The sequence below is a fragment of the Faecalicoccus pleomorphus DSM 20574 genome, assembly GCF_000420345.1.
Lineage (GTDB): Bacteria > Bacillota_I > Bacilli_A > Erysipelotrichales > Erysipelotrichaceae > Faecalicoccus > Faecalicoccus pleomorphus.
This window is the reverse complement of sequence record NZ_ATUT01000001.1, coordinates 1-57,671: the sequence shown is the minus strand read 5'-3', so window position 1 is coordinate 57,671 and position 57,671 is coordinate 1. Positions and strand designations below refer to the sequence as shown.

General features: G+C 39.7%; 52 protein-coding genes, 2 tRNA genes and 1 other annotated feature (1 of these 55 running past the window's edge). Of the genes, 12 read left to right on the top strand and 42 right to left on the bottom strand.

What is annotated here, in order from left to right; all coding sequences use genetic code 11:
• The 4 genes from G413_RS0100265 to G413_RS0100250 all read right to left on the bottom strand — a co-directional run.
• On the bottom strand, positions 1 to 252 hold the beginning of the coding sequence (locus G413_RS0100265; RefSeq protein WP_022788951.1) for a MetQ/NlpA family ABC transporter substrate-binding protein. Its footprint begins 570 nt before the window's first position; only the first 252 of its 822 coding nucleotides appear in the window; its start codon is at positions 250 to 252; the stop codon falls past the left edge of the window.
• Between the two features lie 18 nt (positions 253 to 270).
• Positions 271 to 951, bottom strand: coding sequence for a methionine ABC transporter permease (locus tag G413_RS0100260; protein ID WP_022788950.1), 681 nt, complete (start codon positions 949 to 951; stop codon positions 271 to 273).
• A complete protein-coding gene (locus tag G413_RS0100255) occupies positions 951 to 1,979 on the bottom strand; it encodes a methionine ABC transporter ATP-binding protein (RefSeq protein WP_027968943.1) in 1,029 nt (342 codons plus the stop codon). The genes G413_RS0100260 and G413_RS0100255 overlap by 1 nt, the downstream gene beginning before the upstream one ends.
• Before the next feature lie 38 nt (positions 1,980 to 2,017).
• Positions 2,018 to 2,255: a binding site (T-box leader), on the bottom strand.
• Between the two features lie 65 nt (positions 2,256 to 2,320).
• Positions 2,321 to 3,061, bottom strand: a complete 741-nt coding sequence (locus G413_RS0100250; protein ID WP_147285009.1) for a hypothetical protein — start codon at positions 3,059 to 3,061, stop codon at positions 2,321 to 2,323.
• Between the two features lie 45 nt (positions 3,062 to 3,106).
• Between G413_RS0100250 and G413_RS10525 the strand changes: the two genes are divergently transcribed.
• Both G413_RS10525 and G413_RS12455 read left to right on the top strand, forming a co-directional pair.
• The gene (locus tag G413_RS10525; protein WP_037614270.1) at positions 3,107 to 3,553 is read left to right on the top strand and encodes an alpha/beta hydrolase; all 447 of its coding nucleotides are present in this window, start codon (positions 3,107 to 3,109) and stop codon (positions 3,551 to 3,553) included.
• Positions 3,531 to 3,776 carry a serine aminopeptidase domain-containing protein gene (locus G413_RS12455; protein ID WP_037614268.1) on the top strand — a complete coding sequence of 82 codons (246 nt, stop codon included), beginning with the start codon at positions 3,531 to 3,533 and terminating at the stop codon, positions 3,774 to 3,776. Before G413_RS10525 ends, G413_RS12455 begins: the two co-directional genes overlap by 23 nt.
• Positions 3,777 to 3,908: 132 nt before the next feature.
• Here G413_RS12455 and G413_RS0100240 read toward each other — a convergent pair whose 3' ends face one another.
• The 13 genes from G413_RS0100240 to G413_RS0100180 form a co-directional block, all read right to left on the bottom strand.
• Positions 3,909 to 5,354, bottom strand: coding sequence for a nicotinate phosphoribosyltransferase (locus tag G413_RS0100240; RefSeq protein ID WP_022788947.1), 1,446 nt, complete (start codon positions 5,352 to 5,354; stop codon positions 3,909 to 3,911).
• A 4-nt stretch (positions 5,355 to 5,358) separates the two neighbouring features.
• Positions 5,359 to 5,967, bottom strand: coding sequence for a cysteine hydrolase family protein (locus tag G413_RS0100235; RefSeq protein WP_022788946.1), 609 nt, complete (start codon positions 5,965 to 5,967; stop codon positions 5,359 to 5,361).
• Positions 5,968 to 6,015: 48 nt separating this feature from the next.
• Positions 6,016 to 7,017: a recombinase RecA gene (gene recA / locus G413_RS0100230; protein ID WP_022788945.1), complete on the bottom strand. Its 1,002-nt coding sequence runs from the start codon at positions 7,015 to 7,017 to the stop codon at positions 6,016 to 6,018.
• 3 nt (positions 7,018 to 7,020) lie between these two features.
• Complete coding sequence (locus G413_RS0100225; RefSeq protein WP_022788944.1) at positions 7,021 to 7,491, bottom strand: CinA family protein; 471 nt, start codon at positions 7,489 to 7,491, stop codon at positions 7,021 to 7,023.
• Complete coding sequence (gene pgsA / locus G413_RS0100220) at positions 7,491 to 8,069, bottom strand: CDP-diacylglycerol--glycerol-3-phosphate 3-phosphatidyltransferase (protein ID WP_022788943.1); 579 nt, start codon at positions 8,067 to 8,069, stop codon at positions 7,491 to 7,493. The genes G413_RS0100225 and pgsA overlap by 1 nt, the downstream gene beginning before the upstream one ends.
• Positions 8,053 to 9,045: a helix-turn-helix domain-containing protein gene (locus tag G413_RS0100215; RefSeq protein ID WP_022788942.1), complete on the bottom strand. Its 993-nt coding sequence runs from the start codon at positions 9,043 to 9,045 to the stop codon at positions 8,053 to 8,055. The genes pgsA and G413_RS0100215 overlap by 17 nt, the downstream gene beginning before the upstream one ends.
• 72 nt (positions 9,046 to 9,117) lie before the next feature.
• Positions 9,118 to 9,705, bottom strand: a complete 588-nt coding sequence (locus G413_RS0100210; RefSeq protein ID WP_022788941.1) for a uracil-DNA glycosylase family protein — start codon at positions 9,703 to 9,705, stop codon at positions 9,118 to 9,120.
• 668 nt (positions 9,706 to 10,373) lie between these two features.
• Complete coding sequence (gene gltA, locus G413_RS0100205) at positions 10,374 to 11,756, bottom strand: NADPH-dependent glutamate synthase (RefSeq protein WP_022788940.1); 1,383 nt, start codon at positions 11,754 to 11,756, stop codon at positions 10,374 to 10,376.
• 1 nt (position 11,757) lies between these two features.
• Positions 11,758 to 12,600, bottom strand: a complete 843-nt coding sequence (locus G413_RS0100200; RefSeq protein ID WP_022788939.1) for a sulfide/dihydroorotate dehydrogenase-like FAD/NAD-binding protein — start codon at positions 12,598 to 12,600, stop codon at positions 11,758 to 11,760.
• 59 nt (positions 12,601 to 12,659) lie between these two features.
• Positions 12,660 to 13,637: a hypothetical protein gene (locus tag G413_RS0100195; RefSeq protein ID WP_022788938.1), complete on the bottom strand. Its 978-nt coding sequence runs from the start codon at positions 13,635 to 13,637 to the stop codon at positions 12,660 to 12,662.
• Positions 13,630 to 15,105 (bottom strand): DUF2779 domain-containing protein, encoded by a 1,476-nt coding sequence (locus G413_RS0100190; RefSeq protein WP_022788937.1) that lies wholly within the window; start codon positions 15,103 to 15,105, stop codon positions 13,630 to 13,632. The genes G413_RS0100195 and G413_RS0100190 overlap by 8 nt, the downstream gene beginning before the upstream one ends.
• Positions 15,086 to 16,063 (bottom strand): helix-turn-helix transcriptional regulator, encoded by a 978-nt coding sequence (locus G413_RS0100185; protein WP_022788936.1) that lies wholly within the window; start codon positions 16,061 to 16,063, stop codon positions 15,086 to 15,088. Before G413_RS0100185 ends, G413_RS0100190 begins: the two co-directional genes overlap by 20 nt.
• A 57-nt stretch (positions 16,064 to 16,120) precedes the next feature.
• A complete protein-coding gene (locus G413_RS0100180) occupies positions 16,121 to 17,287 on the bottom strand; it encodes an AI-2E family transporter (protein ID WP_022788935.1) in 1,167 nt (388 codons plus the stop codon).
• A gap of 218 nt (positions 17,288 to 17,505) precedes the next feature.
• Between G413_RS0100180 and G413_RS0100175 the strand changes: the two genes are divergently transcribed.
• Together G413_RS0100175 and G413_RS0100170 are read left to right on the top strand one after the other, a co-directional pair.
• Positions 17,506 to 19,137, top strand: a complete 1,632-nt coding sequence (locus G413_RS0100175) for a CTP synthase (RefSeq protein ID WP_022788934.1) — start codon at positions 17,506 to 17,508, stop codon at positions 19,135 to 19,137.
• 36 nt (positions 19,138 to 19,173) lie between these two features.
• Complete coding sequence (locus G413_RS0100170; protein ID WP_022788933.1) at positions 19,174 to 21,261, top strand: glutamine synthetase III family protein; 2,088 nt, start codon at positions 19,174 to 19,176, stop codon at positions 21,259 to 21,261.
• Between the two features lie 30 nt (positions 21,262 to 21,291).
• On the opposite strand, the gene G413_RS0100165 is transcribed toward G413_RS0100170, so the two are convergent.
• Together G413_RS0100165 and G413_RS0100160 are read right to left on the bottom strand one after the other, a co-directional pair.
• The gene (locus tag G413_RS0100165) at positions 21,292 to 22,593 is read right to left on the bottom strand and encodes an alpha-amylase family glycosyl hydrolase (protein WP_022788932.1); all 1,302 of its coding nucleotides are present in this window, start codon (positions 22,591 to 22,593) and stop codon (positions 21,292 to 21,294) included.
• 10 nt (positions 22,594 to 22,603) lie between these two features.
• Complete coding sequence (locus G413_RS0100160; protein WP_022788931.1) at positions 22,604 to 23,167, bottom strand: TetR/AcrR family transcriptional regulator; 564 nt, start codon at positions 23,165 to 23,167, stop codon at positions 22,604 to 22,606.
• 213 nt (positions 23,168 to 23,380) lie between these two features.
• On the opposite strand from G413_RS0100160, the gene G413_RS0100155 reads away from it, so the two are divergent.
• Both G413_RS0100155 and G413_RS0100150 read left to right on the top strand, forming a co-directional pair.
• Positions 23,381 to 23,812 (top strand): RpnC/YadD family protein, encoded by a 432-nt coding sequence (locus tag G413_RS0100155; protein WP_027968940.1) that lies wholly within the window; start codon positions 23,381 to 23,383, stop codon positions 23,810 to 23,812.
• Complete coding sequence (locus G413_RS0100150) at positions 23,809 to 24,210, top strand: hypothetical protein (protein WP_022788929.1); 402 nt, start codon at positions 23,809 to 23,811, stop codon at positions 24,208 to 24,210. The genes G413_RS0100155 and G413_RS0100150 overlap by 4 nt, the downstream gene beginning before the upstream one ends.
• 32 nt (positions 24,211 to 24,242) lie before the next feature.
• On the opposite strand, the gene ybaK is transcribed toward G413_RS0100150, so the two are convergent.
• The 3 genes from ybaK to G413_RS0100135 are packed head-to-tail and all read right to left on the bottom strand — an operon-like array spanning position 24,243 to position 26,516.
• Positions 24,243 to 24,725 (bottom strand): Cys-tRNA(Pro) deacylase, encoded by a 483-nt coding sequence (ybaK, locus tag G413_RS0100145; RefSeq protein WP_022788928.1) that lies wholly within the window; start codon positions 24,723 to 24,725, stop codon positions 24,243 to 24,245.
• Positions 24,722 to 25,297, bottom strand: coding sequence for an ANTAR domain-containing response regulator (locus G413_RS0100140; RefSeq protein WP_022788927.1), 576 nt, complete (start codon positions 25,295 to 25,297; stop codon positions 24,722 to 24,724). The genes ybaK and G413_RS0100140 overlap by 4 nt, the downstream gene beginning before the upstream one ends.
• A gap of 13 nt (positions 25,298 to 25,310) precedes the next feature.
• Entirely contained in the window at positions 25,311 to 26,516 is a 1,206-nt protein-coding gene (locus G413_RS0100135; RefSeq protein WP_022788926.1) for a glutamine synthetase family protein, read from the bottom strand.
• A 218-nt stretch (positions 26,517 to 26,734) separates the two neighbouring features.
• Between G413_RS0100135 and G413_RS0100130 the strand changes: the two genes are divergently transcribed.
• From G413_RS0100130 to G413_RS0100115, 4 genes are all read left to right on the top strand, one after another.
• Complete coding sequence (locus G413_RS0100130; protein WP_022788925.1) at positions 26,735 to 28,831, top strand: glutamine synthetase III family protein; 2,097 nt, start codon at positions 26,735 to 26,737, stop codon at positions 28,829 to 28,831.
• 72 nt (positions 28,832 to 28,903) lie between these two features.
• Complete coding sequence (gene asnB / locus G413_RS0100125; protein ID WP_022788924.1) at positions 28,904 to 30,487, top strand: asparagine synthase B; 1,584 nt, start codon at positions 28,904 to 28,906, stop codon at positions 30,485 to 30,487.
• A 12-nt stretch (positions 30,488 to 30,499) separates the two neighbouring features.
• Positions 30,500 to 34,981: a glutamate synthase large subunit gene (gltB, locus tag G413_RS0100120; protein WP_022788923.1), complete on the top strand. Its 4,482-nt coding sequence runs from the start codon at positions 30,500 to 30,502 to the stop codon at positions 34,979 to 34,981.
• A 9-nt stretch (positions 34,982 to 34,990) separates the two neighbouring features.
• Complete coding sequence (locus G413_RS0100115) at positions 34,991 to 36,445, top strand: glutamate synthase subunit beta (RefSeq protein WP_022788922.1); 1,455 nt, start codon at positions 34,991 to 34,993, stop codon at positions 36,443 to 36,445.
• Positions 36,446 to 36,515: 70 nt separating this feature from the next.
• Here G413_RS0100115 and G413_RS0100110 read toward each other — a convergent pair whose 3' ends face one another.
• The 5 genes from G413_RS0100110 to G413_RS0100090 all read right to left on the bottom strand — a co-directional run bounded on the left by G413_RS0100110 (position 36,516) and on the right by G413_RS0100090 (position 41,554).
• Complete coding sequence (locus tag G413_RS0100110; RefSeq protein WP_022788921.1) at positions 36,516 to 37,073, bottom strand: YfcE family phosphodiesterase; 558 nt, start codon at positions 37,071 to 37,073, stop codon at positions 36,516 to 36,518.
• A complete protein-coding gene (locus G413_RS11615) occupies positions 37,051 to 37,617 on the bottom strand; it encodes an NAD(P)H-dependent oxidoreductase (RefSeq protein ID WP_022788920.1) in 567 nt (188 codons plus the stop codon). The genes G413_RS0100110 and G413_RS11615 overlap by 23 nt, the downstream gene beginning before the upstream one ends.
• A complete protein-coding gene (locus tag G413_RS0100100) occupies positions 37,610 to 38,212 on the bottom strand; it encodes a sugar O-acetyltransferase (RefSeq protein WP_022788919.1) in 603 nt (200 codons plus the stop codon). The genes G413_RS11615 and G413_RS0100100 overlap by 8 nt, the downstream gene beginning before the upstream one ends.
• A gap of 47 nt (positions 38,213 to 38,259) precedes the next feature.
• The gene (gene ppdK, locus G413_RS0100095; RefSeq protein WP_022788918.1) at positions 38,260 to 40,887 is read right to left on the bottom strand and encodes a pyruvate, phosphate dikinase; all 2,628 of its coding nucleotides are present in this window, start codon (positions 40,885 to 40,887) and stop codon (positions 38,260 to 38,262) included.
• A gap of 217 nt (positions 40,888 to 41,104) precedes the next feature.
• Positions 41,105 to 41,554 (bottom strand): Spx/MgsR family RNA polymerase-binding regulatory protein, encoded by a 450-nt coding sequence (locus tag G413_RS0100090; RefSeq protein ID WP_022788917.1) that lies wholly within the window; start codon positions 41,552 to 41,554, stop codon positions 41,105 to 41,107.
• A 108-nt stretch (positions 41,555 to 41,662) separates the two neighbouring features.
• Here G413_RS0100090 and trpS point away from each other — a divergent pair, with 108 nt between their 5' ends.
• Complete coding sequence (gene trpS, locus G413_RS0100085) at positions 41,663 to 42,652, top strand: tryptophan--tRNA ligase (RefSeq protein WP_022788916.1); 990 nt, start codon at positions 41,663 to 41,665, stop codon at positions 42,650 to 42,652.
• Between the two features lie 295 nt (positions 42,653 to 42,947).
• Here the strand turns inward: trpS and G413_RS0100080 are convergent, their stop codons facing one another.
• Genes G413_RS0100080 through mraY form a run of 3 tightly spaced genes read right to left on the bottom strand, consistent with a single transcriptional unit; the run spans position 42,948 to position 46,065 of the window.
• A complete protein-coding gene (locus tag G413_RS0100080; protein WP_022788915.1) occupies positions 42,948 to 43,772 on the bottom strand; it encodes an undecaprenyl-diphosphate phosphatase in 825 nt (274 codons plus the stop codon).
• Between the two features lie 3 nt (positions 43,773 to 43,775).
• Positions 43,776 to 45,092 (bottom strand): UDP-N-acetylmuramoyl-L-alanine--D-glutamate ligase, encoded by a 1,317-nt coding sequence (murD, locus tag G413_RS0100075; protein WP_022788914.1) that lies wholly within the window; start codon positions 45,090 to 45,092, stop codon positions 43,776 to 43,778.
• Position 45,093: 1 nt separating this feature from the next.
• The gene (gene mraY, locus G413_RS0100070; protein WP_022788913.1) at positions 45,094 to 46,065 is read right to left on the bottom strand and encodes a phospho-N-acetylmuramoyl-pentapeptide-transferase; all 972 of its coding nucleotides are present in this window, start codon (positions 46,063 to 46,065) and stop codon (positions 45,094 to 45,096) included.
• 140 nt (positions 46,066 to 46,205) lie between these two features.
• Between mraY and rpmB the strand changes: the two genes are divergently transcribed.
• On the top strand, positions 46,206 to 46,397 hold the full coding sequence (gene rpmB, locus G413_RS0100065) for a 50S ribosomal protein L28 (RefSeq protein ID WP_022788912.1): 192 nt from the start codon (positions 46,206 to 46,208) through the stop codon (positions 46,395 to 46,397).
• A 36-nt stretch (positions 46,398 to 46,433) separates the two neighbouring features.
• On the opposite strand, the gene G413_RS0100060 is transcribed toward rpmB, so the two are convergent.
• The 12 genes from G413_RS0100060 to G413_RS12150 all read right to left on the bottom strand — a co-directional run.
• Positions 46,434 to 47,705, bottom strand: a complete 1,272-nt coding sequence (locus G413_RS0100060) for a hypothetical protein (RefSeq protein ID WP_022788911.1) — start codon at positions 47,703 to 47,705, stop codon at positions 46,434 to 46,436.
• Positions 47,706 to 47,724: 19 nt separating this feature from the next.
• A complete protein-coding gene (locus tag G413_RS0100055; RefSeq protein ID WP_022788910.1) occupies positions 47,725 to 48,330 on the bottom strand; it encodes a thiamine diphosphokinase in 606 nt (201 codons plus the stop codon).
• Positions 48,327 to 48,986 carry a ribulose-phosphate 3-epimerase gene (gene rpe, locus G413_RS0100050; protein WP_022788909.1) on the bottom strand — a complete coding sequence of 220 codons (660 nt, stop codon included), beginning with the start codon at positions 48,984 to 48,986 and terminating at the stop codon, positions 48,327 to 48,329. Before rpe ends, G413_RS0100055 begins: the two co-directional genes overlap by 4 nt.
• Positions 48,983 to 49,834 (bottom strand): ribosome small subunit-dependent GTPase A, encoded by an 852-nt coding sequence (gene rsgA, locus G413_RS0100045; protein ID WP_022788908.1) that lies wholly within the window; start codon positions 49,832 to 49,834, stop codon positions 48,983 to 48,985. The genes rpe and rsgA overlap by 4 nt, the downstream gene beginning before the upstream one ends.
• Positions 49,835 to 51,499 (bottom strand): Stk1 family PASTA domain-containing Ser/Thr kinase, encoded by a 1,665-nt coding sequence (gene pknB / locus G413_RS0100040; protein WP_022788907.1) that lies wholly within the window; start codon positions 51,497 to 51,499, stop codon positions 49,835 to 49,837.
• Position 51,500: 1 nt separating this feature from the next.
• The gene (locus G413_RS0100035) at positions 51,501 to 52,238 is read right to left on the bottom strand and encodes a Stp1/IreP family PP2C-type Ser/Thr phosphatase (protein ID WP_022788906.1); all 738 of its coding nucleotides are present in this window, start codon (positions 52,236 to 52,238) and stop codon (positions 51,501 to 51,503) included.
• Positions 52,239 to 53,282 carry a dual-specificity RNA methyltransferase RlmN gene (gene rlmN, locus G413_RS0100030; RefSeq protein ID WP_022788905.1) on the bottom strand — a complete coding sequence of 348 codons (1,044 nt, stop codon included), beginning with the start codon at positions 53,280 to 53,282 and terminating at the stop codon, positions 52,239 to 52,241.
• Between the two features lie 24 nt (positions 53,283 to 53,306).
• The gene (gene rsmB / locus G413_RS0100025; RefSeq protein WP_022788904.1) at positions 53,307 to 54,536 is read right to left on the bottom strand and encodes a 16S rRNA (cytosine(967)-C(5))-methyltransferase RsmB; all 1,230 of its coding nucleotides are present in this window, start codon (positions 54,534 to 54,536) and stop codon (positions 53,307 to 53,309) included.
• A gap of 1 nt (position 54,537) precedes the next feature.
• On the bottom strand, positions 54,538 to 56,661 hold the full coding sequence (gene priA / locus G413_RS0100020; protein WP_022788903.1) for a replication restart helicase PriA: 2,124 nt from the start codon (positions 56,659 to 56,661) through the stop codon (positions 54,538 to 54,540).
• 129 nt (positions 56,662 to 56,790) lie between these two features.
• Positions 56,791 to 56,877: transfer RNA gene (locus G413_RS0100015), tRNA-Leu, on the bottom strand.
• Between the two features lie 5 nt (positions 56,878 to 56,882).
• Positions 56,883 to 56,956, bottom strand: a tRNA-Cys gene (locus G413_RS0100010).
• 394 nt (positions 56,957 to 57,350) lie between these two features.
• Positions 57,351 to 57,671 (bottom strand): hypothetical protein (locus tag G413_RS12150; protein ID WP_027969122.1); only part of this gene is annotated, 321 nt, incomplete at its 5' end.

The window sequence follows — 57,671 nt, the reverse complement described above, 5'->3', positions numbered from 1 at the left end:
TTGGAAGTAGTTGCAGTCAAGTTCTCCATCACGCAAGGCCGTATTTGGTTTTACATAATCAGAAAACTCAACGATTTCTACCTCATATCCTAATTCTTCTAAATCGGGTTTAATGTTTTCGATAATTTCGGCATGTGGTGTTACACTGGCACCGATCGTAATTGTTTTATCATCACCGGATCCACTGGATCCACATCCTGCCAAGCTTGCCGTTAAGGCAACGGCTGCTAATGATTTCCATAATTTCTTCATAAATAATGTCTCCTTTTTCTAATGTGTTGTTTTTCTTACAAGCAAATCGCCGATCAGCTGTACGATGATCGTCAAGATCACAATGACGATAAGGCTGACCCACATGATATCAAAGTTGGATTGTGAATATCCGTAGTTATAACAGAAAGCACCCAATCCACCGCCACCGATGGCACCCACGATGGCCGTTAGACCAATCATGGAAATAAAGGTGATCGTCGTAGCACGAATGATGCTGGGAACACTTTCTCGTAAATAGACCTTAAAGATGATTTCCAAAGGAGCAAGTCCCATGGATTCACTGGCTTCCACCAATCCTCGATCTGTTTCCGCTATAGCCTGTTCAACCTGACGGGCAAAGAACGGTACGGTTCCAACGATCAGTGGAAAGAATGTAGCCTTTAGACCAATCGAAGCGCCGGAAATCAATAAAGTCAAAGGGGATAACACCATGACCAGAATGATAAAAGGCACAGCTCGAAACAAATCGATGATACGTCCTAAAATTGTATTCAAAATGCGGTTTTCTAAGATATCACCCGGTCTTGTGACTACCAGAATCACACCAAATACGATTCCAAAGAGGGCTGAAACAGCACCGCTGATCAATACCATCAATAAGGTTTCAATGATTGCATCCCCAAATACATCGATACGGTCGATCAAATTCGGCATGATCTGGATGAGAAAATTCATCATCACTTTATCACCTCCACACTTACTTTATTTTGACGACAGATTTCCAGAGCCTTTTCAATATTTTCATCACTGCCGGTTAAGACACAAACTAAGACGCCTAATGGCACCTCATGAACAATTTCCACATTTCCGAAGATGATCGAACAATCGACATCATACTCTCTAGATAATGTAGAGATCAGTGCTTCTTTCGTATTTGTGCTTTGATAGCTTAATTTCACCAACTTTTGATTTTTCTCAATCTGCACCAGCGGATGATTGCTGTCTAACAGATCTTGTATTTTTCCCAAGTTGTTTGTCGTATTGATGAAGTTCTTTGTGACAGGCATCTTTGGATGTGAGAAAACATCTACAATGTTTCCTTCCTCTACGACTTTTCCATTTTCCATAACCGCAACACGATCACAAATATCCTTAACGACCGCCATTTCATGTGTAATCAAAATGACTGTCAAATTTAATTCTTTATTGATTCGTTTGATCAACTGTAAGATTTGTTGTGTGGTATGTGGATCTAATGCCGATGTCGCCTCATCACACAACAAAACTTTAGGGCGGGAGGCCAAAGCTCTGGCAATCGCCACACGTTGTTTTTGTCCTCCACTTAACTGGCTGGGATAAGAATCCTTTCGATCCTTCAGCTCAATCAGCTCCAATAAGGACATAACACGTTTTTCAATCTCATCTTCTTTTAATCGCATATGACGCAAAGGAAAGGCAATGTTTTCATAAATGGTTCGTGAACGCATCAAATTAAAGTGTTGAAAAATCATTCCCATTTGTTGGCGTTGTGCCCGTAGTTCTTTATCGCTGAGCTTTAAAAGATCTCTCCCTTCAAAAATGACCGCTCCCGATTCTGGTTTTTCCAATAAATTGATACAGCGAACGAGTGTTGATTTGCCGGCACCGGAAAATCCGATGATTCCAAAGATTTCACCATCCTGTATTTCCAGACTTACATCTTTTACGGCATGAACATTTCCATTCTTGGTCAAAAAGGTTTTTGTAACATGTTCCAAACGTATCATTTTTTCACCCTTTCTTTCTATAAAAAAAGCTTTCATCCTAATAGGACGAAAGCTGAAACTTCGTGTTACCACCTATCTTCGTAAAATGATCACTCATCTTACCTCATCAAGTACCATCATACTCTATCACGATAACGGGTGAACCCGTCAAAGTCTAAATATCGACTTTGCAACTCCAAGACCATGTTCCCAACAGATTTCTTTATCCTCTTTCAGCATACAAGGACTCTCTTCTCAAAGAAATACTGTAAGTACTCTTCTTTTCAACATCAATTTATGGATAGATGATACCAACCCAATGAAAGAATGTCAAACATTTTCTGAAAATTTTTCATAAACTTTTAACAAACCATCCATTCCGGATAAAACTGAATTCCGTTTTTGATCATGCGATGAATCAATGGACGACCCAATGTTTGAAAATAATGTTCGATCGTCGGTACCTGTAAGATCAAAAGATCTGCCAGCATTCCTTTTTGAATGCTTCCTCTGTCATTTAGATCAAAACAAGCAGCCGGCAAAGAAGTCATAGATTCTAAAAGTGTTCTTCTATCTACATGGTGTGTGTTAAACAATGCGTAACAAAGCGGTTGAAAGGAATACACATAACTGTTGGGCAAGCCAAATCCGCAGGATAGTAAAAACTTAGATGGCTTTTTATGTTTATATTGTGCTTCCCTTTGAAGGATCGGGTATGGCGCTTCTTTCTTCTGTATAAATACATCCTGACTTAATTCTTTTCGCTGTATCTTAGGATCTTTTGTAAGCAAGGTCAGGATTCCATTTTGGCGCATCGCAAAAAGTGCGGTACTGTTTTCACGCAGGTGATCACCTAAACGCACCTTGGCAAAACCGGTAAAGGAAGCATCAATAAAGCCCGGCAATACGATCTCACCGACCGCATCAATCACCCGTGTCGCACTATCTATCCATTGACTATACGAACCGATGCCGACATCGATGATCTTATCGTGATGAATGGCAATATAAGCACGTGAAAGAATTTGAAATTCTTTATCACATGTATATAAATTTTCAATATTTTTAATCAATAGTGTTGCTTTCATTGTAGTATTTTCCATAGATATTATAGCGATTTCCGTATAAAATGTATAGAGAGGTTAAATATGTTTAGATTTCGCAAAAAGAAAAAAATACAAGTCTTAGCTATTCACGGCTTTGGTAAAAATCAACATCATGAATTCGACTCACTGAAAGAATATTTAGAAAAACGTTCTTGTCAGGTTCATCTTTTTGACATTTATGATCTTCAAAACGAACAGGATACAGATGAAAAGAAATGGATGAAGCGATGTGAGACGCAGGTAAAAAAGTGTCTGGAACATGATAAAGATCTAATTGTGATCGGCTTTTCTATGGGCGGTGTTATTGCCAGTTATCTGGCTACAATCTATCCTGTCAAAAAATTAATACTGGTAGCCCCGGCTTTTCAATATCTGGATCTTCAAAAAGTCGCTCAGCATTCTTTGACTACGCTCAAAAAACTTAGGCAAGAAAAAATCGACCGAGTCTTTACCCACTCGTACCTTTATGCGTATCGTCGATCAATATAAAGATTCCATTGATCACGTAGATGCCCCAACGCTTATCCTACATGGAACATCCGATGAAATCATTCCGTATGAAAGCTCGCAAAACGTGTATAAAAGAATGAAGAATCCCTGTAAATTGATACTGATTGAAGGAGCTTATCATAAAATGCTCTACGATCATCAAGGGTATGAAATACTTTGTTTTCGTTTGATTGACGATATGATCAAAGATGAATTATTTTAAAAAGAACATACCTTTGTCTCTGCTGGTAATTTTGGTTTTCTTCTCATATAAAAATCCCACCTCCATAGATACACGTTTTATTTATTTCGTGTGTCCACTTTAGTGGGATCATATCATTGACGACAGTTCTCTTTATTTATGATCATTCAATAATTTTAATTTTAGATCCAGTAAATCTTTTGTCAGATCTACATAGTATTCCTGTGGGTAGGCAAAACGTTTGATTTCTTCCCAAATGGTATCCAGCTCTCTTTTTGAATACTCACGAATACCATCTAAGCTTGGACACTGATAGACGATCTTCCCGCGTAAAAAGATCGGTACCAACAGCTCACGAAGCTCATACGTGCCACCTTCGATTACTTTATATTTCCAACGTGACATCGGATGATAGATCGTTAAATCTTTTTGATCATCTAAAACCTCATGTTCTAAAGCCATAAGATCGGCCTGCGCCATACCGGTATCTTTCTCGTAGATTCGATAAACCTTCTTTAATCCCGGATTGGTAACTTTTTCGACATTATCGCTGATCTTGATTTTAGGAATCATCTCTCCGTCTTTTTCGATGGCAACCAGTTTATACACACCACCAAAGACCGGAGAGTTCTTTGAACAGATCAGATTTTCTCCAACACCAAAAGAATCAATCTTGGCGCCTTGTTGATGGATCAAAGATTCAATTACATACTCATCCAAAGAATTACTTACGACAATACCACAATCCTGCATGCCGTTCGCATCGAGTTCTTTACGCACTTGTTTCGATAAATACGCCATATCGCCGGAATCGATACGAACACCTTTTAATCGATATCCGTTTGGTTCCAGATAATCTTTGGCAACACGAATGGCATTCTTGATTCCACTCTTTAGCGTCGAATATGTATCAATCAAAAGCGTACACTGGTCCGGATACGTCTTGGCATAAAACAAGAACGCATCGTATTCACTATCAAAGCTTTGAATAAAAGAATGAGCCATGGTTCCTAATACCGGTAAGCCATATTCCTTTCCGGCATACGTTGTGGCACTGCCGGCACAACCGGCAATGTAAGCTGCTCGGGCACCATAGATAGCCGCATCAAAGTTATGAGCACGTCTGGCTCCAAATTCCATGACAGCTCTACCTTCAGAGGCTTGTACGATACGTCTTGCCTTGGTCGCAATCAAGGTTTGATGATTCAGCGCTAAAAGTAAAGCCGTCTCTACCAGCTGCGCTTCAATGATCGGCGCTTTAACACGCACTAATGGTTCATGTGGAAAAACCGGTGTTCCTTCCGGAATCGCATAAATATCACCGGTAAAGCGTACCGTCGATAGATAGTCTAAAAACTCTTCGGAAAACTGATGAAGCGATCGTAAATAATCGATATCCTCTTTTTCAAAATGCAGATTTTTTACATATTCTATGACCTGCTCCAATCCACAGAACAAGCACAATCCTCCGTTATCGGGATTATTTCGATAAAACAAATCAAAAACAACTTCCTGATCTTTATTTTGATTAAAATAACACTGACTCATCGTCAGTTCATAAAAGTCCATCACAAGACTTAGATTTCTTAATTCTTTCATACTCTTACTCCATAATCTGGCTTACACACACGATGCCGTTGGCCGCCATATTTTCAATCGCCACTTTATTCCAGAAATCCGCTTCATGTACCGAAGGAATATCATACGTTTCCACACAATCGATAGGCAATAGTACACGATGTTCTTTTTTGTTGTGTTCATTTAACCATGCATTTAAGCTCAATGCGAATTGAAGTATGCATAAATCAGTACAACAGCCAGTGATCACAATATCCTTGTATTGATCGATCTTTGATAAAAAAGACGGAAAATCAGGACACAGGAAAGTGTTGGTACTGTTTTTGAAAAAACACTCTTTGACATATGGTTTAAGCGCATCTATGATTTCCGATTCCTGCGTAGTGATTACACAATGCGATGGATACGACTGAAATTCTCTGGCATCCGGATCATGTTGATCACATACAAAGATCGATGGACAATCCAGCGTGTGTAACAGCTTCTGGATAGCCGGTACGATCCCTCTTATTCTTTCATCATGCAGTGCCCCTTCTTCGATAAACCCATTGATCATATCGACAACGAATACGACAGGATTCTGAATTGACGAGGAAGAAATAGGCGAAAATGCATTTTTATTTAGCTTTGCCATAGTTTTCACTCTTTTCATTTTTTTAAGTATATCACAAAAAAAGAAGTTCTATTCCTGAACTTCTTCGTTTTTTTCTTTCAATAAGGCTTCCAGCTTCTCTTTAAAATCCGGATTTTGTTTGATGTATTCTTTGGCAGCCTCTTTACCTTGTCCGATCTTTTCACCCTCAAAGCTATACCAGGCACCACTTTTCTTTACAATATCGGCATCAACACACAAATCTAATAATTCAGAAATATAAGACAAGCCTTCACCATAGATGATTTCTAATACTGCCTGTTTAAATGGTGGAGCCACCTTATTCTTCACCACTTTTATCCGTACCTTATTTCCTACGATATCCGATCCGTTTTTGATCGCATCAGCCTTACGAATATCAATACGAACCGAGCTGTAGAATTTTAAAGCACGTCCTCCCGGTGTCGTTTCTGGATTTCCGTACACAACCCCTACTTTTTCACGCAGTTGGTTGATAAAAATCGCCGTACATTCATTATGATTCATTAGACCAGCCAGTTTACGCATGGCCTTAGACATCATACGTGCCTGAGATCCAACTTGCAGATCGCCCATTTCCCCATCTAATTCAGCCTGAGGAACTAAAGCGGCAACACTATCTACGACAACCAGATCAACAGCACCACTTTCGATCAACATCAACATGATGTTTAACCCCTGTTCACCGGAATCCGGCTGTGAAAGGATCAACTCATCGATATCAACACCTAAATTACGGGCATAAACAGGATCGATCGCATTTTCGGCATCGATAAACGCTGCACGACCTCCCATTTTCTGCACTTGTGCAATCGCATGCAGGGCCAATGTCGTTTTACCACTTGATTCCGGCCCAAAGATTTCAATAATACGACCTTTTGGATAACCGCCGATTCCTAAAGCCTGATCTAACAGTAAACTTCCACTGGGGATTGGTTCTACATCCACCGCTGCACGATCACCCAGTTTCATGACAGCGCCTTTCCCATATTCCTTTTCAATTTCATTCAATACATCATGCAGTAATTTATCTTTATTTTCTTCTTTTGGCATTTTTTACTCCTTTGTGATTTCCTGTATAAGATTCTGGATCATGATCTCAACCGCCTCTTTTCGTACTTCATTACGACTTTTGTGATCCAGAAATAATTTAAAATTTTTGACACCTTTTTTGGATGCGATCGAGCAATAGACTAAACCAGCCGGCTTTTTCTCCATCGTATCCGGACCGGCATTCCCGGTAAAGGAAACGCAGTAATCACTCTCTAGCAATTCCCGTGTCTTTTGAGCCATTTGATCCGCACATTCTTTAGAAACGACACCGTATTTTGAAATCACTTCTGCTTCGACACCGACTACTTTTTCCTTGATTTCTGTAAAATACGTGATAATGCCACCCTTGAGTACTTTACTGGCACCGGGTACAGAGGCAATTTCAGCACTGAATAGACCGGCAGTCAAACTTTCGCACGATGCGATCGTCCGCTTTTTCCTGGTGCATAACTTTACAAGCTCTTGTGCACTCATTACATACTCTCCAATACATAATCTTTTAACTGTACAAAATAGACAAAACCGCTCCACAAGCTTGCGAGGGTAGCTCCCCATAACAAAATCTGATCAACCGGTAATCCGACATAGACAAACGGCCAGTTTTTTAATAATAAGAACACAATCGCAAACATTTGTAATACCGTTTTCAGTTTACCGAAAAAGCCGGCACTCACCACTTTTCCGTGCTGCGAAGCAAGCATACGAAGGCCATCAACCACAAGATCGCGGGCAATCATCAATAATACTGCCACAACATTGGCCTGATGCGTATAAACCAATAAAATCAACAATGTATTCACCAGCATCTTATCCGCAATTGGATCAGCAAATTTACCAAACGAGGTAATCAAATGCTGTTTACGAGCAATCTGTCCATCTAACATGTCTGTAAAGCTGGCAGCCGCAAAGACCAGAAAAGCTAAAATATCCCGCAATGCCAGTCCATTGGTTTGCGATACAACACAAAAATCTTGCGGTATCAACAGATAGATCAATACCACAACCGGTACCATCACGATCCGCAGCATGGTCAGTTTATTCGGTAAGTTCATAATTTGTCTCCTCTGTACTCTGGTTTTCCTGACTGGTTGCCGTTTCATTACTTACTACATCCACATAGAGTGTAGCCGGCATTCCCTGTGCCCAATAGGTAGGATCAAAGGTCACCGTTTGATCGGCAATCGTAATGGTCGTTCCTTCGGCAACATAATTTCCGATTTCAATGCTGATGCGACAAGCTTCACTTACTTCAATTTCCTGTTCAAAGGTATCTGTATAAACCGTATCCACATTGTCTTCATCCATTGGTACATCATCTTTATAAATCACTACCGTACTCTCTTGCGGCAGTTCGATCTTCACAGTAAAGCTTTTTGTCGTTTCCAATACATTGGAAAGCTGGAACACGTTGGTTGAGGCATCCATGATTTTAAACTTCAAGGACTGATTTTCTCTTTCCTGCTGACGCTGTTTGGCAAGACGATCGGTTTCCTCTTCTTTTTGACGCAGTTCTTCCTGACGCTGGCTTTCCTGCTGCGCCTGCTGACTGGCAGAACGAGCATCCAGCCAAAAACTGACGCCGGCCGCCAGAACAATCAATGCGACACCGGCAAGCAGGAGTTTCTGAAGATTCTTCCGGTTTCGAAACTGTAAATTCCGCGATATGGCCGAAACCCGCTTTTGAAAACGACTATGTGACGGATGTTTTCGTTTTGAAACCGATGAACGATTCGGCATCTGTTTTACGATTTTACGCTGCGCCTGACTTAAAGCCATGGAACGCTTACGCGCATAGTCGTTGATATCCGCATCCACTTCCTGGCTGATCACGCTCCAGTTGACTCCTATCGCATCACAATACGCATGAACAAAGTACCGGACAAACGAAAAATCATCCGAGAAAACATCAAGATTATGTTCTTCAATGGCCTGAATATACTGCGGAGCCAGACGTGTCTGACTGGATACATATTCAATAGTGAGATTCAAATCCATTCGTCTTTGTCTAAGAATATGATAATAGGCCATCTGTTCTCCCCCTTTTAGCCATTCCATTATATCAAAATGGTTCCTAAATTTCTTAGAAAATCCTATTTTTTTTCATTCTTCATCCAAAGATAAAATTTCAGCGATTTTTGTACCCAATACCGGTAGTACATCCTGTTTGAACCATGGATTCTTTTGTTGCCAGCGAAAGTTCAATGGACTCGGATGTGCGATAGGAAAATACAAAGGTAGATATTCTGTAAAAGAGCGTACGGTCTCGGTTAAATTTTTCTTCATGGAGTGATGTAGATAATGTGCCATCGCATATTTTCCCACTAAAATGGTCAATTCCACAGAAGGCATATGAGCAAAAAGCTTTTTATGATAAGTATCGGCAACCCAGGTCCGTGGTGGAAGATCCCCGGTCTTTCCCTTTCCCGGATAATAAAAATCCATAGGTACAATGGCAATCTGATTAGAGTAAAAAATCGAAGCGGAGATTCCCATCCATTCCATTAAAGTCTGCCCCGATTTATCATGAAAAGGAATCCCATTTTGTTCCACCTGTCTTCCCGGTGCCTGTCCGATTATACAGATTTTTGCCTGGGGATCCACCTGCAGAATCGGTAAGATACCTCTTTGCGTGAATTCTTCATTTCTTGGATCTTCAGAAATTTCTTTGATGATAGTCTCTAAGCGCATATGGATTTCCTTTTCTTTATTCTTGAAAGGAGTATAACACCTACTATGAAAAAAATATATTTCTTTGCATAAAACAGATAAAAAGCACTCTTAGAGTGCTTTTTATCAAGTATCGAAAGGAATCGATATGAATAAATTGTCTCACACACAATAAGGAAGGATGTAAGTATGTGAGTTGTTGAAATTGAGCCTTATTTCAACTTTATCCGTCTTTATAGTACACCCGCTTTCATAAAATGTAAACCCTTTCATTTGTAAAATTTAAATAAAATGAATGACAATATTGCTAAAGAACTCGCTTAAAAAGAATCGATTTTTGACTTATTAATGCCACCATAATAAGGCACACATATAATATAAATCAAAAATAATCGACTAAATGCTAAAGAATCTGCCAAAATCAGGCGTAAAGCAAACAGATCACAATCAGTCTATTATACATACCTTGATTTCTAAAAAGTACTTGCACCGTTTTTTTGATAGACATCCTGCTCTGTCAGTTTAAAAACTCTCTGTGTTTGTTTTGATGTAACCGCCAAAGTTTCTTAATAGAAGATGTATAGAAACTTTTCATTGCTACCTCCCTATACAAGGAAATCAATGTATCATAGCAGCACAAATTATTTTTATTCATTTGACCATAAAAAAGAATGCCTTTTCAGACATTCCTATTCACCCATTAATTTCTTATCAATGGCAGCAGCTGCTCTTTTTCCGGCTCCCATCGCATTGATAACCGTGGCTGCACCAGAAACCGCATCGCCTCCGGCATAAATATTTTCGCGGGAAGTTAAACCATCTTCATCACAAATGAAACATCCTTTGCGATTGACTTCCAAGCCTTTTGTCGTATGGCGAATCAATGGATTCGGGCTTGTACCGATGGCCATGATCATACAGTCGATATCAATAGTGAAATTAGAACCTTCAATCGGCACCGGTCTTCTTCTTCCACTTTCATCCGGTTCACCCAGTTCCATACGAATACATTCGATTTGCTTGCACCAACCTTGATCATCACCGATGACACGAACCGGATTACATAAAAGATCAAAGATGATACCTTCTTCTTCGGCATGCTCAACCTCTTCTTTTCGAGCCGGTAGTTCTTCCATGCTTCGACGATATACGATATGCACCTCAGCGCCTAGACGTCTGGCGCATCGAGCCGCATCCATGGCAACGTTTCCACCACCTACGACAACACATTTGGTAGGATGTTGTACCGGTGTATCGCTGTCTTCCTGATACGCTTTCATCAAATTGATACGTGTTAAAAATTCATTGGCCGAATAAACACCAATCAAGTTTTCTCCCTGTAATCCCATAAAGTTAGGAAGACCGGCTCCAGAACCGATAAATACAGCCTCATAGCCTTCTTCCATAATAGAATCGATGGAATCAGAACGCCCCACAATAAAGTTTGTGATGATTTCTACACCTAATTCTTTTAAGTGGCTGATTTCTTTTTGCACGATTTCCTTTGGTAAACGAAACTCCGGAATACCATACATCAATACGCCACCGGCAACATGAAGGGCTTCAAAGATCGTTACCTGATATCCCAGCTTGGCCAGGTCTCCGGCACAGGTCAAGCCGGCAGGTCCGGCACCTACGATGGCCACCTTATGACCATTTGACTTTGGTTTTTCAAAAGGTGTGTCATTATGTTCTCTGTGATAATCGGCAACAAATCGTTCCAAACGACCGATTGCAACCGGCTCGTTTTTAATACCGCGAACGCAAACTTTTTCACATTGATTTTCCTGTGGACAGACACGACCGCAAATGGCCGGTAATGTGCTGGTCAAAGAAATGATCTTATATGCTTCTTCAAACTCTCCCTGCGCTACTTTTTCAATAAAATCCGGAATATGGATATTCACCGGACAACCACTTACACAGGGCTGATGTTTACAATGCAGGCAGCGAGTTGCTTCTTCAACCGCCATTTCCGGCGTATATCCTAAAGCAACTTCATCAAAATTTGTGATACGAACAGCCGGATCCTGAACTGGCATCGCAACTTTATCCGGACGCATATTTGGCATATTATTCAACCTCCTTATTCAGAAGATGACAAGCTTCATCTCGCTTATGTGCCTCAAAGCTTTTATAAGCCGTATTTCGAGCCATAGCCTGATCAAAATCAACTAAATGGCCATCAAAATCCGGTCCATCTACACAGGCAAACTTGATTTCATCTCCAACTTTCAAACGACAACCACCACACATTCCGGTACCATCAATCATCACAGGGTTCATTGATACCGTAGTTGGAATATTGTATTTCTTTGTCGTCAAAGAGACAAATTTCATCATAACGATTGGCCCGATAGCCACAACTTCGTCAAATTTTTCACCGCCTGTGATCAAGTCTTCCAACTTATTGGTAACTAAGCCTTTTTCTCCAACAGAGCCATCATCACTCATTAGATAATAGGCATCACTGACTTTCTTAAATTCCTCTTCCAGGATTACAAGATCTTTGTTTCGAAAACCAACGATCGTTGTCACATCAGCACCCGCTTCATGAAAAGCCTTGGCAGTCGGATAAGCGATGGCACATCCAACACCACCACCGATGATACAAACCTTCTTATTTCCATCGATCACACTTGGTTTACCTAAAGGACCGGCGAAATCTTTTAAACAATCTCCTTCATTTAGTGCGTTTAAAAGCATGGTTGTTTCACCGACAACCTGGAAAATGATCGTAACCGTACCTTTTTCCGGATTGCTGTCGGCAATCGTCAAAGGAAGACGTTCTCCCTGCTCACGAACACGTAAAATAATAAACTGGCCAGCTTTAGCTCGTTTGGCTACAAAAGGCGCTTCGATTACCATACGAGTTACAGTCGGATTTAAAGCTTCTTTTTTCAATATTTTATACATAGCATTCCTCACCCGTTGAAAATTATATCATAAAACTTTGAAAATTTATTACATTTTTGTCATTTAGAATTATAGACCAAATCAAAATGAACCATTGGAAGCTTTTCTTCCAGTCCGGTATCGTAATCCTTCTGTCCGATAAAGCTTAAAAAATCTTCGTCTCTGGTCGAATCCTCCAGACACTCCAAAAGTAACGCATTCACCTTAAAGGCCTTATCCATCGCTCTGTCATACAAATCAAAGAAGCTTTCTGTACTTTTGATTTCATCATCGCAAGGATGTACCCATTCTTTATGTAAAAGATTGATCGTATCAAATGGATCTTCCGGTTGATTAGGAACAAAGAAGCCGGAAACAGCGCTTTCTGTATTTGTCATTTTTTCGATATTGTGAAAGAAATGAAATTTTTTACCTGAGGCATCGTAAAAGACTTTCTGCATAAAATTCCAGTCCTCTATGCTTTCTAAAATTTGATGCGGTTTAACATCTACACCATAGATTTGTCTTGCCACCGGCACATAAATACGTGCAATGGCCCGCACTTGTTCTAAAGAAGCATCTGTGATCGTATAAGCCTTGAAATCCTGAATCGTCTGTTCTCTTTTGACCTTCAACATGATCGCATCGATCAAAGATTCAAAACGATGGTGCCACCAGCTGCTTTGTGCACTTTTACATCCTGTTCGATAATACACATATGGATGCGCCGTTGAATCCAGCGACCAATGCATCAAGTGTCCCATCAAATAGGCTGTCATATCTTTTTGGATCTCTTTGTCTTTTTCTTTACGAATACAGGCAAGCGCACATTGATAAAACTCACGTATATGTTGCGAATGCACTTTGCTTCCTAATTTTCTTAACGATGTTTTTTGAAATGCTCTGGTTAGACTTAAACCATGAAAAAACAAAAAATCCGGACCGTTGGCACCAATTTCCACCAATTGTTTTCTAGGTAACAGCCATTCTTGTAAACTGGTACTGGCATCTTCTAAAAACTCATCAGCAAATAATGTATGAGTAATGATATTAGGCATTTTCTTCCTCCTTGATCTGATTTATCAATCCATGATACACCACATATTCCGCATAAGTATCCATTCGACAATAATTTCGAATATCCTCGCGAATCTTTTTTTGATCCGCCGCACTGGCCTGTTCGATCGTACGATAGGCATGCACTGCATTTAAACCATCATGGATCGCCAGTTGTTTATAAGAAACTTCATCGGTAAAAACAGGCAATACATTTTTTAAAGAATAATGACCTCGCATACGATTATCATAATAGATTCCGGTTTCAAATGGTTTGGATAGATCCATCATACGATCGCAAACTGCTTTTAGGCGATCGGCATATTCCGGAAACTGTTCAGCAAGCTGCATCAGTCGTAATTTTTCAGCCCCCTCCATATTATAGACAAGGATCGAACCTTCGGATGGAAGATCGTTAAGTAACGATTCGATAAATGCTTTACGACAATCACTGGTGCCAAAGAAATCACGATGTTCCAATTCTTTTTTACGAGTTTCAATATGCAGGCTGTATTGAAAACATAGTACATCAAATGGTTTCATGTTCGGATAAGGTGGTATGCCAAAGGTATCCCACTCAAAATCTAAATAACTGATCGGATATTTTACCTTATCCAGCCATTGTGACAAGGCCAGTCGATCCATAAAAAAGCCATTGCGACTTGCCATAAACTGTGCATACTGTAGGCGATAACCTTCCAGCTGATCGATATCCATTTGAGAAATATGACGTAATCCCTGCCGATACGCTTCCAGTTTATTTTGTGAAGTTGTCAAAAACAAAACGGAGTCATCCGGCAAAACCGAATCATCAAAACAGGAAGCATAGTAACTGCACCGTCTTCTGACCGTACAATTCTTATTTCGTTCCATGTTGATTTCATTTTGAGTTACGATCTCTCTGGTTTTGGCAATGCAGGCATCCAAATCGATATCGATGGCTTGCACACACGCATCGATATTCTTTGATGGATTATTTCGACGGTTGAAAAAGCAGTCCCCTTTCACCAGCAAAGAATGAAGATCCAGTTCTTCCTTTCGCACATAATCTTTCTGTATGTAGATAATTTCATGCGATACGATCGATATCCCGGCCTTTTGGGCAATCAGATCATTTAATTTCATGCGGAAGGCTTCACTTTCCCTGGGATAACAACTCAAATACGGATAGATCGCATGATATCCCTCTTCCCTTTTTATTAATACAGGAATCTGTGTTCGACATTCATCATAAGAGAAACGGGCAAAAAGAATCACGGATGTATCTTTCATTTTCGCCATGGTCATCTCATTGGTATCACCAACTTGTCCACATACGGCATCTTCCAGTCCTAAATACGCTTTCCATAAAGAAGAAAATGGTTCAATCATATGGAAATATTGTTTAGGAAGACTGATTTTATGATAAATGTTCCAGGCATATTTTTCACAGCGGAGCGTATGCAGGATATCAGTGACATGAATCATCATAAGGTTCACCTGTTTCTAAAAAAGCATGAATTTTTGATGTGAATTCTTCCCGGTAGCTTTCGGGTTCTACAAGCGTTACTTTGCCATCAAAAGAAAAAATCTGACGATAGAGCTCATAGCGATCCGGACTCTTAAAGCTATAGAGAATACCACGAGGCGTTTCAGCTTCTTTTTTCAATTCAACGCCCCAGCCTTTATATTCTTCAAAACGATCGACTTGATCTTTTTGGACCAGCACTTTCACACGCTTAAAATCATTTTTGATGATCCCAAAACGACTGATGATAGACATCAGCTGATATTGGGAATCCCACAGAAATGTATCTTTGGTCTTTGTTAGCGATCGCATGCGCTTTTCACTGAAGCGATAGACACGATATTCCTTGCGTAAATGGGAAAAACCAACCAGATAATACGTATTACGATAATGAATCACATCATAGGGATCCAGTTCAAAAGACAGACAGGTCTCATTTTTAGTCCCTTGATATTCCAGCTGTAAGGTTCGATGTTGCAGAATCGCTTCCATCACAAGATCCAACATTCTTTGTAGTTTTACAGATAGCTTTTCACCGGGACTTTCCAAATAGCGTATAGAAACCGGCACTTTTTGATGACTGACATCGAGCACCTTATCCATTGCACTGCGATAGGCCGGATAAAAAGAAACTTCCGGATGTCCTTTCATAAAAGAAATACCTTCTTCCAAGGCTGCCATTTCTTCTTCTGTCAAACGGGTGACCGGCATAAGCTGTTCTTCATCCAACATATAACCGCCATAAGGCCCTTTCTTTTCAATGATATTAAAGCCGGCCGTCACCAGCTCTTTTTTAAATTCACGGATATTTCGAGGATTTGTTTCCAGTTCCTGTGCTAAAACGCGGGTACTTACCGGGTATTTTGTTCCCCTTGCCCTTAATATCATCAACATGCGAATCGTCAATGCACATCGATTCATAATTCTCACTTCCAAACTGTCTCAATTGTACCATGCCCACTGTATAAAAAAAAACTCCTAAGAGTTTTTAATTTGATCTTTGTATTTGATCCGCTTTCGAATATCTTCTCCCAACAGCTGATAGATGCATGAGCAGATTGGAATAAAGATGATCATTCCCAGAATACCGGCAAGACTGCCACCTACAGTTACCGCAACGATCACATACATCGGCGGAAGTCCTACACTTCTTCCTACAACATTTGGATAGATGAAATTGCCTTCGACTTGTTGAATACAAATAAACAAGATCAGAAAGTAAATGGCACTCATCGGATTTTCAACCGCAATAAACAAGGATGCCAAAATGGCAGTGATCAAAGCTCCAAACATAGGAACATAAGCACCGATCGCAACCATGATACCGGTAAGCAGTGCATAAGGAATCTGAAAGATCGTACAGCCGATAAAAACCAGTGTTCCCAAAATCAAGCATTCACAGCTGGTTCCGGCAATATAACTTGTAAATGTCTTTTTGACAATGGAGCATACGTGCATCGTCTTATCATAATAGGGATCAGGAATGTAAGCCTTTAATAAAGCTTTTAATTCACGAACAAACGTTTTCTTGTTGAATAATAAGATAAAGGAAAACATGATCGCGATACAGGCACTGGCCACAACGGAAAACGTAGTTGTCAATGCGGAGTAAATCGAATCAAAAATACCATTGGCTCCGCCGGAAAAGACCCAACCAAACAAACCGGGCAACATATCCGCCAGCTTATCCACATCGCTTAAAGAAGAACGCATATCCAACAGAGGTTCATGAAGCGATTCAAGCGGTTTGGTTACATTCAAAAGCCAGGCGTAAAAATGATTTAACGCATTTGGCATCTGTTCTACGATGCTTTGAATAGAATCCAACAACTGCGGACTCAATAAAAACACAAAGCCTAATATAATCGAAAAGACAAAAATAATGGCAAGGATATTGGCAATGGCCCGGGGGCCTGTCGTATCTTTGACATGGAACCATAAACCTGCATATTTCATCAATCCATTTGAGACGATATTAAAGATAAAAGCTAAACCTGCCCCAAAAATAAAAGGATAACAGATCGCAATTAGCCGCATCAAAAAATCATAAATCAGACTGGCATTGAATATCAGTAAGATCAAAACAGCTGTAAACAAAATCAGTCGCTTGATCATGGATTCTAAGGCTCTTCCATTTTGTTTCATTCGGTTCACCACCTATGCAGTATTGTACTTCAAAATCAAACGCAACTCAAGAAATCAAAAAATTTCTACTACTTTTATGTGCATTGCCTTCAAATGATAAATTCTGGATTGTATTTTTTTACATATCCTTGAAAATCAACTTTATTTTTTACATTTTCTCTTTACATTAAGCATCCTCTCTACTAGAATAGTTCCATTAGAAATTGAGGTGATCGACCATGGATACAAAGTATATTTTTGTGACCGGCGGTGTTGTTTCCGGATTGGGAAAAGGAATCAGTGCTGCCAGCTTAGGACGACTTTTAAAAGCGCGCGGCTATAAAGTAACAAGCCAGAAGCTGGATCCTTATATCAATGTGGATCCCGGCACGATGTCGCCTTTTCAGCACGGTGAAGTTTTTGTGACCGATGATGGCCTGGAAGCCGATTTGGACTTAGGCCACTATGAACGTTTTATTGATGAAAACCTGCACTCTTATTCCAATCTAACAACCGGAAAAGTTTATTGGAATGTATTAAATAAGGAACGTGACGGAAAATATTTAGGACAGACCGTACAAGTGATTCCGCATATTACCGATGAGATCAAGAATTTCATCATTCAGGCCGGACGACATGCAAAAGCGGATTTTGTGATTACAGAGATCGGCGGAACGACCGGTGATATCGAAAGCCAGCCTTTTTTAGAGTCTATTCGACAGGTAGCTTTAGATGTCGGAAGACAAAACTGCGTCTTCATTCACGTGACATATATTCCCTATATTTCCGGAAGCAAGGAATATAAATCCAAACCGACACAACATTCTGTGAAGGAACTTCGCTCCTATGGAATTACGCCGGATATTATCATTGCTCGTTGTGATGAAAAGATTCCGCAAAGCGTAACGGATAAAATTTCTTTGTTCTGTAATGTCCCTAAAGAATGTGTCATTGAAAATACGACATTAGATTCTTTGTATGAAGTTCCATTAATGTTGGAAGGCCAGAATTTAGCCGATATCATCTGTCAAAAGGTCGGTTTAGAAGTTCGTCAACCAGATCTGGAAGACTGGAAGGCAATGGTACAGACGATCAAAGCGGCCAAAGAACCGGTTCATATTGCTCTTGTCGGAAAATATGTTGCGTTGCACGATGCTTATTTAAGTGTCAGCGAAGCTTTATACCATGCCGGCTTTAAATGTGGTGCCGACGTGAAGATAGAATGGATCGATTCTGAAAAGATTGAAGGACAAAATCTCGATGAAGTCTTTAAGGATATCGATGGCATTATCTTACCTGGTGGTTTTGGGGATCGTGGCATAGAAGGAATGATCGATGTGGCGTGGTATGCCTATCAAAACAACATTCCATATTTAGGCATTTGTCTGGGTATGCAGATCATGGCTATTGCCTTTGCCCGTCATGTCTTAGGTTTGAGCGATGCCAATTCTTATGAGTTTGATCCTCTAAGCAAAAATACGATCATTGACTTTATGGAAGACCAGAACAGTGAAATGCGAAAAGGAGGTACGATGCGCCTGGGAAGCTATCCTTGTGCCGTTCGTCCGGAAAGTCTGTTAAACCGCTTGTACAAACAGGAAATAATTGATGAAAGACATCGCCATCGTTTCGAATTCAATAACTATTATCGCAGTGATTTTGAACACAACGGAATGTTGATTTCCGGTACCAGCCCGGATAAGCAGCTTGTGGAAGCGATAGAATCTATTAACCATCCATTTTATATCGGTGTACAGTTCCATCCGGAATTTAAATCCCGACCAAACCGGGCCCATCCGCTCTTTGTAGGCTTGATCGAAGCCAGTCTGAAAAACCGAAATGATGAAAAGAGTTTTATTCATTGTAAATAATTGGTAAAATAACAGTAACATAATGGAGGAACTTGTATGAAGATTGTTGACGAATTTTTTGGATGTGATGTATTCGGGCCTGCTGCGATGCAACGCTATTTACCACATGCGATCTATAAACAGATGATCGATGTCATGGAGCATGGAAAAGAGCTCCCTAAAGAAATTGCCGATACCGTTGCCAATGCCATGAAAGACTGGGCCATGGACAAGGGCGCAACGCACTATACACACTGGTTTCAGCCAATGACCGGCATCACGGCCGAAAAACACGATGCCTTTATCAATCCGACCGGTCCTAATTCTGTAATCAGCGATTTTCGCGGAAAAGAATTGATCAAAGGAGAGCCGGATGCCTCCAGTTTTCCTAGCGGTGGACTGCGCGCCACCTTTGAAGCACGTGGCTATACCGCATGGGATCCGACAAGCTTTGCCTTTGTCAAAGAAAAAACTTTATATATACCAACTTTGTTTTGCAGCTATGATGGCTCTTCGCTGGATAAGAAAACTCCGCTTTTACGAAGCATTGATGCCTTAGATAAAGCAGCGGTTCGCCTTTTAAATCTGATGGGCTATCATACCAAAAAGATTACGATCACCGTTGGGCCGGAACAAGAATATTTTCTGATCGATGAAAATCTCTTTAAACAACGTCTGGATTTGATGGTTACCGGACGTACTTTATTTGGTGCACCACCGGTCAAGGGACAAGAATTAGACGATCACTACTTCGGTAATATTGACGAAAGAGTCAAAGCGTATATGGAAGAAGTTGATCAGGAGCTTTGGAAGCTGGGTGTCTTTGCGAAGACCGAACATAAAGAGGTGGCTCCCTGCCAGTTTGAGTTAGCACCGGTTTTCAGTTCCGTAAACAGCGCCAACGATCAAAACCAAATCACAATGGATGTTTTAAAGCGGGTGGCGCGCCATCATGGATTCGTCTGTCTGCTTCATGAAAAACCATTTGAAGGTGTCAATGGTTCCGGTAAGCACAATAACTGGTCCTTTAGTACCGACAGCCATGAAAATCTCCTCGAGCCAGGTGATGATCCAAAAGACAACATTCGTTTCTTGACGATTCTTGCGGCCATCATCAAAGGAGTTGACGAATACCAGGATTTACTTAGACTTTCCGTTGCCAGTGCCGGAAACGATCATCGACTGGGAGCCAATGAGGCACCACCGGCCATCATCTCCATCTATCTGGGCGATGAATTGACCGCTATCCTGGAAGCAATTGAACAAGGAAAGGAATATGTGGAAAATACCAATCGTAAATTGGAGTTAGGTGTTAGTGCCTTACCGCCGATTTCCAAGGATTCCACCGACCGTAACCGTACTTCTCCGTTTGCGTTTACCGGAAACAAATTTGAGTTCCGTATGTTGGGATCATCCTTGAACATCTCCTGTCCCAATACGATTTTAAATACGATCGTAGCCGAAGAATTAACACAGTTTGCCGATGAACTGGAAAACTATGCACCAGAACAAAGAACCGAGCATGTGATTTCCATGATTCAAAAAACGCTCAAAGAACATAAACGAATTCTTTTCTCCGGAAATGGATATAGCGAAGAATGGCGTCAGGAAGCCAAAAAACGAGGCTTGCAGGAATTAAAGACAACAGCAGATGCTCTGCCGCATTATACGGATCCTAAAAATCTGGCGATGTTTGAAAAACATAAAGTATATTCAGCCAATGAACTCCATGCCCGTGAAAACATTCTCCTGGAAAATTACTATCAAGTCGTTTTGATCGAGGCTAGAACAATGGCTTATATGTTGCGAAAACAGATCTTACCGGCTGTATTTGAATACGAAGCAAAGCTGGCAACGATCATACAAACAAAAAAAGCCAGTGGTATCAATTCTCCACTGGAAGAAAAGATTCTTTTCAACATCAATGAACCATTGGAATTTGTATCCAATCATCTGGAAACTTTAGAAAACTTGATTGATAAAGTGCCAGCCAGTGAAAAAGAAAAAGCACAATATGCAGCGGATGAATTGTTACCACTTATGGAAGCTATACGAACACTGACGGATTCCATCGAACAAAACATTCCTAAAGATTTCTGGCCATTACCAGATTACAATGATCTTCTTTTCAAATCTGTACAGTAAAGGGTTGCCATAGCGGCAACCCTCTTTTTTTTAAATTTGTAAGATCATCGATGAATTAGGTTCTAAGTAAAGTACCCCATTTATATCCACCTGACTTTGGGTAAGCAAATTATTCGCCTGCCCCCGATAATCAATTGGTACTTCTACATTGTCCGGATTCATATTGATGCAAATCCAAAGTGTTTCTTTTTCACTTTTCATTTGATAAATACAGGCTGTATTCGTCAGATAAATCTGTTGATAATCGCATTGATGAAGTGCATCATGTTCATGCTTGATCAAAATCAGCTTCTGTATATGGTCCGTTAATGTATTCCATTCCAAATGTGAAATCTCCGGTCTTAATTCGGTATCGTTCCAATTTTTCTTTCCTTCGATACCCCATTCACTTCCGTAATATAAACACGGTATGCCCGGCATCGTAAATAACATCGTATAGATCAATGACAGATGTTCTTTATGAACAAGCTGGGATGCGATACGCTCTACATCATGATTATCCACAAAGCTCAATAAGTGCTTACCTTGATACAAGCACCAGTTATCTTTACCAAATTGACGATGAAGTGAATGAAGGATCTCAAATAAGTTGGCACTGTTAAAACTAGAATACAATCCTTTATAACATTCATAGTTAGTGCAACTATCCAACATTTCCGCATTGACCCATTGATTGTAATCACCATGTAAGGTTTCTCCCAACAAGAAAAAGGAAGGATCTATTTCCTTACAAGTCCTATGCAATGTTTTTAAAAATTCTCGATCCAGACAATAAGCTACATCTAAGCGTAAACCATCAATTTGAAACTCATTTTTCCAAAAGAAAATCACATCCAGTAGATATTGCACAACTTCATAATTTTGAAGATTCAATTTCACAAGGTTATTATTCCCTTCCCAATTTTGATAGCTTAAATGATCGTCGTAATTATTATTCTCCCAGAAATTGATATAAAACCAATCTTTATAGGAAGAGTTTTCACGATTCATCAAAACATCCTGAAACGCAAAGAAGCCTCTGCCTACATGATTAAATACACCATCCAGTACAACACGAATCCCATTCTCATGTAATAGTTTACATACAAATGCGAAATCTTCATTCGTTCCCAATCGACTATCCAATTTCTTATAATCAATCGTATCATAGCCGTGTGTATGACTTTCAAACACAGGATTGAACAAGATACAATCTACACCCAGCTTCTTTAAATGCGGTATCCAGTCTTTCATACGTAAAATTCGGCTTTTTGATTGAAAGTCATTTTCAAAAGGACAGCCAAAAGCTCCTAACGGATAGATTTGATAAAATACACTTCTATCAGTCCACATATTCTCTCTCCTATTTCTGCAGCAGTATTCTTAAATACGAAACAGCTGTCTCCTTATCAATTCTTTGTTCCTTTAAAAAACTATGCTCCAACACCAAAAGAATCGTGTTACAATAATGCTCCGCCCATAATCGATTTGGCAGCCCATTATGATCTGAAAAATCAATCGTATCCATAATTTCCAAAATCTGTACCTTCACATACTGTTTAAATCTTGTATAAAGTTCTCCTTCCAGAGAATTATGTACCAGTATGCGAAACAGTCGTTCTTGCCGCTGTTCAAAAAAATCGTAAATACGACCAAACACTTCATAGATTCGATGATCCGTTTCCAAATCTTTAAAATCATACAAACGAACCTTTGATTTTAAAATATCCCAACAATACTCCAATAGATCATATTTATCTTCAAAATAATTATAAAAGGTAGCTCTAGGATAATTACTTAAAGAACAAAGCTCAGAAACCATAATCGTTTCAAAGCTTTTTGTTTCTAATAGATCAAACATCGTACTTGAAAAAGCATCCAATGTACGCATTGCGAATCGGTTTCTTTTTTCTAAATTGTAGCGCATAATATTTTTCCTTATGTATATATTTTTACACGTGTCTAAATACAGAAATATTATAGCTTGAATCCAATTCAATCGCAATACAAAAAAATTGAATTTTTTTGATAGTTTTTTTATTTTTAATCGTATTAAATAGTAGTACTTATTTTTTCCGGAATAGAAATAGTGCTGATTCAGGATTCATTTATAAAAAGAAAGGAAGGTGATATTTTGACAATGAATCCCTATGATCTCTGTTTAAAGGAGGTCTTTTCCAATAAGCAATATTTTGCCGATCTGTTTTCTTCCGTCTATTTTAAGAAGAGGTTACTTCTGGATCCAGATAAGCTTTCACTCTATGACAAGGAAACACATCATGATTTAGGATTTCGTAAGGAAAATGATTTGTTGATGTTTTATGATGACCAGTTCTTTCTCCATCTTGAATTTCAGAGAAAGAAGGATCCCTATATGCCTGTTCGCATCTTGAACTACAAGTATGCCGGTATCCATCAACAGATCAAGACCAATACCAAACTGCATTTGTTGTATCCGGTTTATTCCCTGACTCTTTACATGGGCGAATCAAAATGGGAACATCGTAAAACCTTGTATGAGTGCATACATAAAAGCGACTGGAACAAAGATGAAACCTTGATTATGAGATGAAGTTGTTTGATGTCAATAGTGATCCTATCGATTTTATGTGTCTTTATTTACAGAAGTTCTTTCGTATCATACAATATGTAAATCAAAAGAAATGGGAAAATTTATATACAGATTCCTTACTGGAGAACGTAGAAGAGGATATCTTCTATCATGCCAATGTATTTGTGAATTTAAATCAAGAGTTTATACAAAATCATACAAAGGAGAGTGTTATCAGCATGTGTAAAGCATTAGAAGAATATGCACAGGAATGTATTGAAAATGGTTATTCAAAAGGTTTAACAAATAAAGCTTATGAAATTGCGCAAAATATGTTATCTAAAGGTTGCCAGCACAATTTCATAGCCGATATGACAGGGCTTAGCCTTGATACGGTTCTTAAGCTTTCAAAGCATTAAAAAGACGCTGCAATTGTAGCGTCTTTCCTAATTTATTTTGTTAACTCTGCATGATTTACAGGATAATGATTTAAAAAGTCAGTTGTTTTCATCTCAATTTGTAGCCCGATCTTGCCTCCGCTAAAAAAGATATGCTCTTGTTGTAAACAAGATTCATCGATGAAAGTACGATATGTTTTTTTCATTCCCAAAGGTGAACATCCCCCACGAATATAACCTGTAATCGATAACAAGTCCTTTACATGAATCATATCAACCGATTTTACACCGGCGGCTTTTGCACATTTTTTTAAATCCAGTTCCTTGGCAACCGGTAACATAAATACAATATACTCTTTTGTATTGGCCTGTGTCACCAACGTTTTAAAAACACAATTTTCATCTTGTCCCAAAATTTCGGCTACATGGACACCATCGACTGCTTCATTACCGTTATGCTCATACGTATGCACCTGATAGTCCAGCTTCTTTGTATCTAATAAACGCATGGCGTTTGTCTTTGTGATTTTTTTCATGATGATCGTAAGTCTCCTTCAATGATCGATCGAGCAATATCTACCTTTTTTTGCGATGTATCCATGGCAAGCTTTTCAATGTAATAATGTGTCTTCTTTTCATCCCAGTGATAATTTTCGATCAGTATCAGTTTAGCACGATAAATGATTTTTTCATCCTGTAATCGCTTTTTTTCTTTTTGAAGCTGCCTGGTCAAAGCTTGTATCTTAATTTGTGCAGCCATACCATTTGCAATCGTCTGTAGTAACATTTGCCGGGAGGCCGGTAATGCCATCACAAAAATTCCTTGTTCCTTTACCTGAAAACAAATTTGATCATAAATATCATTTTTCACTAACAGTAAAACACCGATGGAAAACGCGACTTCAATTTCTCTGGCTGTACGGACACCAAACTCATCTTTTAAAGGTGGCTGTAGAATACAAAGATCATATCGTCTTTGTCGTAGCTGTTTCTTGGCATCCATGGCAGAGGATACAAATTGAATCCATGGATAGATGGTTCGCGGCAGGATTTCCTGAATGACCTTTCGTGTGCTTTCTACAGAAGTAACCACAAGAATATTCGACATAATTAAGTACCGCTTATTTTAAATAATTCTTTAGTATTTCCTTTGGCAGCACACGTTGAATAAAGTCACTGTTTTTTGCGATGGCAGAAGATTCTTCAAGTGAGGATGGCAGCGGTGTTAAATGGGATGTTATTTCTGTAGATGCCTGATATAAGTTTAAATCCACAGGATCTGCCGGTTCTCTTTGTTCCAATATACCCTCGATGCCTGCATAAATAATCAAGAGATAAACTAAGTAAGGATTAGAGGTACAGTCCGGTGATCGAAGCTCAATTCGTTTTTTCTGATTTCGTACGGCCGGAATACGAATGGCCTGAGATCGGTTTTGATAAGACCATGTCACAAATTTGGGAGCCTTACGCTCTCCTAATCGTTGATAGCTTTCCGTACAGGGATTTAAAAATAAAGTAATCTCCGGCAAACGATATAAAATACCGGCCATAAAGGCTCGTGTTTGATCCAAATGACTAGAATCATTGACCGATACATTGACATGCATACCGTTTCCACTATGCTCCTTTAAAGGCTTGGGATCAAAATCGGCAATTAAACCATTGGCCTTTGCGACCGTTCGTACGACCCATTTAAAGGTAGCTGCATCATCCGCTGCCTGCAATGGTGTACTGTAACGAAAGTCGATCTCGTTTTGTCCTGGCCCTTCCTCATGATGACTGGCTTCCGGATGTAACCCCATTTCCTGCAGCGTAAAACAAATATCCTTTCGTACATCTTCGCCCTGATCCTCCGGAGCGATATCCATATAGCTTGCCGTATCTAAAGGAATATGAGAGTTTTGTCCTTTTTCATCTGTCAAAAATAAATAGAACTCGAATTCTGTACCGATCTGAATCTCGATCCTTTGCTCTTTGGCATACTGTTCTGCCTGTTTTAATAAATAGCGTGTATCCAGTTCAAAAGGCGTTCCATCCGGATATTGTATATCGCAATACATGCGAATGACCGAGCCATCCAAGGATCGCCATGGCAAAATGGATAACGTAGAAGGATCCGGCATCAAAAATAGATCGCTCTTGATATCGGTTCCAAACCCGGCTATCGCACTGGCATCAAAGCTGATTCCTTCCGCAAAGGCTCTGGGAAGCTCATCGGGTAAGATTGAAATATTTTTTTGATGGCCGTAAATATCAAAGTATGCCAATCGAATAAACGTTACGTTCTCTTCATTTACATAGGCAAGTACATCTTCTTTTGTATACATGAAGTCACCTCCTGTTTTCCATTTATTTATACAACATATTACTTTTTGTTTCAAACTTTTCAGAATTTTTCATAATTTTACATTTTTATATTGACAATTTTATTTCCCGCATTACAATAATACACATAGAAACGGCAAGGATGCCAAAAAGCAGGAGTTTTCTCCTCCCTTTTTGCTTTGCCGTTTTTTTATTTTATCGCCTTAAAGGAGGAATCGACATGGCAAAATCTATTCCGGATCTGTTTGGATCCAAAGTATTCAACGAAAAATGTATGAAGGAAGGATTAGCTTCCGATACGTACAAAGAGCTTCAAAAGACAATTCAGGAAGGAAAACCGTTAAATCCAAAGATTGCCAATGCGGTGGCTCATGCCATGAAAGAATGGGCCATTGCACAGGGAGCAACCCACTATACACACTGGTTTCAACCAATGACTGGTGTAACAGCCGAAAAGCACGACAGTTTTATCGAACCGGTAGATGGCGGAAAAGTTATTATGAGCTTTTCCGGAAAAGAATTGATCAAAGGAGAACCGGACGCTTCCAGTTTTCCTAACGGTGGTTTAAGAGCAACCTTTGAAGCCCGTGGTTATACCGCATGGGATCCTACATCGTATGCCTTTATCAAAGACGACGTACTTTGTATTCCAACCGCCTTTTGTTCCTATACCGGCCACGCACTGGATAAGAAAACCCCTTTACTTAGAAGTATGGAAGCTATCAACACACAAGCTTTGCGCATCTTAAAGCTGTTTGGAAATACCGATGTAACATCGATCAAAACCACAGTGGGTCCGGAACAGGAATATTTTCTGGTTGATAAAGACTACTATGCCACACGTAAGGATTTGATTTATACCGGACGTACTTTATTTGGTGCCCCATGTCCAAAAGGACAGGAAATGGAAGATCACTATTTTGGTACGATCAAATCGCGTGTACAGTCTTTCATGAATGACTTAAATGAAGAACTTTGGAAGTTGGGCGTTGCGGCAAAGACAGAACATAACGAAGTAGCCCCTGCACAACATGAGCTGGCTCCGGTCTTCTCGACAACAAATATCGCCACTGATCATAATCAGCTTACCATGGAACTGATTCAGCGCATTGCCAAAAAACATGGAATGGTGGCTTTGCTTCATGAAAAACCATTTGAGGGCATCAATGGTTCCGGTAAACACAATAACTGGTCGATTTCAACCAACACCGGTAAAAACTTATTAGAACCTGGTGATACGCCTTATGAAAATGCACAGTTCTTATTGTTCTTATCAGCTATCATCAAAGCTGTGGATGAGCATCAGGATTTGCTTCGATTAAGCGTTGCCAGTGCCGGAAACGATCATCGCCTAGGTGCAAACGAAGCACCACCGGCTATTATTTCTGTTTTCCTGGGCGATGAATTAAATGCCGTATTAGAAGCTATCATCAATGATAAACCTTATGATGGCACAGAACATAAATTGATGAAGATCGGCGCTTGTGTATTACCTAAGCTGCCAATGGATACGACCGATCGAAACCGAACCAGTCCATTTGCCTTTACAGGAAATAAATTTGAATTCCGTATGCCAGGCTCCAGTTCTTCTATTTCCGGCTGCAACTTCGTTTTAAATACTGTAGTGGCCAATGCCCTGCGTGAATTTGCCGATATGCTGGAAAAAGCGGATGATTTTGAAAGTAGCCTTCACAGCCTGATCAAACAAACATTGAAAGATCATCAGCGAATCATCTTCAACGGCAATGGTTATGATGATGCCTGGATCGAAAAAGCTAAAAAACGTGGCTTGTTGAATCTTCGAACAACACCGGATGCTCTTCCTTATTTCATTCACGAAGAAAACATTCGCCTGTTTGAAACCGAAAAAGTATTAGATCGTGAAGAGATGGAATCACGTTATGAAATTACCATGGAAGAATACACAAAAGTCATCAACATAGAAGCTTTAACCATGATCAATATGGCAAAAAAAGAAATTCTTCCGGCGGTATCTCGCTATTCAAAAGAACTCAGTGATACCTGCTTATCTAAATGTCAGCTGGATGCCCAGATGGATGTAACCTACGAAAAAGAAATGTTGACACAGATCAACGCATTATTAAAAGAAGCCTATCAGGCTTGTTCTGAACTGGAAGAAAAAACAAATGCTCTGCATACCATCCAAGATTTTGAAAAAGCGGCCTTCTTTGTACGCGATACGATCTTGCCATGCATGGATGCACTACGAAAGCCTTGCGATGTTTTAGAAACCATGACAGATGACAAAGTATGGCCATTCCCAACTTACGGAAAGCTGTTATTTGGCATTCTGTAACCAACATGATAATTTATCAAAACCGGCGGCAACTGCTGCCGGCTTTGATGGTCTTATTAGAAGGAGAAATTTATGTGCACAATTATGGGATATTTTAAAGAAGGTATCGATCCTTCTGTACTTCAAAAAGCCCTTGAAAAAACAAAGACCCGTGGACCCGATGATACACGTTTCTATCCATTTAAAAAAGGTGTGTTAGGATTTCAAAGATTGGCCATTATGGGATTAAGCCAGGAAGGTATGCAGCCTTTTGTTTTTAAAAACTCAGCTATCGTATGTAATGGTGAGATCTATGGTTTTCGAAAGCTAAAAAAAGAATTGGAGGACAAAGGCTATACCTTTCAAAGTGAAAGTGACTGTGAAATTCTGTTGCCGCTCTACGAAGAATATGGCGTTTCCCTTTTTGAAAAGCTGGATGCGGAATTTGCCTGTATTCTTTATGACGAGAATAGAGACAGTATCATTGCAGCCCGTGATCCGATTGGTATTCGGCCTTTATATTATGGGTATGACAAAGATAACGCCATCGTATTTGCCTCCGAGCCTAAAAACCTGATGGGAATTGTGAAAACCATCATCCCTTTTCCACCGGGACACTATTATGAGGATGGAAAGTTTGTCTGTTATGCCGATATGACCAAAGTGGATTCCTACATTCATGACGATTTGGAAATCATCTGTCAAAACATTCATGATCTTTTGATACAAGGTATACAAAAGCGATTGGATGCCGATGCACCGGTTGGATTTTTATTAAGCGGTGGTTTAGATTCCTCTTTAGTCTGTGCCATCAGCCAAAAACTGCTTTCCAAACCCATTCGGACATTTGCGATTGGAATGAAAGAAGATGCCATTGACTTAAAATATGCCAGAGAAGTAGCCGACGTGATCCACAGCAACCATACGGAAGTCATCATCACCCAAGAGGATGTACTCAACGCCTTAGAAACGGTCATCTATCATCTGGCCACTTATGATATCACAACCATTCGTGCCAGCATCGGTATGTATCTGCTTTGTCAATATATTCATGAACATACAGACATCCGCGTACTATTGACCGGAGAGATCAGCGACGAGCTGTTTGGTTATAAATATACAGATTTTGCCCCAGATTCCGCATCCTTTCAAAAAGAAAGTGAAAAGCGCATCAAAGAGATCCACATGTACGATGTATTACGCGCCGATCGATGCATCAGCTCTAACTCAATGGAAGCACGTGTTCCCTTTGGCGATCTGGCATTCGTTCGCTATGTCATGCAGATCGACCCGGCTTTAAAAATGAATACTTATCATAAGGGCAAATACCTATTACGCCATGCGTTTGAAAAAGATAATATTCTTCCACACTCAATCTTAATGCGTGAAAAAGCTGCTTTTTCCGATGCAGTCGGTCATTCGTTAAGAGATACGATACAAGAAGCGGCCAATCAAAAATACACAGATCAGGAATTCGAAGAAAAACGAAAACAATATACTTTCAATCCCCCTTTCACCAAAGAATCCTTATGGTATCGGGAGATTTTTGAAACCTACTATCCAAACCAGGCATCTATGATCAAAGCATTCTGGATGCCGAATAAAGACTGGAAAGGCTGTGATGTAGACGATCCTAGTGCTCGTGTCCTTTCGAATTATGGAGATAGTGGAAAATAAGGAGGAAATGACATGAATCCAAATTTTGAACATGATGCCTGCGGTATCGGTACCGTGGTGCAAATTGATGGAAAACAAAGCTATGATGTTGTGGATAAAGCGCTGCATATTGTTGAAAAGCTGGAACACCGTGCCGGAAAAGATGCCAGTGGTAAAGTCGGCGATGGTGTTGGTGTACTCTTACAGATATCGCATCGATTCTTTTCAAAGATTGCCAAACAGGAAAATATTTCCCTTGGAAAAGAAAGAGAATATGGCATTGGTATGTTTTTCTTTCCCCAGCAGGAATTAAAACGTAATCAACACAAACGTCTGTTTGAAACCATTGTGAAAAACGAAGGTGCCCGATTATTAGGTTGGCGTACCGTTTGTTGCCACCCGGAAATCTTAGGACAATCGGCTAAAGACTGCATGCCTTATATCGAACAAGCTTTTATCGAAAAACCGGAAGGTATAGAAAAAGGCTTTGCGTTTGATCGGCTTTTATATGTGATTCGTCGTGAATTTGAAAAAAGTTGCCCGGAAACATATGTAGTCTCCTGTTCCAGTCGAACAATTGTTTATAAAGGAATGTTTTTAGTCGGACAGCTTCGTAAATTTTATGAAGACCTGCAAGATACAGATTATCAGAGTGCTATTGCGATCGTGCATTCTCGATTTTCAACCAATACAACCCCTTCCTGGCAGCGTGCGCATCCCAATCGTCTGATCGCGCACAATGGAGAAATCAATACGATTCGCGGCAATGTCGATCGAATGCTGGCCAGAGAAGAAAGCATGTCTTCTGACTTTCTGGATGCCAATTTAAAGAAGATCCTGCCAGTCATCAATGCCAAAGGCTCCGATAGTGCCATGTTGGATAATACGCTGGAATTCTTGATGATGAATGGTATGCCTTTGGCTAAAGCTGTCATGATTACGATCCCCGAGCCATGGAAACACGTACCTATGGAAGAACATAAAAAAGATTTTTATCACTACTATGCGACCATGATGGAACCATGGGATGGTCCGGCTGCCATTCTCTTTTCAGATGGCGATCAGGTAGGTGCTGTATTAGATCGTAACGGTTTACGCCCAGCCCGTTATATGATCACCAAAGATAATCTATTGATCTTATCCAGTGAAGTCGGTGTATTGGACATTCCTGCCGAAAACATCCTCTGTAAATCACGATTGGAACCGGGAAAAATGGTATTGGTCGATACAAAATCTAAAAAGATGTATAGCGATATCGAGATCAAAAATCATTTTGCGACATCAAATCCATACGGAGAATGGCTGGATTTACATCTTCTGCATTTAAAAGATCTGAAAGCACCGGATAAAAAAACACAAATGCACACACAGGAAGAACGCAATCGACTGTACAAGGTCTTTGGTTATACATATGAAGATATCCAGGATGAAATCTTACCTATGGCAAAAAACGCCAATGAGCCTACTGCCAGTATGGGTACCGATATTCCATTAGCCGTTTTAAGTAATCGTCATCCTTTACTCTTCCATTACTTTAAACAGTTATTTGCTCAGGTTACCAATCCGCCGATTGATTCTCTTCGTGAAGAAATTGTCACCGATACAACCGTGTATATCGGAAGCGATGGAAATCTCTTACAGGAAAAAAGTACGAATTGTAAAGTTTTAGAAGTCAACAACCCCATCTTGGATGCCCGTGATATGGATAAGATTCGAAACTTGCAAAAAGAAGGCTTTCAAAGCGCTACGATTTCCCTTTTGTTCTACCGCGGAATGCCTTTACAAGAAGCTTTGCATCATCTGTTTATCGAATGTGATCGTTTGTATAGAGATGGTGCCAACATTTTAATTTTAAGTGATAAAGGCGTTGATGAAAGCCATATGGCTATCCCCAGTCTGCTGGCAGTATCGGCTTTAGAACATCATTTGGTACAAACGAAAAAAAGAACAGCTGTATCCATCATCCTAGAGAGTGGCGAGCCAAGAGATGTTCATCAGTTTGCCTGTTTATTAGGCTATGGGGCAACGGCCATTTATCCTTACCTGGCTCATGAATGCATTGAAGAAATGATTGAAAAAGACATCTTAGATAAAGAGCCTTCTGTTGCGATTCGCGACTATAACGAAGCAATACTTCATGGTATCGTCAAGATTGCCGCAAAGATGGGAATCTCTACCCTACAATCGTACCAAAGTGCCCAGATTTTTGAAGCCATCGGTATCTCTAAAGAAGTGATTGATCAATACTTCACCAATACCGTATCGCGTGTAGGAGGAATCGGCTTAAAAGAAATTGAAGAAGACCTTATCGTTCATCACGATCATGGTTTTGATCCATTAGGTCTTTCTTGTGATACCAAGTTAGACAGCTATGGTTTCCATAAGTTAAGAAGTGGGCAAGGTAAAGAAGATCATCTCTATGATCCGAAAACCATCGTAACGCTGCAAAGGGCAACGCGAGAAAACGATTACGAACTTTTTAAAGAATATACAAAACGAGTAAATGACAAGGAACATCCTCATACATTAAGAGCCTCTTTGGAATTCAAATCCAATCGAAAACCGATTTCGTTAGAAGAAGTCGAACCCGTATCCGAGATCGTAAAACGATTTAAGACCGGAGCAATGTCGTATGGTTCAATTTCTGAAGAAGCACATACTTGTATGGCCATTGCGATGAATCGACTGCACGGAAAATCTAATTCCGGTGAAGGCGGTGAAAAGCCGGAACGTTTAGGCACTGAAAAAAATTCAGCCATCAAGCAGGTCGCCAGCGGTCGATTTGGCGTAACCAGCGCTTATTTGGTCAGTGCCAAAGAAATACAAATCAAAATGGCACAGGGTGCAAAGCCCGGCGAAGGTGGACATCTGCCAGGTAAGAAAGTCTATCCATGGATTGCCAAGACGCGTTACAGTACTCCCGGTGTTACCTTGATTTCACCACCACCTCATCATGATATTTATTCTATTGAGGATCTTGCACAGTTAATCTATGATTTAAAAAATGCCAATAAAGAGGCACGTATCAGCGTTAAGCTTGTCAGTGAAGCCGGTGTCGGAACCATTGCCAGCGGTGTAGCCAAAGCCGGAGCCACCGTTATATTGATTTCCGGTTATGATGGTGGTACCGGAGCAGCTCCCCAATCCAGCATTCACCATGCAGGATTACCTTGGGAATTGGGATTGGCCGAAACCCATCAAAGCCTGATTGACAATCACCTGCGCTCTCGTGTTATTCTGGAAACCGATGGTAAACTGATGACCGGAAGAGATGTAGCCATTGCCTGCTTATTAGGAGCCGAGGAATTTGGCTTTGCGACTGCACCATTAGTAACTATGGGATGTATGATGATGCGTGTTTGTAATCAAGATACCTGTCCTTTCGGTGTTGCGACACAAAACGATACCTTGCGTAAACGCTTTAAAGGAAAACCAGAATACGTAATGAATTTCATGTTGTTTATTGCCCAGGAATTACGTGAGATCATGGCAAGCCTAGGCTTTAGAAGCATCGACGAAATGGTTGGTCACAGTGATTGTCTGCAAATGCGAAACGATTTAAAACCAAGACAAGCTATGTTGGAGTTACATTCTCTGATTGGAAAAGATCGAAATGTGCATTATGATCCAAGGGATGGCTATGACTTTAAGTTGGAAACAACGCTGGATTCTACTCAACTGATTCCTGGTTTTAAACCGTATATGGACTCAAAAATCAGTCATACGATTAATGTGAATCTATCCAGCACGGATCGAAGCGTCGGTACTTTATTCGGTTCTTTGATCACCAGGCAATTTGGCGATACCTTACCGGAAGATACCTTTGTCGTACATGGAAAAGGTGGTGCCGGTCAATCTCTGGGTGCCTTCATTCCAAAAGGATTGACGTTAAAGATTACCGGTGATGCCAACGATTATTTTGGTAAAGGATTATCCGGAGGAAAGCTTGTGATTGCACCCGATCCTACATCCTCTTTTAAAGCCGAAGAAAATGTCATTATCGGAAATGTCGCCTTGTATGGTGCAACCAGTGGTAAAGCCTTCATCCGCGGAAAAGCCGGTGAACGCTTCTGTGTACGAAATTCAGGCGCGACTGCAATTGTCGAAGGTTGTGGCGATCACGGTCTGGAATATATGACAGGCGGTTATGCCGTGGTTTTAGGAAAGACCGGAAAAAACTTTGCCGCCGGTATGTCTGGTGGTGTAGCCTACGTTCTGGATGTTGATCATGCTTTATACAAAAACGTGAATAAAGAACTTGTATCCATTGAAGAAATCATTAGTAAATCCGATAAAGAAAAACTGTATGAAATCTTGCATGAGCATTATAAAGAAACAAGTTCAGCAGTGGCACGACACATTTTGGATCATTTTGATGATGAACTGCAACACTTTAAAAAAATCATTCCAAACGACTATAAAAAGATGTTGAAATCCATCAAAGATTTACAGGACAAAGGGTATCATCAAGAAGAAGCAGAATTAAAAGCCTTTACCATGGCTTTTCAAAAGTAGGAGGTCAACATGGGAAAACCAACAGGATTCTTAGAATATGAACGTAAAAATAATGTTGCACTTAGTGCATTACAACGCATTCAAAACTTTTTGGAATTCCATGAAGACATGGATATAGCAGAAAGACAAAAACAAGGAGCTCGCTGTATGAATTGCGGCGTTCCTTTCTGTCAGTCGAGCATTGAATTAAAAGGTATGACAACCGGTTGTCCGTTACACAATTTGATTCCGGAATGGAATGATGAAATTTATAAAGGACATATGCAGCAGGCACTATCCAGATTGTTGAAAACAAATCCCTTTCCGGAATTTACCGGACGTGTCTGCCCTGCCCTTTGCGAAAAGTCATGTTTGAATGGTGTTGACAGTGATCCTGTCACCATCAAAGAAAACGAATACTTCACTATTGAAGAAGGCTTTAAAAATCATTGGATGAAAGCACAGAAACCAGAAGTCAGAACAAATAAAAAAATCGCCGTCATCGGCTCCGGCCCTGCCGGACTCAGTGTTGCGTATGCCCTAAACCAAAGAGGACATCAAGTAACTGTCTTTGAGAAGGAAGATTCCCCCGGAGGATTATTGATGTATGGCATTCCCAACATGAAATTGGAAAAAGAAATCATTCAAAGACGAATCCAACTCTTAGAAGAAGAAGGTATTCAGTTTCAATGTAATGTCAATGTAGGAATAGACATTTCAAAAGAAGAACTGACAAAAGAATACGATGCGATTGCCATGTGCATCGGCTCTAAAAAGCCAAGAGATCTTGTCTTTGAAAATCGAGATACTAAAGGCATTTACTTTGCGGTCGATTATCTAACCAATGTCACAAAACATCTTATCAAAGGTTCAAAAACAGAAAGTGCCAAAGGAAAACACGTTGTAATTGTAGGTGGTGGTGATACTGGAAACGATTGTGTGGGAACCAGCATTCGTCAGGGCTGTAAATCCGTCACACAGATTGAAATGATGCCTGAGCCACCCAAAGATCGGCTAGCCTCCAACCCATGGCCAGAATGGCCTAAAATCTTAAAAACGGATTATGGACAACAAGAGGCCATTGCGGTATTTGGAAAAGATCCAAGACTTTATGAAAGAACGATCAAAGAAATTGAAGTGAAAAACGATAAGATAAAATCTGTCACTTTAACCAAAGTTCAATTCACCAATGGGAAAATGGAATTTGTCAAAGGATCAGAACAAAAAATCCCATGTGATTTATTGTTGATTGCCGCTGGTTTTATCGGTGTAGAAGATGATGTAAAAAAAGCGTTTGCCCTTGATATGTCACCAAGAAATACTTTTGTGACGAAACCTAATTCTTATCAGACCAAAGAAACAAAGATCTTTGCGGCCGGTGATGCGCATAGAGGACAATCCTTAGTCGTATGGGCCATTCACGAAGGATTAGAATGCGCAAAAGAAATCGACACTTATTTAATGGGATATACTAATTTAGAATAAGAATAAGGAGTTAATTTTCAAAGAATTAACTCCTTTTTCGATTGTGATCATATATTAACCATCATATTTATCATACCTTACAATTTCCTCTATACTTCTTTAATATACGCTTAAATTCTTCCAGCTGTTCCAGTCCTTCTTGTAAGATGGAATCTTGGCATATCGCATCGTTATCGGAACGATAAAATGTAATCTGAATATCATTGAATAGATTGATGATTGCATATGTACCATAAGCATATGAACCACGGTTGACCATCAAGCTTCCCGGATTCACAAAGGTAATTCCATCTATTTTCTTAATGATCGGTACATGAGTATGTCCATGAAAACATAGCGTACTGTGATGCTCTTTACATAAAGCTAACAATTCATCATATCCATCATAGATATGATATAAATGTCCATGTGTCACACACATATTTTTGTAGATCACGTATGGAGGATATGCATCTTCATCATGATTGCCTCGAACCGCAATGTCAAACTGCTTCATCACTTTATCATTTTTTGGTAAGGCGGAATCTCCACAATGAATCATCAAATCTACCATGCCCTTATATTTTTTAACGATTCGCGGCAGATGATCCAAAAAACGATGACTGTCACTCACCAGTAAGATTTTCATCTGTGAATCTCCGATCTATTTCATTTATGGTATTTTGAATAATTTGTTGGGGATCTTCGGCCACATCCAAATTCTGTGCGCAAATCAGTTGTACATCATCTGTTCTAAAAAAATAGGAAAAAATACCCTGAATATATTCAAAACCAAACGGTTTATAAATACGACCTCCGGAAGTTGTCACATAGTACACTTTCTTACAACGACAACAATTTTGACAATTCCCTTCCTGGTCATAATAAAATGTAACGCCCTGACAACATATCATTTCAATATAAACCTTTAAAAGAGAAGGAAACGATAAATCATAATACGGAGCTGCGATCACTATGATATCCGCTTGCGAAAATTGTTTGGCATATTGAGTAAGATATGTTCCATTTTCTCTTTCTTTCAATCCATTTTGATTTAAAGGATGAAGATTTGTTTCCTCTTGTAAATATATTTCTTCCACATTCCCCTGCAAATGATGCAGTAAATGTCGAGCAAGTGCATCTGTTCTTGAATGCTTTGAAATTGTACTGTTGATGTATAAAATGTTATTCATTTTGATATTCCTTATATTTCTTCATCCAATATTCATGATCTTCTTCATGAATCTCTCGCAACACATGACAAGGATTTCCAACCGCAATCACATGGCTGGGTATATCTTTAGTGACAACACTGCCAGAGCCAATGATGCTGTTTTTCCCAATTGTGACGCCTGGATTAATAATTACATTGCCGGCAATCCATACGCCATCTTCAATCACTACGCTAGAAGCATATTCCAAATCCATTTTTCGAATGGCAGGATCAATGGGATGCGAAACTGTATAAATGGAAACTCTGGGGCCAATCAGCACATCATCTCCAATGATGACTTCCGCTTCATCTAAAATCACGATACCAGTATTTCCCTGAAAGTGTTTTCCAATTGAAATATTGATTCCATGATCACAATAAAATGGCGGTACCAAAGAAATGTCATCATACGATTTTTTAAACTTCTTACATAATTCTTCCAATGGCTTTCTATCTTCCCAGTAAGCACTGTCATTAAATGCTTTCAAGTAAGGACGAAGCTCTCTCCATGTCGGTTTTTCCAATCGAAATGGATTGTATAGCTTTCCTTGTTTCATCTTTTCTGTTTCCTGCATACAATGTCCTTTCTTGAGTAAAAAAGAGGTCAGAAGACCTCTTTGTGCTATTTCTGCTTAATCGCTGCCTGAGCGGCTGCCAGACGAGCAATTGGTACACGATATGGTGAACAAGATACATAGCTCAATCCCAATTTATTGGCAAATTCAATACTGGATGGATCTCCACCATGTTCTCCACAGATACCTAATTTAATATCCGGACGTGTCTGACGACCTAAAGTCACAGCCATCTCAATCAATTTTCCGACACCTTTCTGGTCTAAACGAGCAAATGGATCGTTTTCATAAATTTTGGCATCATAGTATTCAGGTAAGAATTTACCGGCATCATCACGTGAGAAGCCAAAAGTCAACTGTGTTAAGTCGTTTGTACCAAAGGAGAAGAATTCAGCTTCCTGTGCCAATTCATCAGCCAACAGGGCAGCTCGAGGCACTTCGATCATCGTTCCGACATGATATGTCAATTCTACACCAGCTTCGGCAATGATCTGATCGGCTGTTTCCGTTACCATTTTCTTTACATACTGTAATTCTTTTAAATCACCAATTAACGGAAGCATGATTTCCGGTTCAATGTTCCAGTCCGGATGTGCTTTATTCACATTGATGGCAGCTTTAATAACAGCAGCTGTCTGCATATGCGCAATACCTGGATTGGAAACGTCCAGACGACTTCCACGATGTCCCATCATCGGGTTTACTTCATGCAATCCAGAAATTACCTGTGCTAATTCATCGTAAGAGATGTTCATTTCTTTGGCAAGCTCTTTGATATCTTCTGGATCGGTTGGAACAAATTCATGCAAAGGTGGATCCAAGTAACGAATTGTCACTGGTCTTCCTTCCATAGCTTCATAAATACCCTCAAAGTCTTTTTGTTGCATTGGTTCCAGTTTATTCAATGCGGCCTGCATCTGTTCATCAGTCTTGGCAACGATCATTTCACGAATTGCTTTAATTTTATCACCTTCAAAGAACATGTGTTCAGTACGAACTAAACCAATACCTTCAGCGCCAAATTCAACGGCCTGACGGGCATCTCTTGGAGTATCTGCATTCGTGCGAATTTTCAATGTACGCGCTTTGTCTGCCCAACTCATAAAACGCTCAAAGTTACCACTGATTTCTGCTGGTACCGTTTCAATTTTTTCTCCATAAACATTACCGGTAGATCCATCAATTGAAATCCAGTCTCCACGATTATAGCGCTTTCCGCCGACAACGAAGTACCCTTCTTCTTCGTGCATTTCAATATCACCGGCACCGCTGACACAACAAGCTCCCATACCACGGGCCACAACGGCTGCATGGCTGGTCATACCACCACGTACCGTCAGGATACCTTCGGAAACAGCCATACCTTCAATATCTTCCGGACTTGTTTCCAAACGCACTAAAATCACTTTCTTTCCAGAATCGGCTTCTTCTTTAGCCTCATCGGCTGTAAAGACAATCTGTCCGGAACCAGCTCCTGGACTAGCCGGCAAAGCACTGGTAATGGCTGTAGCCTTTTTTAAAGCTTCCGGATCAAACATTGGATGCAGCAGAGCATCTAATTGTTGCGGTTCTACCATCAATAAAGCTTCTTCTTCATTGATCAAGCCTTCATCCACCATATCACAGGCTATTTTTAAAGCAGCCTGCGCCGTACGTTTACCATTACGCGTCTGCAACATGAACAATTTACCGCCTTCAATGGTAAATTCCATATCCTGCATATTCTTATAATGATGTTCCAGTTTTGAACAAATATCTACAAACTGTTCATATGCTGTAGGACTGACTTCCTTTAATTGATCGATGGATTGTGGCGTGCGCACACCGGCAACAACATCTTCTCCCTGTGCATTCATCAAAAATTCACCAAACAATTTGTTTTCGCCGGTAGCCGGACTGCGTGTAAAGGCAACACCGGTTCCACAGTCTTCGCCCATATTACCGAAAACCATCATCTGTACGTTAACAGCCGTTCCCCAGGAGCTAGGGATATCGTTCATACGACGGTAGTAAATAGCACGTTCATTATTCCAGGATTTAAATACCGCCTCAATAGCTTCCATCATCTGTGTTTTTGGATCCGTTGGGAAACTTTCATGTAATTCAGCCTGATAGAATTCTTTAAAACGCTCAACCAAAGTCATCATGTCTTCTGCCGTAAGTTCCAGATCATCCTTGATTCCTCTTTGTACTTTCACTTCATCAATGATTTCTTCAAAACGTTTTTTGCTCAACCCTTTTACCACATCGGCAAACATCTGAATAAAACGTCGATAAGAATCATAGGCAAAACGAGGGTTTTGTGATTTATCCGCAATCGTTTTGGCAACGACATCATTGATTCCCAGGTTCAAGATCGTATCCATCATACCAGGCATACTGGCTCTGGCTCCGGAACGAACCGATACTAATAGAGGATTTTGCGCATCCCCAAACTTTTTACCCGTTTCTGCTTCCAGCTTTCCCAGATACTCCATAATTTGTGCCTGGATTTCTTCATTTATCGTTTCACCATCTTCATAATATTTGTTACAAGCTTCTGTAGTGATGGTAAAACCATTCGGGACAGGCATTCCCAATTTGCTCATCTCCGCAAGATTGGCACCTTTTCCCCCAAGAAGTTCACGCATATTCGCATCACCTTCTTGAAAAAGGTACACGTACTTTGTTGTCATTATTTAATCCTCCTAACTACGTCAATATGTAAACGTTTTCAACGTCACTATTATAGCACAGTTTCTTTCAAAACATAGAAAAATGTACACAATATCTGTATTCACATCGTATGTAAAAAGACATTTCTTTATCCATTTCCTGTTTTCATACTCTACATTTTTTATTTTTTTTCATACAAAAAAGCGGTCGTTAAACCGCTTTCGTCTATAATATTCTTTATAACTGTACCTGTGCTGGCTGTTCTGCACGTACCCCGCCGCAGATTTCATAATTGGGACAACTTGGATTACAAGATTCTTCAATAACCGGCCGAAGTTCGGCAGGCATCATGGTTGTAATCTCATCATCATCGTAACCCACAACCAAACTTTTCTTCGATAACATAATCGGTCTTTTCAAGATGGATGGATTCTTCTGAATCAAAGTAACTAATTCTTTCATCGAGTAATCATCAATTCCTTTTTTCAAAGATTGAAATGCCTTTGAACGAACCGAAATGATATCTTCGGTTCCATTTTCACATCGAGACAGTATGTATTTAATTTCATTTTCATCGAGCAGTGTCGTAAAAATATTTTTTTCCTTGAATTCGATTTGGTTGTCCTTGAGCCACTGCTTCGCTTTACGGCAGCTTGCACAGCCAGGAGATGTATATATAATTACCATAAATATGCCTCCTTTTCACGTAATCCTATTATAGCACTATGAAATTAAAATACCATTGGTTTTTACAACAAATTGAGGTAAAATAAGAAAATAATTGGAGGGATGAAGATGGAGCGAATGTTAAGCGGTATCAAACCGACAGGAAGATTGACTTTAGGCAATTATATTGGGGCGATTTCTCAATTTGTTAAGTATCAGGATGAGTATGAATTATATATTTTTATTGCGAATCAACATGCGATCACGGTCCCCATTGAAGCCAAAGAGCTCAGACAAAATACAAAAGATTTGGTTGCTCTGTATCTGGCCAGTGGTTTAGACCCAGAAAAAGTAACAATTTTTCTACAAAGCGATGTATCTGCCCATGCCAAATTGGGATGGGTCATGACTTGTATGAGCTATATGGGCGAATTACAGCGAATGACACAATATAAAGATAAAACTGCTAAAGGGGAAAGAGGCATCACGGCCGGTTTATTTACCTATCCCAGCTTAATGGCTGCCGATATCTTATTATATGATGCCAAATATGTACCGGTAGGAATCGATCAAAAACAACATGTGGAACTGGCACGAAATCTGGCAGAACGTTTTAATAATCGGTATAGTGACACTTTTGTGATTCCGGAACCGTTAATGACCACCGTAGGTCAAAAAATCTATTCACTACAGGATCCAACCAAAAAAATGTCAAAATCCGAAACCAATCCAAAAGGAACGATCGATTTGTTGGATGATCCATCGGCTGCCCGCAAGAAAATCATGTCAGCTGTAACCGATTCTTTAGGCATCATTCAATATGATCCAGAACACCAGCCGGGTCTGGCAAACCTTTTAACGATTCAATCTGTACTTTCCCAAGAACCGATTGACAGCATTGTAAACCGCTTTCAGGGAAAAGGATATGGTGAACTGAAAAGGGAAATTGGACAGACTGTATATGATTTTTTAAGCGATCTTAAGGCAAAATACAAAGATGTTTTAGATCGAAAGATTGTGGATCAGGTTCTTCAAAACGGTGCCCAAAAAGCCAGCAGCATTGCGAATAAGAAAATACAAAAAGTATATCGCAAGGTCGGTTTCATCATTACAAAATAGAAAGAATAAGGCATAAAGCCATTTTCCCTATTCTTATAAAATAACTAAATAGATAGACCGAGCTGGCTCGGTCTTCTTTTTATGGAAAAACACTAGACAGTAAGAATCTTCCTATACAAATTTTTATCTCAGGTATTTTCATTCAAAGACATTGAACCAGCGTTATTACGTCTATTTGTCTTTTTTGTACTATAGATCAAAACCAGATTTCCTATGACAGACTTTTCCTGCAGCGTAAACAAAAAAAGTGTCTCTCTATTTATAAGGTTGACACTTTCAAAGCTTGATTTCCTTTTTATAAAACATAGAAAAATAAAATCACCAAGATACCTAAGACAATGCGATACCAGCCAAAGGCCGTAAAATCATGTTTGCGTACATAGCTCAATAAAGCTCGAATCGCAAATAAAGAAACCACAAAGCTGATAAAGGTTCCAAACAGAAGAACAATCAACTGTCCAAAGGAGAAAAAACCGGATTCCATAAAATACTTCACCAGTTTTAAACCACTGGCTCCCAACATGATCGGTACAGCTACAAAGAACGAAAATTCACTGGCAATCGTCCTTGTACAACCACTGTAAAGACCACCTAAAATGGTCGAACCCGATCGGGAAGTACCGGGAATCAACGCCAGGCATTGAAAACAACCGATCTTTAAGCTTGTCTTATAATCCAGTTCATCGAGTGTATATATGGTTGGTGTTTTGGGATGTTTTTCCACAACGATAAAAATGATACCGTAGGCAATCAATGTAATCGCAATGATAAAGTTGGCACTTAAATACCCTTCAATGATATCATCCAACAAGAAACCAAGAATGGCGGCCGGTATAGCACCCACGATCACTTTTTTCCACAATTCAAAGGTTTCTTTCTGTTTTGCCCGACTTTTCTTTTTACTCCAGGGATTCAAACGATGAAAATAAAGCACAACGACGGCTAAAATACTTCCAAATTGGATGACCACTTTAAAAACCTCAAAAAAATCAGCTGGTTCTAACGGTAAAATGCTGTCCAACAAGATCAAATGACCGGTACTGCTGATAGGAAGCCATTCTGTAATTCCTTGTACGATTCCAAAAAGAATAGATTTAAGTAGATCCAGAATAAACTGCATAAATTAGCTCTCCTTTTCCTTTAGTTGTTTTACCAGTTCTTTAAAGATTTCTCCGCGAACCTCAAAATTTTTAAATTGGTCAAAACTGGAACATGCCGGTGACAATAAGATCACATCTCCTGCACTTGCCATATTGTAAGCTTGATAAAGTGCCTCTTCCATGGTTTCACAGGAAGTCTGATGTGTAAAGATATCTTTAAAATGATCTTTAGTTTGCCCAAAAGAGAAACAATGTTTGATTTTTTGATCATATTGTTTCAAATCTTCAAAAGAAATATGCTTATCTTTTCCACCACATAATAAAATCACATTGTGATCAAACGCACTTAAAGCCGCACAGGCTGCATGCGTGTTTGTTGCCTTACTGTCATTATAAATACGAACATCTTTAAGCGTATCCACATACTCAATGCGATGCTCAACACCTCTAAATTCAGAAATGACCTTTTGGATCGAATTCACAGAAACACCCATGCGATATGCCATACAAGCGGCCATCATCGCATTTCCACAATTAAATCCACCTACAATTTTCAAATCCTCTAATTTAAAGAGAACCTTATCCTTTAAATATGCAAATTTTTCATCTCTGTAAAGAGCAACATCTTGACGTGTTAATGAAAAATCAATTACTTCACATGGAATGCCTTGGGCATATTTCATTATTTCTTCATCATCTACATTTCGAATAAACCATGCATCTGACTTACAATTTTCATAGATCTTCATTTTAGATCGATAATAATCTTCCAAAGAATCCATATAGTCTAAGTGATCTGGTGCTAAATTGGTGACGACACAAACATCCGGGGCAAAACTTTCAATTCCCAACAGCTGAAAATTACTCAACTCTAGGGCAACGGTATAGTCTTTTTGATCATGCTCTAAAACAAGTTCACTCAAAGGTGTACCGATATTACCAGCCACCAGTGCATTTTTCTCGGTTTTTAACATCTCATAGAGTAACGTAGTGACCGTTGTCTTTCCATCCGTACCGGTGATGGCCGCATAGGAAAAGTTTTTGGCATACCGGTAGGCAATTTCTATCTCCGTATAAATAGGAACTTGTTTTTGAACAAAATAATGGACAAAGGCTGCTCGATAAGGGATACCCGGATTTTTAACCACAAAAGCATAAGAAATTGCTTTTAAGGCATCCGGATGTCCTTGATCAAATACATGTACACCTAAGGCGTTTAATTGTTCTTTTTGCTCAATTTCTTTTTGATCGGTCAAATAGACTTCATATCCCATCTTGCATAATAGACGAGTCACCGCAATCCCGCTTCGTGCGGCTCCTATCACTAAAACTTTTTCCATGTTATCGCACTCCTATGAAAAGTCCAAGAATCGCAAATACAATACCTACCAGCCAAAAACGATGGACAACCTGTGTTTCTTTCCAACCGCTCTTTTCAAAATGATGATGAAGCGGCGCCATCTTAAAGACACGTTTCCCGGTAGTTTTAAAAGAAGTGACTTGAATGATCACACTTAAAACTTCAATAACAAATACAAATCCAATTAAAATCAATAAAATTTCCTGTTTTAAAACCATCGCCACCGCAGCCAATAAGCCTCCTAATGCCAACGATCCTGTATCCCCCATAAAGACTTTAGCCGGATGTTTATTAAAATACAGATAGCCAAGCAGAGCCCCTTCCACTAAAACTAACAAATAAACCAAATTTAAAGCATTTGACACATACGCAAATACGATAAAAGGAATCAGGGCAATAATCATCTGTCCGGCACACAATCCATCCAAACCATCCGTTAAATTCACCGCATTGGTTTCCGCTGTAAACATAAAGAAGATCAAGAAAAAATATAGGAAACCGATATCAAAAGAAATATCGAAGATGGGAATCCATAACGTTGTCGGATTGTGCGAAGAATACATAATATAAAAGGCCACAGCCAGAATGCTCTGCAGTAAAAACTTCATACCGGGTTTTAATCCCGTATTATCTTTTTTCGCAACTATAATGTAATCATCAATAAAACCGATAAAGCCATAGCCGACAAAAGCCAAGAGTACGATCCACAGCTTCATGTCAATCTTATACGGTGTAAAAAAAGAAGATAGAATACATAACACGACGGGTACCAGAATAAAAGCAATCCCTCCCATTGTCGGGGTTCCGTTTTTTGCTTTATGGCTGGCCAAACCTTCTTCTCTTTCCGTTTGACCAAATTTGATCTTATGCAGATAACGAATAAAAGGCGGCATAAGAAGAAACATACAAACTAAACTGGCTATAAAACCAATAAACATATAGAGTAAGTCCATGTTGATCTCTCCATTCCGCTCTTCATTATAGCATGTGCCTCTATTTAAAAACAATGAAATTTCCTCTTGAAAAGATAAGCTACAAATGATATCATAAATAAGCAATTTCGCAAGCAGAAAGGAAAAAGGAGGACAGCGACATGTCAAAAGTATGTGCAGTATCTGGTAGAGGTCCTTTAACAGGAAATAAGCGTTCTCACTCTATGCGTGCTACTCGTTGTAAATGGAATGTCAATCTGCAGAAAGTTAGATTGGTTGTAGACGGGAAACCTCAGACAGTTCGTGTGAGTGCGCGTGCCTTAAGAACATTAAAGAAACAAGGCGCTATCTAATAGCGAAGGGACAAATAAAGTACCACAAAAAAGACTTCATACATTGAAGTCTTTTTTTGTCTGTAACGTATATAGAGTTCTCGAAACAATCGGGCTGTTCTTCTTTAAGTATTCATTCTGCAGCCACTCCAGATAAGTACCCGGTGATATAATACCTCGAATACTTAAAATATCTGCCCCAAGACAACCCAAGATACGATCCGTAAATAAAGCACAGTTATCTCCTAAAGCCCAGTACGTTTTAAACTTACCCTGTTTAAACTTATAAAGTTTAGCACCGGTTTTATAATGTAAACGTGAAGGATAGTCTTCTTGATACGCATCAAACCGATGATATCCATCTTCTCTTTCAATCTTACAATGCCAGCGATAACTATTGTTTTCAAATGCCTGAATCTGCGCTTCCAAAAGACTTCTCTGTGTTTCGTTTAAGGCAATACCATATTCAAAAATCGTATTTTGTTCCGCTTCCATCGCATTGGGAATATAATATTCGACCGGCACTTTAAAGAAAACACCATCTCCCAGAGTCTGATTCAAACGAAAGGAATCGCTGTCATAGTTTCCATAGCTATACGCAATACCATTATACGCAAAACAAATATGCCCGACTTTTTGAAAACCCACAGGTCCTACATGGACAAATACACTTAAATCATGTTTCGCATTTCGTTCTTTCTGTTCAAATTCATAGGGCTCTTCTGCTTCCAGATAGCGATTGATGGCATTTAAAGCCCAATCCGGAAAGAAAGCACATAAAAAAGCCGGAAAAGTGATGCGTACTTTTCGTTTCCATTCATATTTTGTCAATGGATTGACGCAGGCCAGACCATCACTGACATAACGACCACCTAAGATCATTAAATAAAAGCCAAAGGCACGAATCAATATCTTTAAGTCTTCATCCACACGAATCAAGTAAATTCCTAATATCCAATAAAAAAGACTAAACAAAAAAAGAAAAAATTTCCCTTTACTGTTATTCAATGCATTGATCACCATTTGTACCAACAAAGCCGCACCATTTAAAAGACAATAGATACCAAATATGATCTGTAAAACATGTAAAGGAATATTTTGATGATTGGATAAGATCACAAATAATACAAACGAAAAAAGAGAAGAAACAACATCCAGTATGTTTCTTCGTTTGATAAAGCGTACGATCATCCACAGCGCACTGCATCCCAAGACAACCAACAACAAATTGACCAAGATCAAATAGATGCCATCCGGTGCCAGAAACATCACAAAACCAAATAGGACCGCAAACGAGCCTAATAGAATATTACTCAGAATCTCCTGCATCATAATCTCCTTTTTCTAATTAGCGAACATTGGATTCAATACATAATACTTTTCCCCGATCGATCGTAATTTGCGCTTGTTTGTTTAGAATCGAATTGGAAACAGTAAGGATATCATCCGGCTTTAGATCATACTGATGAAGTGGATATAAAAAGCCTTCCAAAGTAATGATCGAATCTTCGATCGCAAAAAAGGAAATATGCTTATACTGGTTTTGAATCGTATGTTTTCCCTGACAAAGACAATACATCTTCTGACTAGTCTCCCATAAGATCAAATTCTCATAGCGATACATCAAAAGACGAATATTTGCTATGGTATGATCGATACGTCCATGAAGACCGCCTGTCAAAATCAGCGGTGAATATCCTTTTTCCTGACAAAGGCGCAAAGCTAATTCACTATCGGTTTCATTCTTTTGAACTGGATGAATGGTAAGCGATGCCCTTTGTTTCAGCTTTTCCAACATCTTTGGATCCATAGAATCAAAATCACCCACGCCAAAGGCTAATGGAAAACCTTGTTCCAGAATCTGCAGACAGCCGGCATCCACACCGATATAATCCGCATTATCCACATGGGGTATTTCTTGTGACAAAGGGGTGACTAAGACGGCAGGTTTCACTTCAATAGCTCCTCGATATTTGCACAGATATCTCCTTTAAACACAAAGCTGCCCGCAACTAGAGTATCACAGCCGGCTTCTACCGCTTTTTGAAATGTGTTTAAATTAATACCGCCATCGATTTCAATACGATAAGCGTATTGTTTTTCCTCTTTCTTTTGTTTTAGCCAGACAACCTTGCTTAACACACTTTCCATAAACGACTGTCCGCCAAATCCGGGTTCTACACTCATAATCAATACAATATCAACCTGATCTAAAAGAGATTCAAATAGCTCGATGGGAGTATCAGGTTTGACAACGATACCCGTTAAAACACCCATTTCATGATTTTTCTTGAGTAATGCGGAAATGCGTTGCAGATCGTTATCGAATGCTTCTGTATGAAAAGTCACGCAGCCAGCTCCAGCCTCAATAAAGATTGGCGCATATTTTTCAGGATCCGTTACCATCAAATGTACATCCAAAAGTTGATGCGCACTCTTCTTAAAGCCCTTTAAAATATCGGGTCCAAAGGTAATATTCGGTACAAAATGCCCATCCATGACATCAAAATGCAGCCATTTTGCTTTACTTTGATTCAAGATGGAAATTTGTTCTGTCATCTTAGAATAATCCAAAGATAACACGGAAGGGGCTATGATTCTTTCATTCATCGTAGATTGACCTCCTTTAAGATCTGTACATAATCTTCATAAATCGTAGGATTGATTTGATTTTCCTGTACCGCCTTCTGAATGGCACAATCAGGTTCATGGATGTGCCGGCAGTCCTTAAAGCGACATTGATGCAGATAGGGTTTAAAATCCTTGATGCACGCATCCAGGTGAGAAAGATCCATTCGTGAAAAATCCAGACTGGAAAAGCCGGGTGTATCTGCCACCAAGCCTTGGGCAACTTTATGCAGCTCACAAAACCGGGTGGTATGCTTTCCTCTCCCCAAAGCTTTGGATATCGCCTGCGTCTGTAACGAAAAACTAGGCTCCAAACGATTTAATAACGAACTTTTTCCGGCACCGCTTTGTCCGCACAAAACACTGACTTTATCTTTTAGAATCGCTTTTAATTCCTCGTCATCACTTCCCGGATACGTCATCAGAAGCGTATAGCCTGCTTTTTGATACTGAGAAAAAAGCGATGTATAAGCACGGATGTCTTCCACCAGATCTTGTTTTGTAATAATCAAGATCGGCTCGACATGCGCCAGGCAAACCAAAAAGATCAAACGATTTAATAGATGTACCGAAAAATCCGGATCTTTTAAACTGGTCACGATCAAGGCTTGATCCACGTTGGCAATCGCCGGGCGCAAAAGACGATTTTTTCTTGGTTCGATCGAATGGATGCGATAAGTGCCATTCAGACTTTCAACTTGTACAAAATCACCAACCACAGGTGCTTTATCTAAGCGAAGTTTCCCTCTTGGGCTGGCGACAATCACTTGATCAGCCATTTGTATTGTATATTGATTTGAAATAATTTTTATGATTCTTCCCTTTTCCATTTATTCTGTATACAGCGTGATGTAGCTGTTTGATCCCTCCTGTGTATAAATACTGCCTACGGATGGTGAAACGCTGACGATCGTAGAACCACTTCCACTTTGTACGACCGCAATCCCCATGGCATTCAATTCTCGATAAACACTTTGATAACTTTGACCGATCCAATCCTGAGAAATCGTAACTTGCGGATAGGAGGCCACGACAAATGTAATCGTCTGTTCTTCATCCGGATCGATACGTGAGCCAACCGTTAACCCTTTTTGTTCTAAAATATAACCCGGATTGGTATCTGCCATCGGCTTTTCTTCCACCTCTATTTCAATATTTACACCTTCTTCTTTCAACTGCTCTTCCACATCCGAAACGTATTGTCCGGTATAATCCGGCACCAAAAATGTCGGTCCTTTACAGATAGAAAGCGTAACGGTGTCATGCTCGCTGACCGATTCACCCGCTTCTATATCCGATGCGATGACATGGTCTTTTTCTACCGCGTCATTGGCTTCTTCTTCCACTTCGATCTGCGATGAAGAGATACCCGCCTCTTCTAAAGCCCGCAAGGCATCTTCCCGACTCATATTGACAACATCTGGCATCGTTGCCTGACCGAAAATCGATCCGATTGAAATGATCCCTGTGGCCTGTAATGTGAAAACACCAACACCACCCACAAGCAACACCAGACATAGTCCCAGCAAAATCGGCACTATCTTTTTTCGTTTCTTTTTTAGGGGTGCCTGTTTGTTCTCTTCGTATTGAACCTTAACGCGACCTTGATCAACCTCGACATGATGGATCGGCTGATCATCAATCTCGATGCGCTGCATATTGCGATATTCTAAATCGCGGCAGTGTTCTAAATCATACAACATTTCCTGAGCGTATTGATACCGTTGATTGGGATCTTTAGCCGTTGCCTTTAAGACAATATTTTCTACCGACTGCGGAATTCCCGGATTAAAATTTCGTACATATGGAATCTTGACACGTAAATGCTTAATGGCAATTTCCGTAGGTGTCTGCCCGGTAAAAGGCACACTTCCTGTGAGTAATTCATAAAATACAATACCCAGAGAATAAATATCCACCTGGTACGAAGGCTCTTTTCCCTGTGCGGTTTCCGGAGCCAGATAATGAGCCGATCCCATGACCGCATTGTTGAGTGTCAATTGTACCGAATCACTGGCCACTGCGATTCCAAAATCAGTGATCTTGACCGTACCATCATCTTTAATCAATACATTTTGCGGTTTGATATCACGATGAATGATATGATTTTGATGGGCTGCCACGATTGCACTGGTCAGCTGTTTCATAATATCGATGGCTTCGTTATAATGAAGGGCGCCTCGCTGCTGGATCAGCTGTTTGAGCGTTCGTCCTCGAATATATTCCATGACAATATAATGCAGGCCTTCAAACTCTCCAACATCGTAAATATCTACAACATTAGGATGCGAAAGACGGGAGGCTGCACTGGCTTCTCTTTGAAACCGAACCAGAATCATAGGATCTTCACTCAACTTGGAGCGTAAAACTTTGATGGCAACGATACGATCTAAGATCTTGTCTCTGGCCCGATACACATCAGCCATTCCACCCTGTCCGATCAATGATAAGATCTGATACCGGTTGGCAATCTGTTGGATCATCGTTTGCGCCATATCAATTTTCCTCGTTCTCGATCACAATGACCGTACAGTTATCATATCCACCGGCATCGATAGCCATGGAAATCAAGGCATCCACTTTCTTTTGTACAGAAAACTTTTTGTTTTGAATAACAGAAACAATCTTATCATGATCCACATAACCGTGCAGGCCATCACTGCATATCAAAAGCGATTTATAGTTCGATTCGATCTTATTGGTATCAACACGAAATACATGCCATACGCCTAAAGCATTTGTCAACGTATTGCGCTGTGCATGTGTCTTTGCCTCTTCACTGGTGATCTTTCCTTCCTTCATCAGCTGTGCAATCACACTGTGATCCTCACTCATCTGAATCAAGCCATCCTCATAATATGCATAGATACGAGAATCTCCGACATTGAAAATATATGTTTTTCCATGGGTGATCAATGTACCCACACAAGTCGTCCCCATACCTCTTTCTTTTTTATTGGACATGCTTTTTTGATAGATTCTTTCATTGGCAAGATCCAATGTATTTTGAATCCATGTATTCACATCACCATCGGAATAAAAAGAATCCACCTTTAAAAATTCTTCTCGAAAGGTAGATACCGCCAAAGCACTGGCTACTTCTCCGGCAGCGGCTCCGCCGATTCCATCACAGACGATAGCCAGTAAATCATCATTTTGATTTTGGAGAACGCAAAAATCATCTTCGTTCAGTTGTCTTGTACATCCTACATCCGTATTCGCATAGACTTTCATTTAGTTTTGACCTCTTTTCAATTCCTTGATACGAAGCTGTCCGCAAGCAGCATCGATATCATTTCCATGTTCCTTGCGAATTGTACAACGTATGCCATCTTTCATCAATGTATCATAGAAGACCATGGCTTCTTGATGTGTAACACCTTTAAAACCTTTTTCATCCACCGCATTATAGGGAATCAAATTGACATAGGCATTGTAACCTCTTAAAAGCTTTGCCAGCTGATGTGCCTGGTTTGTGGAATCATTGACCCCTTTTAATAAGATATATTCAAATGTCAAACGACGATTGTTTTCCTGACAATAATAGTCCAAAGCCTTCATCAGCTCTTCTAATGGATACGCATGATTGACCGGCATCAATTGATCTCGAAGTTCATTGTTTGGTGCATGAAGACTGATAGCCAAATTGTATTGGGTATGTTCATTGGCAAAATCATAGATTCTGGGAACAATACCACAGGTAGAAATTGTAATATGTCGTGATCCAATACCCAAACCACGATCATGATTGACTGTGGAAAGAAAATTCATGACATTCTCATAGTTATCAAAAGGCTCTCCGGTTCCCATTACCACGATATGACTTAAACGATCCTGCGTCTTATCCAATTCTTTTTGCACATAAAGAAACTGAGCAACCATTTCTCCACTGGTCAGATTTCTTTTTTTCTTTGTTAATCCACTGGCACAAAAGGCACATCCCATATTGCATCCAACCTGAGTTGTCACACAAATACTTTTTCCGTAATCAAAAAGCATCATTACACTTTCCACAAGGGCACCATCTTCCAGCGCAAAAAGATATTTGGTCGTACCGTCATGAGAAACCTGTTTACGCACCAAGTGTAACGGACTCACAATAAAATCTTGCTTTAGGATCTCTCGGGTTTCCTTGCTGAGGTTGCTCATTTCATCAATAGAATTCACTCGATTTCGATAAAGCCATTGAAAAATCTGATGACCACGAAATCCTTTCCATCCATAACTTTTTGCCAAGTCTTGTATTTGTTCATAATTAAAGTCGTAAAGGCTTTGCATAATCCACCCCAATTCATTTAAAAATTATAACAGAGAATCTTGTTGTTTCTCAAGCTTTGCCATATAGAATCCATCTTGTCCTTTATTTGGAAAAATCGTCTTTTCTTCCAACAAAACAAAGTCGGTATGTTTTTTCAAAAAGGACTGAATCTGCTTTTCGTTTTCTTTTTTATTGATCGTACATGTCGAATAAACCAAAATGCCGTTTTCTTTGACATGCAAGCTGCCCCTTTCCAAAATGTCCTGTTGTAATGGAATCAAGGCATCCATATCTTCCGGCTTCATACGCAAACGAATATCCGGTTTTCGTGCCAGAATACCATAGCCGCTGCAGGGAACATCACATAACACACGATCGAAAAGACCCAGATTCTCTAAATCACGCGCATCTTTACATAAGGCTTTTACAATTTGCAGATGCAGGCGTTTGGCATCATTTTCGATCAGTTGTACACGATGCGCATGCAGATCCACACTGACAATCTGGCCCGTATCTTTCATTCTTTCAGCCATAGCCATTGTTTTCGTGCCCGGAGCCGCGCAGGTATCTAAGACATGCATGCCCGGTTTCGCATCGACAAAGCAGGCAATTTCATAGCTTCCTATATCCTGTATGCTCATTTTTCCTTGTTGATAGTAAGGATGTGCTGCAACATCGTTTCCATGATAGATATATAAATCATCCTGTATACTTGTAAACATCGAGTTTTCAAAATCTTCGATCGTGCTGCATAACGCATTTCTTCGTACATAGATTGGTAAGATCTGCTGGGTCCAGGAAAGCATGGTCTTGGTCTGTTGAATACCATATTGTGCTTTCCACATATACACCAGCCAACTTGGTACAGAGTACAAAATAGAAAGTGCTTCTTCTTCCTGATCCGGTAAAAGAATATCTTTTTGTTTGACACGATGTAAAAACGCGTTGACCAAACCGCTCAAAGACGGATTTTTGATTTTTGTCAATGTAACAGCTTCATTGACAATGGCATATGCTGGAACCTTATCCAGAAAAAAGAGTTGATAAACACTCATAAGCAAAAGAATGCGAACCCGATTGGGAATTTTCTTCTTTACATATTGATTCACACAATAATTTAAATAACCATAGTTCTGTAATGTACCATAAAAAATATGTGTGGCTAAAGCTCTATCCTTGGACGGACACTCTTTTAAATGATGTTTTAAATACAAATTTGAATATTGGCCATGACAGATGACTTCTATCAAGGCTTCTAAAACCCATGATCGCATATTACTCCTCCAACCCAAATGGATACATGTTGATATCCTGCTTGACCGTTGTTTTTAAACGCATATGATGATGCACCAGCTGCCATACGCGTTGTGTTAAAAGTTCTTTATCTTTCGATTTGATGACCAGACGAACCCTGGCCTTTTGTTGACGCATCGATATCGAAATCGGCCCCAACACTTTTAAATCACTTAAGTATGCCTTAGCCTCCTGGGCAGTCTGCAGGGCATTTTCCTCTTTTTTATCCTGATAGATCACCGTACAAAGATAGACATACGGTGGATACATTCCTAAATGTCGATATTTCATCTCTTTGGAAAAGAACGAAAAATAATCGTGCTGAATCACACTTCGCATCACATAATGATCCGGTTCAAAGGTCTGAATATAAACATTCCCTTCTATTTGACCTCTTCCACAGCGGCCACTGGCTTGTTCCAACATCGAATACGCGGTTTCCGCACTTTGATAATCAATACGTGCCAGGCTGGCATCGGCCTGTAAGATACCCACGACACTAACTCTTTGGTAATCCAAACCTTTGGCAACCATTTGCGTCCCCACAAGAATATCGCCTTTTTCTTCAAATTCTTTTAATAATTTGGCATGTGCATTCTTTTTACGAGTGCTGTCTGCATCCATACGAACGATATATGCTTTAGGAAACATATTCTGTAAATTCTCTTCCAATTTTTCAGTTCCCATACCTAAGCGATAAAAAGAATGAGAATGACACTTTGGACAAGTATGATCAAAGTAAAAGACCCTGCCACAGCAATGACACATTAAAAGATCTTCTTTTTTATGGTATGTCAGGGCAATCCCGCAATCCGGACAAGTAAAAGTCTCTTCACATTGAGTACATTTTACCACCGGAAGATATCCTCTGCGATTTAATAACAAGATCACCTGCTGATGCTTTGCCAAGGCTTGTTGGATAGCATTGATCAACGAAAAAGATAAACCATTTTCAACTTGTTCTGTCTTCATATCCACTAAATGAATCTTTGGCATCTGCAAAGAAATTCGTTTCGTTAAAGTAACCAGCTGATATACGCCTTTATATGCACGTGCATACGAATCCAGACTGGGTGTAGCACTGGAAAGCACAACTTTGCAGTGATGAAATTTAGCTCGTTCCATCACGATATCCCTGGTATGATATCGAGGCATAGAATCTTGTTTATACGAGGAATCGTGTTCTTCATCCATCAAAATCAAGCCTAGATTCGAAAAAGGCATAAAGACACTGCTTCTTGTCCCGACAACGATTGAAACTTTATTCTCTTTGACAAGCTGATATTGTTCATACTTCTCCTGTGCATTTAAAGAAGAATGATAAATGGCGATCTTTGTTTGAAATCTTGCCTTTACTCGTTGAATCATCATGGGTGTAAGCCCAATCTCCGGAACCAGAAATAAAACCTGTTTTCCCTCAGACAATACTTTCTTTGCTAATTGTAAAAAGACTTCGGTTTTCCCCGATCCCGTTACACCATGCAGTAAATAAACCGTATTCTTTCCTTTTTCAATATTTTCGATTGCTGCTTGTTGCTCCTCTGTGAGCACAAACGAAGAATCCTCGATCTCTTCCATCGGTACAACACTTTCTTTTACACGTTTTTCTAAGGAAAGGACTCCTTTTTCAAATAATGGACGTGATAAAGAAATCTTTTTTCGTAAAATGCTTGCTTTCATAGGAAGCTGATCTCGAATGGATGCAAAAGCTTCTTTTTGCTTAGGTGTCAACGCAACCGTTTCATCATTTAATACAGCCCAATCCTCGTAGACAATCTTATGCTCTATACTGGAAGGTCGTAAAGCAGGCGGCAACATCGTTTTTAAAACAGAAATCACAGAACACACATAATTCTGAGAAATTGTATGCGCCAGAGTCATCAATTCTTCATTCAATAAAGGTTTCGTATCCAGAACTTCCAATACAGATTTTATATTTTTTACTTTTGGCAAGACATCTACACTTTCCACAAAGCCGATTAAATCCTGAGCTCCAAAAGGAACACGCACACGACATCCAACTTCCACCTTTTGATCACAGGCATAAGTAAATGTTGTATTCAATGCCAAAGAGTTATGTTCGATATAAACATTAATGTAAGACATGCAATAATTATAACACACCTTATCTTTCAGACGTCTTGATTGCATCAGAATTCCTTTTCTATATACAAAAAAAGTGGCAATTTATGCCACTTTTATGCCATCCGGCTTTTAAAGCCTTTATTTAAAAAATGGTGGGGACGGTGGGACTTGAACCCACACGGGATTACTCCCAACGGATTTTAAGTCCGTTGCGTCTGCCTATTCCGCCACGACCCCATATTTGGAGGTTCCGATCGGATTTGAACCGATGATCACAGAGTTGCAGTCTATTGCCTTACCGCTTGGCTACGGAACCAGCTGCTTAGATATTATATGAAATATCAAACAGAAATGCAAGAACTTTTTATTATTGTTTCAAGTCTGGTATTTTTTTTGTGCGTGCTGCCATTGTTTTTTTACTTTTTTAGGATCTATTCTGCCGCTAAAATCATTCGTTACAATCCATGCAAATTCATATTTGTTTTTCTTTTGATTCTAACTGTTACTTATGTAGTGACATTCTTATTTATTACTATGATTTTGGTAATCCTTTCAAAGAAATACCGCTTTGGTTATTTCTATTTCTTATCTTCTTTGCGATAATGGTATTCTTCATATCTCGTAGAGTTAGACAAGATGCATCGAGTGAAGAATAGGTGAGACTATGTTTTATAAAGGCTCATCCTTTGCACATAAAGGGTAACAATCCTTTATTTATCGTGTCTTTTTGATAAAGCATCTCGATATTTCACCCTTTTTGGTGACATTATCGCCATTTTGATGAACTTTAGAACTTTATCATATCGGTCTTTAGGCTCATTCATAATAAACCAAAATAAATTCATCCAGTCTTGCAGATTTTCTCTTTCATAACCTCCATGTGCTCTCATAAATTTTTTAAGTAACATATGGAGATGATTGACTGGATATAATGGATTCTCTTTATCGTTCAGCTGTTTTATTTCATTAGATAAATATACTTCATTTTTTAATCCCAGTTCTTCAACAAGTATGTTATGAGATTTTTCTTC

Excerpts from the sequence above, each read along its gene's own strand:
- gltA (WP_022788940.1), bottom strand. The coding sequence starts at position 11,756 with ATGCCAAATATGCGTCCGGATAAAGTTGCGATGCCAGTTCAGGATCCG.
- G413_RS0100090 (WP_022788917.1), bottom strand. The coding sequence starts at position 41,554 with ATGGTAATTATATATACATCTCCTGGCTGTGCAAGCTGCCGTAAAGCG.
- G413_RS0100165 (WP_022788932.1), bottom strand. The coding sequence starts at position 22,593 with ATGTGGACTGATAGAAGTGTATTTTATCAAATCTATCCGTTAGGAGCT.
- G413_RS0100225 (WP_022788944.1), bottom strand. The coding sequence starts at position 7,491 with ATGAGTGCACAAGAGCTTGTAAAGTTATGCACCAGGAAAAAGCGGACG.
- G413_RS0100195 (WP_022788938.1), bottom strand. The coding sequence starts at position 13,637 with ATGCCTAATATCATTACTCATACATTATTTGCTGATGAGTTTTTAGAA.
- G413_RS0100035 (WP_022788906.1), bottom strand. The coding sequence starts at position 52,238 with ATGAAAGTCTATGCGAATACGGATGTAGGATGTACAAGACAACTGAAC.
- G413_RS0100080 (WP_022788915.1), bottom strand. The coding sequence starts at position 43,772 with ATGCAGTTTATTCTGGATCTACTTAAATCTATTCTTTTTGGAATCGTA.
- G413_RS0100100 (WP_022788919.1), bottom strand. The coding sequence starts at position 38,212 with ATGCAGGAAACAGAAAAGATGAAACAAGGAAAGCTATACAATCCATTT.
- ybaK (WP_022788928.1), bottom strand. The coding sequence starts at position 24,725 with ATGAAAAAAATCACAAAGACAAACGCCATGCGTTTATTAGATACAAAG.
- G413_RS0100110 (WP_022788921.1), bottom strand. The coding sequence starts at position 37,073 with ATGAAAATCTTACTGGTGAGTGACAGTCATCGTTTTTTGGATCATCTG.
- priA (WP_022788903.1), bottom strand. The coding sequence starts at position 56,661 with ATGTCTTACATTAATGTTTATATCGAACATAACTCTTTGGCATTGAAT.
- rsmB (WP_022788904.1), bottom strand. The coding sequence starts at position 54,536 with ATGCGATCATGGGTTTTAGAAGCCTTGATAGAAGTCATCTGTCATGGC.
- ppdK (WP_022788918.1), bottom strand. The coding sequence starts at position 40,887 with ATGACAACAAAGTACGTGTACCTTTTTCAAGAAGGTGATGCGAATATG.
- G413_RS0100180 (WP_022788935.1), bottom strand. The coding sequence starts at position 17,287 with ATGAAACAAAATGGAAGAGCCTTAGAATCCATGATCAAGCGACTGATT.
- asnB (WP_022788924.1), top strand. The coding sequence starts at position 28,904 with ATGTGCACAATTATGGGATATTTTAAAGAAGGTATCGATCCTTCTGTA.
- G413_RS0100260 (WP_022788950.1), bottom strand. The coding sequence starts at position 951 with ATGATGAATTTTCTCATCCAGATCATGCCGAATTTGATCGACCGTATC.
- G413_RS0100215 (WP_022788942.1), bottom strand. The coding sequence starts at position 9,045 with ATGGCCTATTATCATATTCTTAGACAAAGACGAATGGATTTGAATCTC.
- G413_RS0100210 (WP_022788941.1), bottom strand. The coding sequence starts at position 9,705 with ATGCGCTTAGAGACTATCATCAAAGAAATTTCTGAAGATCCAAGAAAT.
- recA (WP_022788945.1), bottom strand. The coding sequence starts at position 7,017 with ATGCCAAAAGAAGAAAATAAAGATAAATTACTGCATGATGTATTGAAT.
- pknB (WP_022788907.1), bottom strand. The coding sequence starts at position 51,499 with ATGGCGCAAACGATGATCCAACAGATTGCCAACCGGTATCAGATCTTA.
- G413_RS0100135 (WP_022788926.1), bottom strand. The coding sequence starts at position 26,516 with ATGTATACAAAAGAAGATGTACTTGCCTATGTAAATGAAGAGAACGTA.
- G413_RS0100240 (WP_022788947.1), bottom strand. The coding sequence starts at position 5,354 with ATGAAAGAATTAAGAAATCTAAGTCTTGTGATGGACTTTTATGAACTG.
- G413_RS10525 (WP_037614270.1), top strand. The coding sequence starts at position 3,107 with ATGTTTAGATTTCGCAAAAAGAAAAAAATACAAGTCTTAGCTATTCAC.
- G413_RS0100250 (WP_147285009.1), bottom strand. The coding sequence starts at position 3,061 with ATGGAAAATACTACAATGAAAGCAACACTATTGATTAAAAATATTGAA.
- G413_RS0100255 (WP_027968943.1), bottom strand. The coding sequence starts at position 1,979 with ATGATACGTTTGGAACATGTTACAAAAACCTTTTTGACCAAGAATGGA.
- G413_RS0100140 (WP_022788927.1), bottom strand. The coding sequence starts at position 25,297 with ATGTCGAATATTCTTGTGGTTACTTCTGTAGAAAGCACACGAAAGGTC.
- G413_RS11615 (WP_022788920.1), bottom strand. The coding sequence starts at position 37,617 with ATGAATAACATTTTATACATCAACAGTACAATTTCAAAGCATTCAAGA.
- G413_RS0100155 (WP_027968940.1), top strand. The coding sequence starts at position 23,381 with ATGAATCCCTATGATCTCTGTTTAAAGGAGGTCTTTTCCAATAAGCAA.
- rpmB (WP_022788912.1), top strand. The coding sequence starts at position 46,206 with ATGTCAAAAGTATGTGCAGTATCTGGTAGAGGTCCTTTAACAGGAAAT.
- pgsA (WP_022788943.1), bottom strand. The coding sequence starts at position 8,069 with ATGAACTTACCGAATAAACTGACCATGCTGCGGATCGTGATGGTACCG.
- rpe (WP_022788909.1), bottom strand. The coding sequence starts at position 48,986 with ATGAATGAAAGAATCATAGCCCCTTCCGTGTTATCTTTGGATTATTCT.
- G413_RS0100150 (WP_022788929.1), top strand. The coding sequence starts at position 23,809 with ATGAAGTTGTTTGATGTCAATAGTGATCCTATCGATTTTATGTGTCTT.
- G413_RS0100235 (WP_022788946.1), bottom strand. The coding sequence starts at position 5,967 with ATGGCAAAGCTAAATAAAAATGCATTTTCGCCTATTTCTTCCTCGTCA.
- G413_RS0100170 (WP_022788933.1), top strand. The coding sequence starts at position 19,174 with ATGAAGATTGTTGACGAATTTTTTGGATGTGATGTATTCGGGCCTGCT.
- G413_RS0100130 (WP_022788925.1), top strand. The coding sequence starts at position 26,735 with ATGGCAAAATCTATTCCGGATCTGTTTGGATCCAAAGTATTCAACGAA.
- G413_RS0100185 (WP_022788936.1), bottom strand. The coding sequence starts at position 16,063 with ATGAATCGATGTGCATTGACGATTCGCATGTTGATGATATTAAGGGCA.
- gltB (WP_022788923.1), top strand. The coding sequence starts at position 30,500 with ATGAATCCAAATTTTGAACATGATGCCTGCGGTATCGGTACCGTGGTG.
- rsgA (WP_022788908.1), bottom strand. The coding sequence starts at position 49,834 with ATGGAAAAGGGAAGAATCATAAAAATTATTTCAAATCAATATACAATA.
- G413_RS0100115 (WP_022788922.1), top strand. The coding sequence starts at position 34,991 with ATGGGAAAACCAACAGGATTCTTAGAATATGAACGTAAAAATAATGTT.
- rlmN (WP_022788905.1), bottom strand. The coding sequence starts at position 53,282 with ATGCAAAGCCTTTACGACTTTAATTATGAACAAATACAAGACTTGGCA.
- murD (WP_022788914.1), bottom strand. The coding sequence starts at position 45,092 with ATGGAAAAAGTTTTAGTGATAGGAGCCGCACGAAGCGGGATTGCGGTG.
- mraY (WP_022788913.1), bottom strand. The coding sequence starts at position 46,065 with ATGGACTTACTCTATATGTTTATTGGTTTTATAGCCAGTTTAGTTTGT.
- G413_RS0100175 (WP_022788934.1), top strand. The coding sequence starts at position 17,506 with ATGGATACAAAGTATATTTTTGTGACCGGCGGTGTTGTTTCCGGATTG.
- G413_RS0100200 (WP_022788939.1), bottom strand. The coding sequence starts at position 12,600 with ATGTATAAAATATTGAAAAAAGAAGCTTTAAATCCGACTGTAACTCGT.
- trpS (WP_022788916.1), top strand. The coding sequence starts at position 41,663 with ATGGAGCGAATGTTAAGCGGTATCAAACCGACAGGAAGATTGACTTTA.
- G413_RS12455 (WP_037614268.1), top strand. The coding sequence starts at position 3,531 with ATGCGTATCGTCGATCAATATAAAGATTCCATTGATCACGTAGATGCC.
- G413_RS0100060 (WP_022788911.1), bottom strand. The coding sequence starts at position 47,705 with ATGCAGGAGATTCTGAGTAATATTCTATTAGGCTCGTTTGCGGTCCTA.
- G413_RS0100160 (WP_022788931.1), bottom strand. The coding sequence starts at position 23,167 with ATGCGCTACAATTTAGAAAAAAGAAACCGATTCGCAATGCGTACATTG.
- G413_RS0100190 (WP_022788937.1), bottom strand. The coding sequence starts at position 15,105 with ATGATGATTCATGTCACTGATATCCTGCATACGCTCCGCTGTGAAAAA.